Below are 56,498 nucleotides of genomic sequence, written 5' to 3' on the forward strand. Positions count from 1 at the left end.
TGGATGGGCGCGGTGAAGTTGGCCGCGACGGCGACCTGCACCTCGTCGGCCAGCGCCGCGTGGGCGGCCAGGCAGGCGGCCAGGGCCAGGGAAAGGCGGGCGAATGCGTGTTTCATCAATGTGCTCCAGTGGTGGGTTGTCGTTCTATGTCTGCTGGCAGGCGATGAGCCCCTGCATCGCTGTGTTCAAAACTATATAGCGAGGTACGTAACCAGGCCTGTCGCCAGGCCGAAATACGGCCCGCCTATCCAATCATTGCGGTTCCGCGGCTAGGCGGGCTCGACCTCCCCCTGCTGGAGCACGCAGTGTGGCAGCAGGTCCGAGGGTATCTGTTCGCCATGGACGATACGGGCGGCCAGCACCCCATCCTCCAGCAGCGGCGCGATGACGGCGCCGGGGCGCAGCTGGCGGATGCGCGGAAGGTTCCGCGAGTCATTCACCGTCACCACGGTGAGCGCGGGGCTGGCGAGCGTCCGCAAGGCGCGCAGCACGGACAGGTTGCGCGCATCGTCATCGAGCATTGCCAGCACGGCCACCGCCCGCTCCGCGCCCGCCCGCCGCAGCACTTCCGCGTCCCCGGGGTCGCCCCGCAAGCTGTCCGGGCCTTCCGCCGACGCCCGCGCGGGCAGCAGGCGGATCGCCGCCTGGCCCCTGGCGGTCAGTTCCCGCCAGGCGTTGAGGGCCAGGGCGCCGTCGCCGATGACGATGTAATGTTCAGCGCGCGTCATTCGCCGCGCCCCAGAGGCCGTCGAACGGCAGGAAGTTCAGCCACTCCCCCGCCTCGAAGGTCCTTCCCGCCGGGATTTCGAGCAGGCCGTCGGCCAGCGTCGCGCTCAGCAGGGTGCCGGAACTCTGCCCCGGCAGCAGGCGGGCGATACCGTCCTCGATGCGCACACGCAGGTATTCCTGGCGGGTGCCCGCCTTCGGCCAGTCGAAGCCCACCGGCAGCGGCTGGCGCCTGGGCTGGACCGCGGCCACGCCCATCCGGCGCAGCAGGTAGGGCCGCACCAGCAGCAGGAAGGTCACCAGGGACGAGCCGGGGTTCCCCGGCAGCCCGATGAAAGGCGTCGCCTCCAGCTTGCCGAAGGTGAAAGGCTTGCCCGGCTTGATGGCCAGCTTCCAGAGCATCACCTCGCCCTGCTCGCGCAGGAGCTTGCCGATGAAGTCCGCCTCGCCCACTGAGACGCCGCCGGAACTGAGGATAAGGTCGCTCGCGCTGCCTGCGGCGAGGGCCGTGCGGATCGCCTGCGGGTCGTCTCCGACGCGGCCCAGCTCCACGACCTCGCAGCCCAGGCGCTGGAGCAGCGCGCGCAGCACCGTGCGGTTGCTGTCATGGATCTGCCCGGGCGCGAGCGCCTGGCCCGGGGGGACCAGTTCGTCGCCGGTGGAAAGCAGCGCGACCCTCGGCCGCCGCACCACCGGCACGCTCGCGTAGCCCTGGGAGGCCAGAACCCCCAGGGACACGGGGCCCAGTACCCGGCCAGCGTTCAGCAGCGGTTCGCCGGCGGCGATCTCGTCCGCCTGCGGCCGGACGTTGGCGCCGGCCCGCGGCTGGCCTTCGACCCGTACGTGCTGGTCGTCCAGGCGCGTGCAGTTCTCCTGGATCTGCACGCAGTCGGCCCCTTCCGGCAACGGCGCGCCGGTGTAGATGCGCGCGCAGGTGCCGGGCTCCAGCGGCGCCGGCGCCTGGCCGGCGAAGATCGTCTGGGAGACCCGCAGCGCCCGTCCGTCCAGGTCGGCAAGCCTGAAGGCATAGCCGTCCATGGCGCTGTTGGCCCAGGGCGGCGAGTCGATCCGGGCGAACAGGTCGCGCCCCAGCACGCGCCCATCGGCCCGGGCCAGCTGCAGTTCCTCGATGTCGGCGATGGGCGAAGCCTCCGCCAGGTCCAGCAACCGGCCCAGGGCTTCGTCGACCGGCATCAACCCCTTGGCTTTCATGGGCGCGGCCCGCAGGTATTGCCGGGCTTGAGGTGGGCGACGAAGTTGCAGGGGCGGTGCCGCGAATCGAGCTGCTCGACGAGGATGCCTTCCCAGGCGGTGCGGCAGGCGCCGGTGGAGCCCGGCAGGCAGCACACCAGGGTGCCGTTGGCCAGGCCGGCCAGGGCGCGGCTCTGCACGGTGGAGGTGCCGATGTCGAGGATGGACAGCGCGCGGAACAGCTCGCCGAAGCCTTCGACCTGCTTGTCCAGCAGGCAGGCGACCGCCTCCGGGGTGCTGTCGCGGCCGGTGAAGCCGGTGCCGCCGGTGATCAGTACCACCTGCACCGCTTCCTCGGCGATCCAGGCGGCGACCTGGGCCCGTATCCGGTAGAGGTCGTCCTTGAGCAGCACGCGCGCCACCAGGCGATGGCCGATCTCGACGCAGCGGCTGGCCAGCAACTCGCCGGAAGTATCGGTTTCGAAAGTTCGCGTATCGCTGACGGTCAATACCGCGATATTGAGTGGAATGAATTCCGTATTCGGCTTGACGTTCACGCCCGTCGCTCCAGTTGGAAGTTTCCGCGCCAAACTAGAGATGAACGACCAGGCCGTCCAATCGATATGGCAAACCCCATGATCGGGGGTCTCTATCGGCAAATGGAGCGCGGCCCTGAAGCCGTTTTAAAACCCCATGCAATGCGTCGTTTCCGTCATAGAGGCGTCTTATCGACGGATCGGAAGAAGCGATTGGACGCTATTTGGCCACGTGCGTAACCTGAAAAACAGGCAACAGAATCCAAGGGTGCCGTGATGGTGCTGATCGACGAAACTCGAACCGATATATCCGACATCAATGCGCCGCCCGACCCCGCGCAAGCCTACAGTTATGTTGAGTTGGGCGAGAACTGGATAATCGGCGAGGCCGTACTTGCCCGGGAAACCGCCCTGGCCATCAGTTACAACGGCATCAGTCAGGCCGTGATGATGGTATCGCCCGGCAATATGGAAGATTTCGTCAGGGGCTTCAGCCTGACCAATGAAATCGTCACTTCCCTGGATGAAATCCACGATATAAAAGTCAGCCGTTCCGGCGAGGCGTACCTGGCGCAGGTCGAACTGGCCAACCGCGCCTTCTGGGCGCTGAAGGGCCGCCGCCGGCAGCTGGCCGGCACCAGCGGTTGCGGCATCTGCGGCGTCGAGGCGCTGGACCAGGCGCTGCCGGCGCTGACCCCGCTGCGTTTCGCGCCGCTGCCGGAGGCGAGCCTGCTGGAAGGCCTGCGCGAGCGGATCGGCGTCGCCCAGACGGCCGCCCGCGGCAGCGGCGCCCTGCACGCCGCCCTGTACCTCGACGGGCAGGGCGAGGTCCGCCTGTGCCGCGAGGACATCGGCCGGCACAACGCCCTGGACAAGCTGATAGGCGCCATGGCCCAGGCGCGCATCGACCCCGCCGAGGGCTTCGTCGTCGTCACCAGCCGCTGCGGCCTGGAGCTCGTCCACAAGGCGGTGCGCGCCCGCATCGGCACCCTGGTCAGCCTCTCGGCGCCCACCGCGCTGACCGTGGAATGGGCGCGCCGCAACCAGCTCAACCTCATTCACGTCCCCCACCGCAGCCTGCCCAGGCTCTACAGCCCGGCGCCCTGACAGGCGCGCCCCGGAGTCCCGATGAACCAAACCCATGAGTCGGCGGCGACGCTGACCCACCTGGACAACCGTGGCCATGCCCGCATGGTCGATGTCACCGCCAAGCCCGACAGCCAGCGCGAAGCCGTGGCCGAAGCCTGGATCAGGATGAAACCCGAGACCCTCGAGCTGATCCTCGAGCAGGGCCACCCCAAGGGCGACGTCTTCGCCACCGCGCGGATCGCCGGGATCATGGCGGCCAAGCGCACCCACGAACTCATCCCGCTGTGCCACCCGCTGCTGCTCAGTGCGGTCAACGTCGAGCTCAAGCCGGTGCGGCCGGACTCGGTGCGCATTGTCGCGACCTGCCGCCTGAAAGGCGCCACGGGAGTGGAGATGGAGGCCCTGACGGCGGCCAGCGTCGCGGCCCTGACGCTCTACGACATGTGCAAGGCCATCGACCGCGGCATGCAGATCGACTGGGTGCGTCTGCTGCGCAAGGCCGGCGGCCGCTCGGGCCTGTACCAGGTGGAGGATGCGCGATGATCCGGCTGCAGTACTTCGCCCGCTACCGGGAACTGCTCGGCAGCGAGGGCGAGGCCCTGCCCTGGCAAGGCGCCCTGGCCACGCTGGAGGACATCCGCGAACACCTGGCGAGCCGCGGCGGCGCCTGGGCCGAGGTATTCACCCAGGCCAATATGATGTGCGCGCGCAACCAGGAACTGTGCGCCCTGGACGAGCCGGTCGCCGACGGCGACGAGGTGGCGTTCTTCCCGACCGTGACGGGTGGCTGAATAGCCGGCCGAGTGGACGGGCAGCGCCTCGGCGCCGCCCGTCCCTACGTCCTCAGGTCCCGGTTTCCTCCGCCCCCGCGGGCGGCGCCGGCGGTTCGGCCGCCTCGGGCCTGGCACCGCCCTTCTCCAGCGTCACCTTGCCGGCCTCCTTGTCGTAGCCCAGCGCGACGCTGTCCCCGGATACCACCTTGTCACCGAGGATTTCCCGCGCCAGCCGCGTCTCCACTTCCTGGCGTATCTGCCGCTTCAGCTCGCGGGCGCCGAACTCGGGCTGGTAGCCCACCTCGACCAGGTGGTCGACCAGGGCATCGTCGACCGTCAGGCTGATGTCCTGCGCGGCCGCCGTGCGCACCACCCGCTGCAGCTGGATGCGGACGATGGCGCGGATGTCGTCGCGGGACAGCGCATGGAACACGATGATGTCGTCGACGCGGTTGAGGAACTCCGGTCGGAAGTGCCCCTTGAGCACGCCCATCAGCTCGTCGCGCAGCGCCTTGTCGTCCATGCGCTCGGCCTCGGGGCGCTCGAGGTTGTCCATGATGATCGAGGCGCCGAGGTTGCTGGTGGCGATGATGATGGTGTTGCTGAAGTCCACCACCCGCCCCTTGCCGTCGGTGAGCCGGCCGTCGTCGAAGACCTGCAGCAGCACGTTGTTGACGTCGGGGTGGGCCTTCTCGATCTCGTCCAGCAGGATCACGCTGTACGGCCGCCGGCGCACGCGCTCGGTCAGCTGGCCACCCTCGTCGTAGCCGACGTACCCCGGCGGTGCGCCGATCAGCCGGGCCACGGCATGGCGCTCCATGTACTCGGACATGTCGATGCGGATGATCGCCTGCTCGTCGCCGAACACGCTCTCCGCCAGCGCCTTGGCCAGCTCGGTCTTGCCCACCCCGGTCGGGCCGAGGAACAGGAAGGTGGCGATGGGACGGTGGGCCTGGCCCAGCCCCGCGCGCGACAGGCGCACGGCGTCGCTGACCGCCACCACCGCGTGCTCCTGGCCGATCAGGCGCTGGCGCAGCGTTTCTTCCATCTTCAGCAGCTTCTGGCGCTCTTCCTGGGTCAGCTCCGCCACCGGGATGCCGGTCAGCCGCGAGACCACCTCGGCGATGGACGACGTGGTCACCTCCAGTGTCTCGGAGCCGGTCTTGCGCTCCCAGGCCTCGGAGCGTTCATCCAGCTGCGCCTGCTTCTCGCCGATCAGTTCCTCGAAGCTCTTGGCCTCGTCGAAGCGCTTGCGCGAGGTCGCGTAGTCCTGCTCGCGCTTGAGCTGGGCGATCTCCGCCTCCAGCTCCTGGATGTCCGCCGGCCGCGAGGTGGCGCCGATGCGCACGCGGGCGGCGGCCTGGTCGATCAGGTCGATGGCCTTGTCCGGCAGGAAGCGGTTGGTGATGTAGCGGTCGGCAAGCTCCGCTGCGGCGACGAAGGCGTCGTCGGCGAAGGTCACCTGGTGGTGGGCCTCGAGCTTGTCGCGCAGGCCCCTGAGGATGACGATGGTCTGCTCCACCGTGGGCTCGGGGACGAACACCGGCTGGAAGCGGCGTTCCAGCGCGGCGTCCTTCTCGATGTACTTCTGGTACTCGTTGAGCGTGGTGGCGCCGATCAGGCTCAGCTCGCCGCGGGCCAGGGCCGGCTTGAGCACGTTGGCGATGTCGAGCCCGCCCTCCTCGCCGCCCTGCCCGGCGCCGACTATGGTGTGCAGCTCGTCGATGAACAGCACCAGCTCGTCATGCTTGGCCGTGACCTCGTCGATCAGTTGCTTGGCCCGCTCCTCGAACTCGCCGCGGTACTTGGCGCCGGCGACCATCGAATTCAGGTTCACCTCGACCAGGCGCTTGCCGCGCAGCACTTCCGGCACGTCGCCGTTGACGATGCGCTGGGCCAGCCCCTCGACGATGGCCGTCTTGCCGACGCCGGGCTCGCCGATCAGCACGGGGTTATTCTTCTTGCGCCGGGCCAGCACCTCGATGGCGTTCTCGATCTCCTGGGCCCGCCCCAGCACCGGGTCCAGCTTGCCCTGGCGCGCCAGCTGGGTGAGGTCACGGCCGAACTTGTCCAGCGTCGGCGTGCCGCTGGGCGTATCCACCCGGCCGTCCTCGGCGCCCTTGCCGACGATCTTGACCACCTTCTGGCGCAGCGTCTCCGGGGTCACGCCGTATTTCTTCAGCAGCGTGCCGGCCAGGCTCTCGGGCACCGAGGCCAGGCCGATCAGCAGGTGCTCCGGGCCGACGTAGGAATGCCCCAGGTCGCGCGAGGCCTGGAAGGCCAGCTGGAAGGCCTTCTTCAGGCGCGGCGAGATGGTCATGCGGTCGACCGGCGCATCGGGCGAGGCGTTGCCGGTCTGCGCATGCTGGTCGATGTAGCCCTTGATGTCCTGCGGCGACAGCTTCAGCTCCTTGAGCAGGGCGGACACCACGTCGGTATCGGCCAGCACGTACAGCAGGTGCTCGGTATCCAGCTCGTTGCGCCTGAGCTCGTGGGCCTTTTCCGCGGCGCGCTGGAGTATCTCCAGGGTCTGGGCGCTGAAGGCGTCGGTGGCGTCGACCGACTCGCGGGGCACTTCGGCGGCCATGCCGAACCCCTCGCCCTCGTCGCCCGCGCCACCGCCGAAGCGGTCGAAGAAACGCGAAAGCCCGCCGCCCCCCAGCAGCGAGTCGAACGGATTCAGCATGCTCTGGTGCCGCATCAGCTGGCGGTAGTCGTGGTCGCAGATCGACATCGACTTGCGCTCGCCATTCTGTACGACGGTCACGCGGGCGACAGCGGGTCTCGCATTACAGATTTCACAGAGATTCGCCATGATGAACTCTCTCCACGGAACAAGTGGGCGCTTGTAATCGAGCGGCCGCATCTCCAGCAGCGAATAGCCATGAATGAGTTCAATAACGAACCCCAAGTCCTGGCATACGCTGTTTTTTCGAAACGAAAGAGACAGGAAAACTCGAAAAGCAGTAACGGCTATTACACCGTCCGTTCACCATAGTCCGGGAAGTGGGAGGGCGCCAGACGAAATCGACGATAGCCAAACAACGAAAGATGATAAGCAGCCGCGCCATAGTGACGAAACGGCGAAGTAACGCGGAACTATCCGGAAAAGATGACGAACATAACTTTCACAGTGCCTGTCGATGAATGAAAAATTGCACCGCGACAGGCGAAAACCATTGCGACGAAGTGACTCGCCGCAATGGTTCGGGAAAGTTACTGGAAAAACGCGCGAATACGGAAGTTATTCGGCGAGTGACTCCAGCAGGTCCGCGGAGGGCACGAAGAACAGGCTGCCGGTCACTGCGCGGCTGTAATCCAGCAGGCGGTCGTAGTTGCCCGCCGGGCGGCCGACGAACATGTTCTGCAGCATTTCCTCGATGGGCTCGGGCGAGCGGGCATAGCCGATGAAATAGGTGCCGAACTCCCCTGCCCCCGGCCGGCCGAACGGCATGTTGTCGCGCAGGATCTTCACTTCCTTGCCGTCCTTGACCAGGGTGGTGAGGGAGCTGTGCGAGCAGCTCGGCTTGACCGCCTCGTCCAGCTCGATGTCGGACAGCTTGGTGCGCCCGATGATGCGCTCCTGGGCCTCGACGGACAGCTGGTTCCAGCCGGCCATGTCATGCAGGTACTTCTGCACCAGGACGTAGCTGCCGCCGGCGAAGCCGGGGTCCTCGTCGCCGATCAGGGTGAAGTGGGCCGCCTCGCGGCCCGCCGGGTTCTCGGTGCCGTCGACGAAGCCGACCATGCTGCGCATGTCGAAATAGCGGAAGCCCTGGACTTCGTCGACCACCTCCACCGCCTTGCCCAGGCGCGTGACCATCTGCGTCGCCAGTTCGAAGCACAGGTCCATCTGGTCCGCGCGGATGTGCAGCAGGATGTCGCCCGGCGTCGAGACGGCGACGCGCTCGCCGGAGCCTATTGCGCGGAAGCTGTGCAGCGCCGCCGGGCGGGGCGCGCCGAACAGCCTGTCCCAGGCGTCGGAACCAAAGCCGATGACGCAGGAAAGATTGCCCGCCGGCACCCGCTTTCCAACCGAGCGCACCAGGGCGGCGATATCCCCGCACAAGGCGCGCACGGCAGCATGGTTTTCCTCGCCGGAAACCAGTGTCGCCACGAGAAAGATCGCACTACTGGTGATTGGACTATCGACGGCCTGGGGAATGGGGAGTTCTTCTGTCATTTTGCTTGGCAACTACCATCACGGTTGGGCGATCGAGACTACCAGATATTACCGGGCGCATGATAATGCGCCCTCGAAGTGTCGAATTGATTTCACCCGGGAACAAAGAAAGGGGGTGCCGTCCGCACCCCCGAGTATCTGTTGGCCAACTGTCTCAGTTGACTTCGGAGCGCATCACCCGCACCGGAACGGACTTATAGGAAGGTGTTCCGCTGTCCACGTCGATGTAGTCCAGCGGCACCAGTCTATTGGCTTCGGGATAGTACGCCGCAACCGAACCGGCGGCGATCTTGTACTCGATGGCGGTAATCTTCTCGTAACGAAGTTTGCGCCCCGCGGTGATGGTTTCTATATCCACCAGGTCGCCATGTTCCAGCCCCCTGGCCGCCAGGTCGTCCGGGTTCATGAAGAGCACGTCGCGCCGCCCGAAGACGCCGCGGTAGCGATCGTCCATCGCATAGATGGTGGTGTTGTACTGGTCGTGGCTGCGGATGGTCACCAGGCGCAACACGTCCTCGCCCTCCACCACCTTGTCTTCGTGCAGGCCGGGGAAGACGAAGAACTCGGCCTTGCCCGAGGGCGTATCCCACTTGCGCTCGGTCGGCGGCAGCGGCATGCGGAAACCGCCCGGGATGCGTATGCGGGCGTTGTAGTCGTCGAAGCCGGGCACGGTCTTCTCGATCAGCTCGCGGATCCGGTCGTAGTCGGCGACCAGCTCCAGCCAGGGCACCTTGCTGTCCGGCAGCGTGGCGTTGGCCATGCCGGCGACGATGGCCGGTTCGGAGCGCAGCACGTCGGAGGCGGGCTTGAGCTTGCCGGCCGAGGCGTGGACCATCGACATGGAGTCTTCCACGGTCACCGATTGCGGCCCGCCTTCCTGCACGTCGAGTTCGGTCCGCCCCAGGCAGGGGAACAGGAAGCTGTGCTTGCCCACCAGCAGGTGCGTGCGGTTCAGCTTGGTGCCGATGTGCACGCTCAGCTCCAGCTTGCCCATGGCCGGGAAGCACTGCCCGGGGTCGGGCAGCGCCACCGCGAAGTTGCCGCCCAGGCAGATGAGGGCCTTGGCGCTGCCGTCGATCATCGCCTGCATCGCCTGCACGGCATCGTGGCCGTGCTCCGCCGGCGGCTTGAAGCCCAGCACCTGCTCGATTTTGCCGAGGAAGGCGCCCGACGGCTTCTCGGTGATGCCCACCGTGCGGTTGCCCTGGACGTTGGAGTGGCCGCGCAGCGGGCAGATGCCGGCCCCGGGCTTGCCGAAGTTGCCGCGCAGCATCAGCAGGTCGCAGATGAGCCTGACGTTGGCGGTGCCTTCGTTGTGCTGGGTGATCCCCATCCCGTAGGTCACGATGGTGGCGTTGGACTTGGCGTAGGCCGCCGCGACCATTTCCAGGTCAGACTTCTTCAGACCGCTGGCGGCTTCGATGTCCGGCCACTGGGTCGCGTGCAGGTCGGCCACCAGCGCGTCGAAGCCGACGGTGTGGTCCTTGATGAATTCATGGTCGAGCGCGCCGCCCAGGTTCTCCTCGATCTCCAGCAGCGCCTTCATGATCCCCTTGATCGCCGCCGCATCGCCCCCCGCCTTGACCATGAAGTAGGAGGACGCGATGCGCGTGGAGCCGTAGGTGGCCATCTCGATCATGTCCTGCGGGTCGGCGAACCGCTCCAGCGCGCGCTCGCGCAGCGGGTTGAAGACCATGATCGGCACCTTGCGCCGCGACGCCTCGTGCAGCGTGCCCATCATCCGCGGGTGGTTGGTCCCGGGGTTGTGGCCGATGGAGATGATGAGTTCGCAGGTGTCGAAGTCATCCAGCGAAACGGTGCCCTTGCCGATGCCGATCGAGCGCGGCAGGCCGACGCTGGTCGGCTCGTGGCACATGTTCGAGCAATCCGGGAAGTTGTTCGTGCCGTATTCCCGGGCGAACAGCTGGTAGAGATAGGCCGCCTCGTTGGAGGCCCTGCCCGAGGTGTAGAACTCGACTTCGTCGGGCTGCAGCCCGCGGAGTATCTCGCCGATGCGGGCGAAGGCGGTTTCCCATTCGATGGGCTGGTAGGTGTCCGAGGCCCGGTCGTACACCAGTGGGTGGGTGATGCGCCCGAGGTCCTCCAGTTCGTAGTCGGTGCGGTGCAGCAGGGAAGCGACCGGGTGGTTGGCGAAGAACTCGGGGGTGACACGCTTGCTGGTGGCCTCCCAGGTCACCGCCTTGGCGCCGTTCTCGCAGAACTGGAAGGTGGACCGGTGTTCCTTGTCCGGCCAGGCGCACCCGGGGCAGTCGAACCCGGCGGGCTGGTTGGTGCGCATCAGGGTGATGGGCGCCTTGAGGGTATCCATCTGTTCCCGGACGGCCGTGGCCGTCGCCTTGAGAGCGCCCCAACCACCAGCGGGACCATCGTATTTACGAACACCAGGTACCTTGCGTCGAATAGTCATGATCGCTCCATATATACGAGCATGCCGGTAGTTGGGCATGGATCGATGGTTGTATATGTTCAGCCGCTATAGCGATTATCTTCCCGCGCTATAGCGATATTGCCTTGCGCGCTACCCTCCCGAGAAAACAAAACTTCTTTCTTTCAGGAAGAAACCATCGTCGCCAGTCAACGAAAAACTGGCGCCTGTTACATGACTTGTCGAACGGGATCAACAAGAAGTTGCGAGAAAAAATAGCTTGCCCATGCCGCGGGATCGTGCTCTAGAATCTAAGCGGCGCACTTCCGAGATGTCAAGGCAAACAACGAGAGTTGCACAGGCGCAGGCGGGCACTTAGTTAGCTTGCTTTGTGCCCGACACTCTTCGTCGAACTTTCCCTCCACTCCGCGAGGCAGAGAAAGCATGGACACATACAGTTCGACCGCAATTGATCTGGCCCGTCTGCAGTTTGCCTTCACCGTTGGCGTCCATATCGTCTTCCCGGCCATCACCATTGGCCTCGCCAGTTTCCTGACAGTACTCGAAGGGCTTTGGCTTAGAACCGGAAGAGATGTCTACCGGGATCTTTACAGCTTTTGGGTAAAGATCTTCGCGATCAACTTCGGCATGGGCGTCGTTTCCGGACTGGTGATGGCCTATCAGTTCGGCACCAACTGGAGTCGCTTTTCATATTTCGCCGGCGGTATTACCGGGCCGTTGCTGACTTATGAAGTTCTGACCGCCTTCTTTCTCGAAGCGGGCTTTCTCGGCGTGATGCTCTTCGGCTGGGAGCGCGTCGGCCGCGGCCTGCACTTCTTCGCCACCGCCATGGTCGCGCTGGGCACATTGATTTCCACCTTCTGGATATTGTCCTCCAACAGTTGGATGCATACGCCGCAAGGCTTCGAGATCGTCGATGGGCGAGCGGTGCCGGTCGACTGGCTGGCGGTCATCTTCAACCCCTCGTTCCCCTTCCGGCTCGCGCACATGGCCATTGCCGCCTTCCTCGCCACCGCCTTCTTCGTCGGGGCCTCCGGGGCCTGGCACCTGCTGCGCCGCAGCACCGACCCGGCCGCCCGCACCATGCTTTCCATGGCGGCCTGGATGGCGCTGCTGGTCGCGCCCATCCAGGCGGTGGTCGGCGATGCCCACGGGCTCAACACCCTCGAACACCAGCCGGCGAAGATCGCGGCGATCGAGGGCCACTGGGAGAACGTTCCCGGCGAGCCCTCGCCCCTGATATTGGCCGGCTGGCCTGACATGAAGGCGGAAAAGACCCACTTCGCCATAGAAGTTCCAATGCTCGGCAGCCTTATTCTCACCCACAGTCTCGATCGCCAGATTCCCGCATTGAAATCATTCCCGCCGGAAGACAGACCCAACTCCACGGTCATCTTCTGGACCTTCCGGATAATGGTCGCCATGGGGCTTCTGATGATACTTACAGGGTTCTGGAGTTTGTACTTGAGATGGCGCGGTAAACTCTACGATTCCCCGCTGTTCCTGAAGTTCGTGCTCTGCATGGGCCCTTCGGGGCTGATCGCACTGCTGGCCGGCTGGGTAACTACCGAAATGGGCCGCCAACCCTGGGTGGTCTACGGCTACATGCGCACCGTCGATGCCGCCTCGGCGCAAACCACCGCGCAAATGACCATCAGCCTGGTACTTTTCGTGCTCATCTATTTCGTGCTGTTCGGCACCGGCATCGCCTATATGCTGAAACTCGTACATAAAGGGCCGCAGCCCCACGATGCGGAACATCCCATCGAAGGCGGTGCGGGCCAGATGCGTACGCCTGCACGTCCATTGTCGGCATCCGACGACCGTTGACCCGCAAGCATTTCAAACTTGAGGAGTGAATAACATGGGCGTCGATCTCACACTGATCTGGGCATTGATCATCATCTTCGGCATCATGATGTACGTCATCATGGACGGTTTCGACCTGGGCATCGGCATTCTTTTCCTGGCGATAAAGAACAAGGAAGAACGCGACGTCATGATGAATACCGTCGCCCCCGTATGGGACGGCAACGAAACATGGCTGGTATTGGGCGGCGCGGGCCTGTTCGGCGCCTTCCCATTGGCCTACTCGGTATTGCTCAGCGCGCTCTATCTTCCCCTGGTGCTCATGTTGCTGGGGTTGATATTCCGCGGCGTGGCCTTCGAGTTCCGCTTCAAGGCCAGCGACCGGAACCGCCACTGGTGGGACAAGGCGTTCATCGGCGGCTCCATCGTGGCCACCTTCGCCCAGGGCGTGGCCCTGGGCGCCTTCATCGACGGCATACCGGTGGCCGACAACGCCTACGCCGGCGGCAGCCTGGACTGGCTGGCGCCCTTCCCGATCTTCTGCGGCTTCGCCTTGCTGGTCGCCTACGCGCAGCTGGGCAGCACCTGGCTGATCATGAAGACCGAGGGGCAGCTGCAGGCGGAGATGTACCGCTACTCGTCCTACTTCATCTGGATACTGCTGTTCGCCATCGCCATCATCAGCGTCTGGACGCCCCTGTCGCACCCGCAGATCGCCCAGCGCTGGTTCAGCCTGCCGAACCTGATCTACTTCCTGCCGGTGCCGGCGCTGCTGCTCTTCAGCTTCTTCGCCACCCTGATCACCCTCGCCCACCGGGCGACGGTGACGCCCTTCATGCTCACGCTGCTGGTCATCTTCCTGGGCTACAGCGGGCTGGGCATCAGCGTCTGGCCGAACATCATCCCGCCGGCGGTCTCCATCTGGCAGGCGGCGTCGCCGGTGCAGAGCCAACTGTTCGCCCTGATCGGCGCCCTGTTCATCCTGCCCTTCATCCTGATGTACACGTCCTGGAGCTACTACGTGTTCCGGGGCAAGGTGAAGGTCGGCGAGGGCTACCACCACTGATGCCCCGGGCCCGGCGCCGGCAGCCACTCGCTGCCGGCCCAGGCTAGGCCCGTGCGCGGGCCCCCGCCCCCTGCCCCGTGGACGGCAGCGCCCACTGGAAGCACGATTTGCCCAGGGCCTTTGCCACCAGCATGGCCGAATCCGCGGCCAGGACCAGCCCGTCGGCCTGCTGGCCATCGCGGGGGAATTCGGCGACACCGATGCTGACGCCGATCTGCAGGTCCGGGAACTCCTCCAGCAGGCTGGCTTTCGCCACCCCCAGCAGCCGTTCGCACAGCGCTTCGACTTCCGTGCCCGTGGCGCCGGTGATCAGCGCGAACTCATCCCCGCCCAGCCGCGCGAGAAGGTCCCCGTTCCTCACCGTCCGGCTCCATCGGTTGGCGACCCCCTGCAACAGGCGGTCACCCACGGCGTGGCTGTGCAGGTCGTTCACCTGCTTGAAGCCGTCCAGGTCCAGGTAGAGCAGGGTCAGCGACTTCTTCTGGTGCCCCGCCGCCGACAGCGCCTCGCGCAGCGACAGGTCGAAACCGCGCCGGTTGAGCAGCCCGGTCAGCACGTCGTGGCCGGACGCGTATTCAAGGCTCGACAACAACTTCGAACGGGTCTTCATGGTGCGGTGCATGCGCACGGCGACCAGCACCAGAAAGAACAACTGAAGCGAACTCAGGCAGGCGCCCAGAACAAAACATGCAAAGGACTTGATGCCCAGGGCCTGGCCATGTAGCCAGATGAATATCAGAAGCCCGGCCATGGTCGCCCAGGAGAACAGCGACACCCCCAGAAGTGCATTGAACTGATGACGAAGATGGCGGACCAGACTTTCCTGACTAACCTGCAAGACACAACCCCTGGTAAGAATCTCTAGCGCAATTGATCGTCAACCAATTGAAATACTTGAATCATGCGGACGAACGGCGGCACATGGCCCGCGCACTATCCGCATGGCGACGAAACATCTACGAAAGCCCTGGAAGAAAAGCGTGCGAAGACTCAGTGGGGCCACTGAATCCAGAGGTCGAGCAAGGCTCTTTGGCTAATTCCCCGCAAAGCGGTTACTTCTTCTGCAGCCAGCCGTCGACGACATCGCTGCCATATTCCGCCTTCCAGGCCTTCAGAACTTTATGGTTGCCGCCCTTGGTCTCCACGACTTCCCCGCTGTGCGGGTTCCGGTAGACCTTGACCGCCCGGGCGCGACGCTTGGGCCGCGCGCCCCGGCCGCCGCGCGGGCCCGCTTCGCCGAGCGCCTGTGGGTCGAGGATGGCGGTCACGTCGTACAGCGACTTGCCATATGCCGCCATCAGTTCATTCAGTTTCCGCTCGAACTCGATTTCCTTCTGAAGATTGACATCGTTCTTCAGCGACTCCAGATGGGCGATCTGTTCAGCGAGCGCTTTCTCTACAGCGCGAAATTCTGCCAGCTTGGACATGGGAAACCTCTTCAACAAAAGTTTTTCCAATCGAAGAATATACCGGACAAACTCTGCGAATCCAAACACCTGAAGTGCTGAAACCATACATTCGGATATGCCTGCCGAACCATAAGGCAGGCCTACAGGGAAATCACCTCGTTTTCAATCTTCATTCCAGGCACGCTCATTCGATACGGCGATATCGCATATCCGCTGGCAGCCCCATCCGGCTCAAACTACGCGTCCCTGGCCTGGGGCCTTGTGAACATACCTGCCGATACGATCTTGTTCTCTGCAAGCGGGTGGAAACTGCATTTTCGTAGTGTCAGGTATAAGCGGAATACTTGAAGCAAGTTCTATCCGGCTATCGACCGGAATGTTCACGGTTGCGTTGCAACATGGAACGATCCGCAGCCATCCCCCACCCTGACCTGCCGGTTCCATGCGATGCCCGTTTCCCCTGTGGCTGGCGGTCGTTCGCTCGGCTGGCCGCCAAGCTGTATAGTCAATCTATACCTGGCAACTATAATCTGTAGCTATTGAGATAATTGGAGCGTGAGTCCGACGCTACCGATCTTCAGCCGCCAGGCCCTGGCCGAGAACCTTGTCCGCGACCTGGCCGGCGAATCCCTGGCCGACTATGGCTCCGGCATGTTCCTGGCCGCTCCGCGGCGCACCGGCAAGAGCACTTCCTGCGCAACGACCTCGTGCCCGCGTGTGAGCGTCGGGCTGGCAACCCATCTACGTCGACCTGTGGGTGGACCGCGAGAGTGACCCCGCCGACCTGATAGCGGGTGCCATCGCCAAGGTGCTGGCTGAGCACGAAAATACCTTCACCAAGGCGGTCCGCAAGGCCGGCATCGAGAAGAGTGGAAGGCCAGCCGGGGTGAATACGCCCTGGAAGACTCGTCCATGGCGCAATGGCTGACCTGCAACAAGCGGGAGGTCGGGTGAGCGCACAGCTACCCGCGGTCTGACCGGGCAGCGCCGCCCTGCCCTCGCCTCACGCCATCGGCTTGTCGTCGACGCGGTCCCGGGAGGCGCGGGCGGCCAGGGCGTCGAAGGTGCCCGCCGTCAGTGCCTCCTCGCCCTGCTCGTCGAGCAGCCGGCGGAACACCAGGTGCTCCGGGAAGCTGCGGCCGATCAGCGTCAGCAGGCGCAGGCCGCGGTCGGTCAGCTCGAAGTTGTTGCCGGTGCCGCCGTGGTCGCGCGGCCGGTCCTGGATGAAGCCGCCATCGAACAGCACGCCTTCCAGGTCGCCCGCCACGCGCTTGACGTGGTCGACGCTGCCTTCCAGGGGCTCGCCCCGGGCGATGCGTTCCTCGGCCACTTCCTCGCCGTACTCGCGGGCCTTGTAGGGTTCGTCGGCGCATTGCTGGGCGTGCAGCAGCAATTGTTCGATCAGGTCCCAGTCGTAGCTCATGGCGTGTCTCCCGCGTGGGTCGATGGCTTGCCGGCGTTCGCCGCCGGTCCTGCCTGTTGCGACTGCCGGGCCGGCCGGGAGTTCGAACGCACCGAGCAACGGCGCGCCTTTTCCGTTGGGCAATTCTTTCGAACTCGTCGCCGCCAGGGGTTCCAAACCCTGGTGAGTGCCGCGCCGCGAAGCGTGGCCAGCCACCGCGCCCGCGTGGCGCTTCCGCGAAGGAGCCCGACCATGAGTACGAACCTGCAAGGCAAGAAGGTCCTGATCATCACCGCCAACGCCGGCATCGAGCGCGACGAACTGCTGCGCCCATTGCAGGCCCTGAAGGAGCAAGGCGCCAGCGTCACCCATGGCAGCGTCAAGGGCGGCGAGGCCCAGACCTGGCTCAAGGACAGCGAGAAGGACCTGAAGGTGACCTCCGATGCCCGTCTCCAGGGCCTGAGCGCCGCGGACTACGATGCCCTGGTGATTCCCGGCGGCACGGTGAACGCCGACACCCTGCGCCAGGATGCCGATGCGCAGCGCCTGGTCCGCGAGTTCTCCGAAGCCGGCAAGACGGTCGCGGCCATCTGCCATGGGCCCTGGCTGCTGATCGACGCCGGCGTGGTTTCCGGCAAGACGCTGACCTCCTATTCCAGCGTGCGCACCGACCTGGTCAACGCCGGGGCCGACTGGGTGGACGCCGAGGCCATGGTCTGCCCGGCCCAGGGCTGGACCCTGGTCACCTCGCGTAACCCCAACGACCTGCCGGCCTTCGACGAGGCCATCGGCAAGGCCCTGCAGGCGGCCTGACGCCCATTCACCGAAGCAGACGGAGGGACAGCAGATGAGTACACAGAACCTGGGCCGCTGGGAGCGGCTGTTCTCGGTGGCCCTGGGCCTGGCCGGCGTGCGCAACGGTTTCCGTCGCGGCGGCCGTGCCGCGCCGGCGACTGCGCGCGGCCCTCGTTGCAGGTGCCCCATGGGAAGGAAGAATGCGGCGAAATGCGCGGGCAGGCGATGCAAAAGGACAAAAAGAAGCGCCCCGTCCCTGGGGCCATAAGTAAGGGGAGTTCGCCCGAATCATTCAGGCAGAGCGCCAGGGGCTGCGCAAGCCATGTTCGAAATATCGAGCCTATAAAGTCGATTCCTGCATATTGCATGAAGAAGGCGCAGCGGCAGGCCGCATCATGCTGATATCAAGGTAATGCCACTCATCCCGAAACCCGCTGAATACGCGGCCTACGGATAATCCCCCGATTTCCCTGCTCTGCCTCGTATTCATAATTTCAACCGATTCCTTTTTTCGCTTGAGTCATCGTGGTCAGAGGATTACTTTTCCAGTTCTTCCGCAGCACTCTTCCCCGGCTGTCTTCGGGGCCTTCCCTCCTGTCAGGTTGTTCCCCCCTCCATGCGAACCCTATTGAGTCCCGCGCAGCAGCAGGCTGCGGTGGCGGAGTTTCTTCTCCGCGTTCCCGCCCTGGCGCGGGAGATCAAGCGCTCCCGCCTCGAGGAAAACGAGGACGAACAGGCCTACCGCCTGCGCAAGGGCTGGGCCGAGCTGTGCATCCACGCCCGCTGCATGGGCATGGAGCCCTGGCTGTTCGCCCACCTGCTGATCGGCACACCGGCCGAGCAGATAGAGCGCCTGAAGACTTCGCACAACCCGCTACTGCCCGACTGAACCGGCCGCTCCCGCTCACTCGCCCTGTTCCGTCGAGCCGGGCGGCTGGGCCAGGCCGCGGGGCCCGGCGATGCCCCAGATGGCCAGGCCCAGCACCGGGAAAATGGCGATCAGCAGAGCCCACAGGGCCTTGGCATTCACGCCCTTGTCGCTGCGGAACACGCTGACGATGGCCCACAGGTCCAGCAGCACGATGATCACCGCGGCGGCGATCAGCATCAGGGATACGAACGTGGTCATGGCGCACCTCCTCGGCTCGTTCGATGTCTGCGGTGGGCCGGCCCGCGCGGCCAAGGTTCCATCGCCTGGACCGGCGCCGTGGCGACCTACCGTTCGTCCCGGTGGCTGAACGTGGCCACCGCCCCCCAGTCCTCCGAGAGACCGCCGGCCGCATGCCCGCGGGCATCCACCGACCGACAGGAGGACTGGCACATGGGTTGGAACGACCATCGGGACGCCGCGTTCACGGCTGCGCTGCGGCAGCTGTTCGCCCAGGGCAGCCTGGAGCCGGACAGCCGCGAGGAGATACTCGCCCGCTACATCCTCGAACACGGTTTCGCCGCGCTGTCCGAGGAGCAGCAGCAACGCTTCCGCGACGAGCTGCTGCCGCGGCTCAAGGAGGTGTCCGGGGCCACCGTCCTGCCGATGGACATCCCCCTGCAGGAAACCACGCCGCCGCCCGCCGGCGGCATCAACGACCCGGGCAACGAGGACCCCGGCTCGCTGCTGGAAAGCGAACGGCCGGACGACCCCACCAAACATTCCCGCTGACGGCCCGCCGCAACGGAAGGAGGCTCATCGATGATCCCGTTCACGACCCTGCTGACCCAACCGAAACATGCCTGGGGCGACCTCAGCGCCAGCGTCGACCGCCACCCGCGGGCCTTCGTGCCGCTGTGGCTGGCCCTGCCGCTGATCCCGGCGGTCTGCCTGTTCATCGGCACCACCCAGGTGGGCTGGCAACTGCCGGGCAACGACCAGGTGCAATACCTGAGCGCCAGCAGCGGGGCGCTACTGGCGCTGTGGTGCTACCTGGGCTTTCTCTGCGGGGTGGTGATCATGGCCTACCTGGTGCGCTGGGTGCTGTTCCGCACCGAGAGCCGGCCGGACATCGGCCGCAGCATGGCCTTCACCACCACCATCGCCGTGCCGCTGATGCTGGCCGGGGTGGTGGCGCTGGTGCCCTACCGCTGGGTGATGCTGCTCGCCGCGGCGCTGGCCACGGCCTGCTCGGCCTTCCTGCTGTTCAGCGGGCTGCCGGTGTTCATGCACCTGCGTCGACGCTCGGCGGTGTTCTACGCTTCGTGCATCCTCGGCTTCGGCTTCCTGGCGCTACTGACCACGGCCTTCGCCTTCCTGGAACTCTGGGGGCAGAGCATGGCCGGCAGCGGCGAATACCTGGAGCAGTGAGTGCGGCGGCGGCAGCGGCTCCTCCGGGGGTTGCTGCATGGGCACTTCCTCGGGGAACTCCTCGGGCACCTGGCTTTCCCGGTCGGGAAACGTCGGCGGCTGCTCGGGCTGGGGCCGCTGGAGCTGTATGAAAGGGACCATGGCGTACCTCCTTGGGCAAGGGTGGCTGTCACCCTTGCTTTGGACGCGCCGCGTCAGTTTGGTTCGGTTTTTCCGGCCTCGGCCTGCACCTCCACCAGCAGCGCCAGCAACTGCTCGCGGTCGAAGGGCTTGGCCAGGCGCCGCAGTGACGCGGGGCAGCCTTCCAGGCGTGCCGGGTAGCCGGTCATCAGCACGCAGCACAGCGTCGGGAGCGCCTGCCGGGCGCGCTGGATCAACTGCATGCCGTCCAGGTCGGGCATCGCGTAGTCGGTCAGCAGCAGGTCGAACGCCTCTCCCTCCTTCGCCAGCAGCTCCAGCGCATGCTGCGAGGAGTCGGCGCGGCGCACTTCGCAGCCCAGCTCCAGCAGCAGGGCCGCGGTGCCGGTCAGCACCAGCGGGTCGTCGTCGACGATGAGCACGCTCAGTTCCACCCTTTCCGGCATAGCCGCCTGGGCCGCAGTTTCCTGGGCGTCCTCTTCGCCGTCCGCCGCGGGGAGCACCGCCGGCAGCCAGATTTCCGCGGTGGTGCCCTGCCCCGGCGCGCTGTGCAGCATCAGCGCGCCGCCCTGCTGCTGGGCTATGCCATGGACGATGGACAAGCCCAGGCCGGTGCCCTTGCCAGTGGCCTTGGTGGTGTAGAAGGGCTCCGCCGCCCGGCGCAGGGTCTCGGCATCCATGCCCTGCCCCGTGTCGGAGATCGCCAGGCACACGTAGTCGCCGCCGGCCAGGTTGGTGCGCTGGCCGTCCAGCAGCGTCTCGTTGCGCGCCGAGATGGTGATGGCTCCGCCCTGGGGCATGGCGTCGCGGGCGTTGGTCGCCAGGTTGATGATCGACAGCTCCAGCTGGTTCTGGTCGCTCATCATCCGGTTCAGGTGCAGGGGGAAACGCGTCTCGATGGTGATGGTCGGCCCCAGCGAACTGAGCAGCAGCTCGCTCATGTCCTGCAGCAGCGTCGGCAGCTCGATCGGCTGCGGGAACAGCCGTTGCTTGCGGGCGAAGGCGAGCATCCGCTGCGTCAGCTGGGCGCCACGGCGGGTGGCCTCCAGGGCGTTGCGCCAGATGTCCTGGACGCGCTCGGCGTCGGCCGGCAGGTGCCGGTGCAGCAGTTGCAGGCCGCCGATGATCACCGTGAGCAGGTTGTTGAAGTCGTGGGCGACGCCGCCGGTGAGCTGCCCCAGGGACTCCATCTTCTGCGACTGGATCAGCTCGTTGCGCGCCCGCTCCAGCTCCTCCTGGGCATAGCGCTTGTCGGTGATGTCGCGGGTGATCTTGGCGAAGCCCAGCAGGGTACCGGCGTCGTCGTGGACCGGGTCGATCACCAGGTTGGCCCAGAAGCGGCTGCCGTCCTTGCGCACCTGCAGCCCTTCCTCCTCGTAGCGTCCCTCGGCCAGGGCGATGTTCAGGCTGCGCTCGGGTACGCCGTCGTTGCAATCCTCGGCGGTGTAGAAGCAGGAGAAATGCCGGCCGATGATCTCCTCCGGACGGTAGCCCTTGATCCGCTGCGCCCCGGAGTTCCAGCTGGCCACCCGGCCGTCCGGTTCAAGCATGTACAGCGCGTAGTCGGACACGCCGTTGACCAGCAGGCGGAACTGTTCCTCGCTGCGGCGCAGCGCCTGCTCGGTCTCGTGCTGGGCGGTGCGGTCACGGGTGATCTTCACGTAGCCCAGCAGCTCGCCGCTGTCGTCGCGCACCGCGTCCATCACCACGTGGGCCCAGAAGGTCGAGCCATCGCGGTGCAGCCGCCAGCCCTCGCTTTCGTAGCGCCCCTCGCGCGCCGCGGTGGCCAGCGCCCGCTCGGGCAGCCCCGCCTTGCGGTCGGCGGGCGGGTAGAAACAGGAGAAATGCCGGCCGATGATCTCGCGGGCCTCGTAGCCCTTGAGCCGTTGTGCCCCGGAACTCCAGCTACCGACCAGGCCGTTGGGGTCGAGCATGTAGATGGCGTAGTCCGTCACCGCCTCCATCAGCAACCGATAGCGGGCGTCCTCCACCAGTTGCGCGTTGCTGGCGATCGTTCCTGACATGGCGTTCCTCCACCGAATCGCTTCAGCAAAGCACAGCTTCGCAGGGCGTACCTCATCGGCCGCCAAAAGGGGCCCGCCGGGTGGAAAGTCTGAACCCGCCCCGCCAGGCCCCGTCAACCCTGTGGGCCCCATGCCCCGGGGCCATCCCACAGACCGATGGAGAACTGCCATGAACATCCCCGCCCTACTGCGCGGCACCCTGTTGTCGGCCACCCTGCTGGGCGCCGCCGCACCCCTCTTCGCCGCGGAGCCCGCCGCCCGCGACCAGGCCTTCGCCAGCGAGGCCTCCGCCGCCGGCCAGGCCGAGATCGACGCGGCCAAGCTGGCCCTGCAGAAGAGCCAGGCGGCCGACGTGAAGACCTTCGCCCAGCACATCATCGACGACCACACCAAGGCCAACACCGAACTGCAGGCCCTGGCCACCCGGAAGCACCTCGAGCTGTCCGACCAGCCGGGCATGGCCGACAGGGCCAAGGCGAAGGCGCTGGACATGCGCGACGAGTCCTTCGACGCCGCCTACGCCGACAACCAGGTCGCGGCCCACGAGAAGGCCGTGCAACTGTTCACCGAAGCGGCCGACAGCGCCAGCGATCCCGACCTGCAGCAGTTCGCCCGGGTGACCCTGCCGGTGCTCAAGCAGCACCTGCAGATGGCCCAGGACCTGGCCAAGGCGCATCCCTCCAGGTGACGGCGGCCGCCGGGGCGGCCCCGCCCCGGCCCGCGTCAGCCCAGCACCAGGCGGTTGGCGCGCTCGCCCACCACCATCTCGGTGATCCAGCGCACCAGGATGTCGGTATAGGCGTCCTGGGCCAGCTCGGTGCTCAGCGCATGATCGGCCTCGTCGATGATCCGGTGCGTCAGCGAGTGGGTCTGCTGGAAGGCGGCCCGGTAGCTGAGGATGGTCGCGCTGGGGATGAAGTCGTCGTGCTCCGACTGCACCAGCAGCACGTCGCCGGTGAAGGCGGCGCAGGCGCGCAGGGCGCGGTTGCTCGCCGCCGGCACGCGGCTGGAGCGGTAGGCCATCAGGTCGTCCCGCGGCAGCTCGCGCTTGGGCCGGTCCCAGTCCTCGTCGCGGTACAGTGCCGGCACGCGCAAGGCCAGCCAGCGGATCTTGCGCAGCTCGCTGAGGATGCAGGCGAGGTAGCCGCCATAGCTGGTGCCGACCACGGCGATGGCCCCGGGGTCGATCTGCGGGTGCGCGGCCAGGCGGTCGTAGGCGGCCAGCAGGTCGCGCAGGTTGTGCTCGCGGGTGATCCACTCGCGCTGGCGCTCCTCGGCGCCGTGCCCGCGCAGGTCGAAGGTCAGGCACACGCAGCCCAGGCCGGCGATGCCGCGGGCGCGCCTGAGGTCGCGCTGCTGGCTGCCGCCCCAGCCGTGCACGAAGAGCACGCCGGGCACATGGGTACGCGGGCTGAGGAAGTTGCCCTGCAGGCGCAGGGAGTCGACGTTGATGTCGATGCGCTCGTCATAAGGCGTCATAGGTCCTCCACCATTGCGTATTTCAGCAGGAAGTCGCCACGCCGGTCGGGGCCGCGGTAGATCACCCGGGCATTGGCCGGCAGCGCCTTGTCCTCGAAGATCTCGAAGGACGAGGCGCGCACCGCCTGCAGCGCCGGGTCCGCCACCAAGGCCTGCAGGGCGGCCAGCTCGGCGCCGGTGGCACCGCCCACGCGCCAGGACTGCTCCAGCACGCCGCTGCGCTGCCGGCCCCGGGCATCCACGCCCTGGGCGATGTCGTAGTTGCGCCGCGAGGCGAAGAAGTGCGGCAGGCACTGGCTGGCGGCGCGGTCGAAGGCCCGGCCCTGCTGGATCGCCAGGCGAACCTCGGCGGCCAGGTCCAGCCCCAGCAGGGCGTCGAAGTCGCCGCGTACCACCAGCAGGTCGGAGCCGCCGTAGACCAGCTCGCCGCGGGCGTTGCGGTTCTGCTGCTGGAAGCCATGGTAGGACAGCAGCACGCCGCTGACCTGGGCCTGGCCGACGCTGAGGGTGCGCACCTCGGCGAGGTCGTCCTCGATGGCCAGGCCGGCCAGGAAGTCCGCCTCGTCGTAGCCGGCCAGCGCCGCCTCCAGTTCGTCCACGTCGACTACCACCCGCTGCCCCAGGCCGCCGCGCCCGCCCGCCGGCTTGAGCCGCTGCGGGCCACGCGGCAGGCGCGCGCTGGCGCAGCGCCAGGCGTCCTGGCAGCAGAACGCGCTGTGGCCATCCAGCACCACCGACGCCACCCGCTCGGCGAAGCCGGCCGCCCAGCCCCGCGGGGTGAGCGCGGCGTGCTCGATCAGCGGGTGGACGATCGCCTTGCCGGCCTGGTGGGCCTGCTCGACATAGCCGCCGAACAGGTCCAGCGGCCCCTGCACACCCAGCCGGCGGGCCTGCTCGCGGCCCACCAGGGTGTCGCTGGGCACCCAGTAGTAGTGTCGCTGCGGGTCCCGTGCCGCGGGCGGGCCGTCGAAGAACTCCAGCCCCTGGATTTCCGCCAGCCAGCGGGCCAGCTCGCGGTTGCTGCAGGCGTCCTCGGGCGCAGGGTCGGCCTGCGGCGAGGTGGCGATGACGATACGTCGATTCTCGGCGTGGATCATGCGGCCGCTCCCTTCGTGCGTGGCGTATGAACACTCGACTGTGCCCGCAGTCAGTGGTTCTACGGAGTCGATGAAGCGAGGACAGGACGATGGACCAGGACCGCGAGGCGCAGATACGCCAGAAGGCCCACGAAATCTGGGAAGCCGAAGGCCGCCCCAGCGGCCAGGCCGAACGCCACTGGCGAATGGCCCGGGAACACCTGGGCGAAATCCTCCCGGTGGAAGCCGCCCGCGACGCGCCCCCGGCGGGCAAGGCGCGGAAGCATCGCCGGGGCGGGTGATGCCGTCGGCGCCGAATGACCGTTTGCGGTTATCCGCCGTCATTCGTGCCACCAGGGTGTCCGGCGCGGCCGATGAATCCAATCACGGACGGAGTCCGCGATGGCCCAGCGGCCGCACGAATCATCAGGCAAAACCACGGATATTCGCCCCCACCTCGCCTCCCCACCCACCCCTGCAAAATGCGCGGCACCTCCATCCCGGTCGTGCAACGCGCCCGCATCACAACGCCATCAGACTCACCATTTCCCCTTCTGAATCAACGGCCTGAAACAAGCGCACCGCCTGGTACGGAGCCTGCTTTGCGTACTGAGCCCGGGGCGCCTGCCCCGCAGTGCGTTCCGCAGCGGCAAACGCCGGCCCGGCCCGGCAGAAAATCGAAACTTCGCACCGCGCGGCCCGGTCCCCCTGAAGAGGTCGCCGGCGAAGCGGAGACTCCCAACGAAGGCCGGCAGGATTGTCCGGCCCACTGCAAAGAGGAAGTGGAAGATGCGAAACCTGCTGGCCGATGCCCGCCTGGAAGACCCCTGCCCACCCACGCTGCCGCCGTTTTCCCTGACGGCGGAAGTCACCCCCGTGCGGCGCAGGCGGATCCTCTTCGTCACATCGGAGCTCACCGACTTCGTCAAGGCCGGCGGCCTGGGCGACGTCTCCGCCGCCCTACCGCGGGCGCTGCTGGCCGAGCACGACATCCGCGTGCTGCTGCCCGGCTACCGCCAGGTGCTCAAGGGCGCGGTCGCCTGCCGGGTGGTCGGCCACCTGCCGGGCCTGGCCGCGCTGCCGCCCTGCGACATCGGCGAGCTGCAACTGGCCGACGGCCTGCGCGTCTACGTGGTCATCTGCCCCGAACTCTACGACCGCGAGGGTACGCCCTATGGCGACGACGCCGGCAACGAATGGCCGGACAACCACATCCGCTTCGCCCGCCTGAGCCTGGCCGCCGCCGACATGGCCGCCGGCCTGGCCACCCCCGGCTGGTGCCCCGACCTGCTCCACGTCAACGACTGGCCCAGCGCCCTGGCCCCGGCCTACATGGCCTGGCGCGGGCAGGCCACGCCCAGCGTGCTAACCATCCACAACCTCGGCTACCAGGGCGCCTGCCCCCTGGGCAGCTGCGCCGAGCTGGGCCTGCCCGAGCACGCCGGGCTGCCGGAGAGCATGGAGTTCTACGGCAAGCTGTCGTTCCTCAAGGCGGGCATCAACCATGCCAGCCACATCACCACCGTCAGCGAGACCTACGCCCGCGAGATCACCGGCGAGGCCTTCGGCTGCGGCCTGCAGGGCGTGCTCGCGCAGCGCCGCCGGGAAGGCCGCCTAAGCGGCATCACCCATGGCATCGACGCCAGCTGGGACGCGCGCAGCGACCCGCACCTGGTGGCGCGCTTCGACGCCCGCCGCCTGCAAGGCAAGCGGCGCAATGCCGAGTACGTGGAGCGCAGCTTCGGCCTGCTGCCCGGGCGCGGCCCGCTGTTCGCCGTGGTCTCGCGCCTGGTGCAGCAGAAAGGCATCGACCTGACCCTGGCCATCGCCGACCGCATGGTCGAGGCCGGCGGCCGCCTGGTGGCGATCGGCCGCGGCGAGCCGCCGCTGGAGCGGGCCATGGCGCAACTGGCCGAGCGCTACCCGGGGCGCGTCGGCGTGCGCATCGGCTTCGACGAGACCGAGGCGCGGCGCATCTACGCCGCCAGCGACTTCCTGCTGATGCCCTCGCGCTACGAACCCTGCGGGCTGAGCCAGATGTACGCCCAGCGCCTCGGCTCGCTGCCCATCGCCCGCTGCACCGGCGGCCTGGCCGACACCATCGTCGACGGCGTCACCGGCCTGCTGTTCCGCGAGGGCGACCCGGACAGCTACTTCGAAGCGGTGCAGCGCGCGCTGAACATCCACCGCTACCCCGAGCTGCTCAACGCCATGCGCTGCAAGGCCATGGAAGCCCCGCCGTACTGGAGCAAGGCGGTGCGCCCCTATACCCGGCTGTACCGCGACCTGCTCGCGGAACTGCCCGTGAGCGTGCGCCGATGAGCCGCCAGCTGCCCCGGGCCGGAGCCCTGCCGCAGCCCGACGGGCTGACGCGCTTCGCCATCTGGGCGCCGGACGCGCGGCGGGTGGACCTGCAGCTGGGCGACGGCAGCCGCCTGCCCATGCAGGCCCTGGACGACGGCTGGTACAGCCTGGAAATCCCCTGCGCGGCCGGCAGCGCCTACCGCTTCTGCATCGACGACCGGCTGTCGGTGGCCGACCCGGCCTCGCGGGCCCAGGCCGGCGGCGTGGAGGCCGACAGCCTGGTGCAGGACCCCACCGCCTACGCCTGGCAGAGCCGCGAGTGGCGCGGCCGGCCCTGGCACGAGACGGTGCTCTACGAACTGCACGTGGGCCTGTTCGACGGCTTCGGCGCCCTGCTCGACTTCCTCCCGGGGCTGGTCGAACTGGGCGTCACCGCCATCGAACTGATGCCGCTCAACGCCTTCCCCGGGCGCCGCAACTGGGGCTACGACGGCGTGCTGCCCTACGCCCCCGCCTCGGCCTATGGCACCCCGGAGAACCTCAGGCGGCTGATCGACCAGGCCCACCTGCTGGGCCTGATGGTCTTCGTCGACGTGGTCTACAACCACTTCGGCCCCCAGGGCAACTACCTGGGCGAATACGCCTCGGGCTTCTTCGGCGAGCAGCCCACGCCCTGGGGCCACGCCATCGACTTCGCCCGCCCGGCGGTGCGCGAGTTCTTCATCGGCAACGCCGAGATGTGGGTGCGCGACTACCGCGTCGACGGCCTGCGCCTGGACGCCGTGCACGCCATCGCCGACAAGGCCTTCCTGGTCGAGCTGGCCGGGCGCGCCCGCAGCGCCGCCCAGGGCCGCCACCTGCACCTGGTGCTGGAGAACGAGGACAACCAGGCGAGCCTGCTGCGCCAGGGCTTCGACGCGCAGTGGAACGACGACCTGCACCACGTGCTGCACCACCTGCTGACCGGCGAGCGCGAGGGCTACTACGCCGACTACGCCGGGGCCACCACCGCCAAGCTGTGCGCCTGCCTGGCCGAGGGCTTGGTCTTCCAGGGCCAGCGCGACTACCGCGGGCGGGTGCGCGGCGAACCCAGCGCCGAGCTGTCGCCGCTGGCCTTCGTGGCCTTCCTGCAGAACCACGACCAGGTCGGCAACCGCGCCCTGGGCGAGCGCCTGATCGCCCTGAGCCGTCCCGAGCGCCTGCGCGTGGCGGTGGCCCTGGTGCTGCTGGCGCCCATGGTGCCGATGCTGTTCATGGGCGAGGAATGGGGCGAGCGCAACCCCTTCCTCTATTTCACCGACTACCAGGGCGACCTGGCCAAGGCGGTCAGCGACGGGCGGCGCCAGGAGTTCGCCGCCTTCGGCCGCTTCTCCGGCGCCCTCCCCGAGCCCAACGACTACGAGACCTTCGTCGCCTCGCGGCCGCGCCCGGAACACGCCGACAGCGCCTGGCGCGCCCATTACCGGCGCCTGCTGGAGCTGCGCCATGCCTGGCTCATCCCACGCCTGGACGGCACCCGCGCCCTGGGCGCGGTGCCCCTGGGCGAGGCGGCGGTGAGCGCGCGCTGGCGCCTGGGCGATGGCAGCCTGTGGCGCATCGAGCTCAACCTGGGCAGCGAGGAAGTCTTCGTCGAGGCGCCGGCGGCGCAGACGCAGATCCTCTTCTGCGAAGGCCAGGAAGTCGCCGACTACCGCGCCGGCCGGCTCGCCCCCGGCAGCCTGGCCCTGAGCCTGGAGGACAGCCCATGAGCGATGCGCTGCTGCGCGAACTGGCCGGCGAGGCGGGCCTGAAGCTCGACTGGGTGGATGCCGACAACCGCCCGCAGCAGGCCAGCCCCGAGGTGTTGCGCCAGGTGCTGGAGGCCCTGGGGTTGCCGGCGCAGAGCCCCGGGCAGCTATGCCAGAGCCTCGGCCAGGTGCGCCAGGAGCGCGCCGCGCCGCCCTCGCTGCTGACCCTGGACCAGGGCCGGCCGCTGCAACTGGGCCCCCTGGCCAGGCCCAACGAGGCGTTCCGGCTGGTCCCCGAGCACGGCGAGGACATCGAGGGGCGCCTGGACGAGGCCAGCGCCCTGCCCCCCGTGGCCCAATGCGGCTACTACCGCCTGCAACTGGCCGAGCGGGAGCTGAGCCTGGCCGTCGCCCCGCCCCGCTGCCCCCAGGTGCCGGAACTCTGCGACGGGCGCCGCCACGCCTGGGGCCTGGCGGCGCAGCTGTATGCCCTGCGCGAGCCCGGCGACGGTGGCCTGGGCGACCTGGCGGCGCTGGAGGCCCTGGCCCGCAGCGCCGCCGCCAAGGGCGCCGACGCCCTGGCCATCAGCCCGCTGCATGCCATGTTCGCCGCCGTCCGCCAGGCCTACAGCCCCTACTCGCCCTCCAGCCGGCTGTTCTTCAACGAACTGCACGCCGCGCCGCGCCAGGTCTTCGGCCAGGCCGCGGTGGAGCGGGCCATCGCCGAGGCCGGGCTGGGCGAGGAACTGCACGAGCTGGAAAGCCTGCCCCTGGTGGACTGGCCAGGCAGCGCCCGGGCCCGCGAGCGCCTGCTGCGGCAACTGCATGGCGGCTTCGCCCGGGCCGACGCCGGCCTGCAGCGTGACTTCCAGCGCTTCCGCCACGAGGGTGGCGAGGCCCTGCTGCAGCACTGCTGCTTCCAGGCCCTGCAACGCCGCCGCGGCGAGGCCGGCGACGGCCTGGACTGGCGCCACTGGCCGGCGGCCTTCCTCCGCCCGGAGGCCGAAGGCGTGCGCCAGTTCCTGCTCGAACAGCCGGAGGAAATCGACTTCCAGCAGTTCTGCCAATGGCTGCTGGCGCGCTGCCTGCAACACACCCAGCAGGCGGCGCGCGACGCCGGCATGGGCATCGGCCTGATCGCCGACCTCGCGGTGGGTGCCGACCCGCGCGGCAGCCAGGCCTGGATGCGGCAGGACGAACTGCTGGCCGGAGTCAGCGTCGGCGCCCCGCCCGACGTGCTCAACCGCGCCGGGCAGAACTGGGGCATCTGCGCCTTCTCGCCCCACGGCCTGCGCCTGCACGGCTACCGCGCCTTCATCGAGATGCTGCGGGCCAACCTGCGCTACCCCGGCGGCCTGCGCATCGACCATGTGCTGGGGCTGCGCCGCCTGTGGGTGATCCCCGAGGGCGCACCGCCGGAAGCCGGCGCCTACCTGGAATACCCGCTGGACGACCTGCTCCGGCTCATCTGCCTGGAGGCGCGGCGGGCCCGGGCGCTGATCATCGGCGAAGACCTCGGCACCATCCCCGGGGGCCTGCGCGAGCGGCTCGCCGAACACGGCATCCTGGGCATGCGGGTGCTGCTGTTCGAGCAGGCCGGCGGCCACTTCCACGCCCCGGCGCACTGGCCGGACGCGGCCCTGGCCACCACCACCACCCACGACCTGCCGAGCCTGGAGGGCTGGCGCCAGGGCCACGACATCGACTGGCGCGAGCGCCTGGGCCAGCGCAGCGAGGAACAGGCACGGCACGACCGCGAGGAACGCCAGCGGGACGTCCAGGGCCTGGCCCGGGCGCTGGCCGGGAACGGCATCGCCCGCGAGCCGCTGGACGGCGCCATCGAGTTCGTCGGCCGCACCCCGGCGCCGCTGGTGCTGCTGCCCCTGGAAGACGCCCTGGGCAGCGTCGAGCAGCCCAACCTGCCCGGCCCCGGCGACGAACACCCGAACTGGCGCCGACGCTACCCGGCCCGGGCCGCTCAGATGCTCGACATCCCCGCGGTGAACGCGCGCCTGGAACGCCTGGACCAGGCGCGCCGGGGGCACGACTCATGAACGCCATCCGCGCCACCCTGCGCCTGCAGTTCAACCGCGACTTCACCCTGGACGACGCCCTGCCCTGGCTGGACTACTTCGCCGAACTGGGCATCAGCCACCTCTACGCCTCGCCGCTGCTCACCGCCCAGCCCGGCTCCGGCCACGGCTACGACGTGGTCGACCCCACCCGCATCAACCCCGAGCTGGGCGGCGAGGCGGCCCTGCGCCGGCTGGTCGGCGGCCTGCGCCTGCGCGGCATGGGGCTGATCGTCGACATAGTGGCCAACCACATGCGCATCGGCCAGGCCAACCCCTGGTGGCAGGACGTGCTGCGCTGGGGCCTGGCCAGCCCCTACGCGCACTTCTTCGACATCCACTGGCGCAGCGACGACCCGCTGCTGGACCGCCAGGTGCTGTTGCCCTGCCTGGGCGGCGACTACTTCGACGAACTGCGGGCCGGGCGCATCCGCCTGGGCTTCGCCGAGCACGCCGGCTGCTTCCAGCTGCACTACGGCGAGCAGTGCTTCCCGGTGTGCCCGGCCACCTACGGGATGATCCTGGTGCACGCCGGCGAAGGCCCGCTGTACGAACTGGCGCCGCGTTTCGCCGAACTGCGCGGCCACCCCCAGGCCCGCGTGCTGGCCACTGCCCTGTGCCGGCGCCTGGCGGCACTGCTGGGCGACGGGGCACTGTGCGAACGCCTGCTGGGCTTCTACCAGGTGGCTGAGGGCCGGGACTGGCGGCCCCTGCACCGCCTGCTGGAGAACCAGCACTACCGCCTGGCCAACTGGCGGGTGGCGGCCGACGACATCAACTGGCGGCGCTTCTTCGACATCAACGAACTGGTCGGCCTGCGCGTGGAACTGCCGGATGTGTTCGGCGCCTGCCACGCCTACCTCCTGCAACTGATGCAGGAAGGCCTGGTGGACGGCCTGCGCATCGACCACGTCGACGGCCTGGCCGACCCGCGCGGCTACTGCCGGCGCCTGCGCCGGGCGTTCCGCGACGGGACGGCGCCGCTGTACGTGGAGAAGATCCTCGCCGTCGGCGAACGGCTGCCGGCGGACTGGCGGGTGGACGGCAGCAGCGGCTACGACTTCATGAACCAGGTGTCGCTGCTGCAGCACGACCCGCGCGGCGAAATCCCCCTGCGGGCACTTTGGGAGCAGACCAGCGGCCGCCGCCAGGGTTTCGATGACGAACGCCTGGCGGCCCGCGAATGGGTGCTGGGCGGCGCCTTCGCCGGCGACCTGGAAGGCATGGCCCAGGAGCTCTGGCAACTGGCGCGCACCGACCTGGCCAGCCGCGACCTGCCCCTGGGCTCCATCCGCCGCGCGCTGTTCCAGCTGCTGCGGGCCTTCCCGGTGTACCGCACCTACGCCGGCGCCTGCGGCCGTTCGGCCCAGGACCGGCGCTATTTCGAACAGGCCCGCGGCGCCGCGGAGGAACGCCTGGACGAGCATGACCGGCGCACCCTGGCCTGGCTCGGCCGGGTGCTGGGCGGCGAGCCCCTGCGCGCTGTGCCGCCCGGGCCGCTGCGGCAGAAGCGCCGGCAGGTGCTGGCGCGCTTCCAGCAACTGACTCCGCCCATCGCCGCCAAGGCCCTGGAAGACACCGCCTGCTACCGCCACGCCGCCGCCCTGGGACGCAACGACGTGGGCTTCGACCCGCAGCGCCTGGCGGCGCCACCCGCGGAATTCCACGCCGCCTGCCAGGCGCGCCTGGCCGAATTCCCCCGCGCCCTGCTGGCCACCGCCACCCACGACCACAAGCGCGGCGAGGACTGCCGCGCCCGCCTGGCCGCGTTGAGCGAACGCGCCCCCTGGTTCGCCGAGCAGGTCGCGCAGTGGCGCCCCCTGGCCGCGGCCCTGCGCCACCCCGGGACGCCCCATGCGCCCAGCGGCGGCGACGAGCTGATCCTCTACCAGTGCCTGCTGGCCAGCTGGCCCCACGAGCTGGGCGAAGACGACGCCGAAGGGCTGCGCGCCTACCACCGGCGCATTGCCCAGTGGCAGCTCAAGGCGCTGCGCGAAGCCAAGCTGGAAACCGACTGGAGCGCCCCCGTGCAGGCCTACGAAAGCGCCTGCGCGGACTTCCTCGACGCCCTGCTCCTGCAACCCGCCGGCCGGGAACTGCGCGACGCCGTGGCCGCGGCGGCCCGGGCGCTGATGCCCGCCGGCGCGCTCAACGGCCTGGCCCAGTGCCTGCTGCGCTGCACCGCCCCCGGGGTGCCGGACCTGTACCAGGGCTGCGAGTTCTGGGACTTCAGCCTGGTGGACCCGGACAACCGCCGCACCCCGGACTACGCCCGGCGCCAGGCCACCCTGCAAGCGAACCCCGACTGGCCGCAGCTGCTGGAGCACTGGCGCGACGGGCGCATCAAGCAGGCCCTGCTGCACCAGGCGCTGCAGCTGCGCCGGCGCTGGCCGCAACTCTTCGAGCACGGCGGCTACCAGCCCCTCGACCTGCACGGCGAGCACGCCGGCTGCCTGCTCGCCTTCCTGCGCAGCCATGCCGGCCGGCACCTGCTGGTGCTGGTGCCGCGGCTGTGCGCGGGCCTGCTGGAAGACACGCCGCTGCCGCGGGTGGGCGCCGAGCGCTGGGGCGACACTCGCGTGCGCCTGCCGGCCGGGCTGGCCGGCCGCCACTGGCAGGGCCTGGCCGGCGGGCACCGCGACGACGACGCCGAACTGGCGGTGGCCGCCCTGCTGGGCGAGTTGCCGGCCAACCTGCTGACCTGCGCCGACGAGGAGGCAAGCCCATGAACATCGACGAACGCCGGGTACGCGAACTGGCCCACCAGATCTGGGAATCCGAAGGCCGCCCCGAGGGCCAGGCCGAACGCCACTGGCGGATGGCCCGCAGCCTGGCCGAGGCCGAGCAGGAACAGATCGCCCAGCGCGAGGCCCCCGGCGAGGCGCCGGAGAAGCCGGCCCTGCTGCAGAAACCGCCGCGGCGCAAGGGCAAGCTGCCCGCCGCCGACCCCGAGCGCCCTGACCAGGGCTGAGCCCGGCGCCTTCCCCGCCCCATCGGCAAGCAGAGGACCCCCTCATGAGCAAACGCTCGCACTCGCGAGTCACCGAAGGCCGTCCCTTCCCCCTGGGTGCCACCTGGGACGGCCTGGGCGTCAACTTCGCGCTGTTCTCGGCCCACGCCACCCGCGTCGAACTATGCCTGTTCGACGCCAGCGGCAAGCGCGAGCTGGAACGCATCGAGCTGCCCGAATACAGCGACGAGATCTGGCACGGCTACCTGCCCGACGCCCACCCCGGGCAGATCTACGGCTACCGCGTGCACGGCCCCTTCGAGCCGGACGCCGGGCACCGCTTCAACCCCAACAAGCTGCTGATCGACCCCTACGCCCGCCAGCTGGTGGGCCAGCTGCGCTGGTCCGAGGCGCTGTTCGGCTACACCATCGGCTCGCCCGACGCGGACCTGAGCTTCGACACGCGCGACAGCGCGCCTTTCGTGCCCAGGTGCAAGGTCATCGACCCGGCCTTCACCTGGGGCGAGCAGCGGTTCACCCGCATCCCCTGGGACGAGACGCTGCTCTACGAGGCGCACCTGCGCGGCATCAGCATGCGCCACCCGACGGTGCCCGAGCGCCTGCGCGGCACCTGCGCGGGGTTGATGAACGCCGAGCTGATCAAGCACCTGCGCCACCTGGGCATCACCAGCCTGGAGCTGCTGCCGGTGCACGGCTTCGTCGACGACAAGCACCTGCTGGAAAAGGGCATGAGCAACTACTGGGGCTACAACAGCATCGCCTTCTTCGCCCCCCACGCCCGCTACCTGGCCAGCGGCCAGGTCAACGAGTTCAAGGAAATGGTGGCGCACCTGCACGACGCCGGCATCGAGCTGATCCTCGACGTGGTCTACAACCACACCGCCGAGGGCAACGAGCTGGGCCCGACGCTGAGCATGCGCGGCATCGACAACGTCTCCTACTACCGCCTGCAGGCCGACGACCGGCGCTACTACGTGAACGACTCCGGCACCGGCAACACCCTGGACCTCAGCCACCCCTGCGTGCTGCAGATGGTCACCGACTCGCTGCGCTACTGGGCCACCGAGATGCGCGTGGACGGCTTCCGCTTCGACCTCGCCTCCATCCTCGGCCGCTACGCCGAAGGCTTCGACGAGCGCCACAGCTTCCTGGTGGCCTGCCGCCAGGACCCGCTGCTCAGCCACCGCAAGCTGATCGCCGAACCCTGGGACTGCGGCCCCGGCGGCTACCAGGTGGGCCGCTTCCCGCCCGGCTGGGTGGAATGGAACGACCGCTTCCGCGACACCCTGCGCAGCTACTGGCGCGGCGACGAGGGCCAGCTGCCGGATCTGGCGCGGCGCCTCACCGCCTCCGGCGACCTGTACAACCATCGCGGCCGCCGGCCCTACGCCTCGGTCAACTTCATCACCGCCCACGACGGCTTCACCCTGCGCGACGTGGTGTCCTACGACCACAAGCACAACGAGGCCAACGGCGAGGACAACCGCGACGGCCACGACGACAACCGCTCCTGGAACCACGGCGAGGAAGGCCCCACGGGCGACCCGGCGATCCGCCAGCTGCGCCTGCGGCAGATGTGCAACCTGATGGCCACCCTGCTGCTGGCCCAGGGCACCCCCATGCTGCTGGCCGGCGACGAGTTCAGCCGCACCCAGCAGGGCAACAACAACGTCTACTGCCAGGACAACGAACTGGGCTGGATCGACTGGAACCTCGACGACGAGGGCCGCCAGCTGCAGGCCTTCACCCGCTACCTGATCCGCCTGCGGCGGCGCTACCCGATCCTGCGCCGCGGGCGCTTCCTGGTCGGCGAGTACAACGCCGAGCTGGGGGTGAAGGACGTGACCTGGCTGGCCCCCGACGGCCGCGAGATGACCCAGGAAGACTGGGAAACGCCCCAGGCCCGCTGCCTGGGAATGCTCCTGGACGGCCGCGCGCAACCCACCGGCATCCGCCGCAGCGGCGCCGACGCCACCCTGCTGCTGTTGCTCAATGCCCACCACGAGCCGCTGCAGTTCCAGCTCCCCGGCGTGGCCCAGGGCCGCGACTGGCAATGCCTGCTGGACACCATGGCCGAGCCGCCGGCCCTGGACGACGGCCTGGTGCACGGCTTCGACGCCGCCTTCGAACTGGGCCCGCGGGCGCTGGCGTTGTTCGTGTTGCGCAAGGAGGGGGATGGGTGACGGGCGTGGTTTCCCGTAGGGCGCATAACGCCTACGGCGTTATCCGCCGTTTGCGTCGGGCCCGGGTGCATGGAACGACGGCGGATAACCGCGAACGGTTATTCGCCCTACGAACCTGCCGGCTGACGCTGTGTTATCCGCGTTCGGCGCCAGCACACCCTCCCCCGGACAATCGGATGAAATCCGCCTGAACGGTGCCCCCGGCGCCCAGTCGGAAGCTATAGGCGCCCGCGAAGGCGTCCCCAACCGCAACCGCTATGGAGGACAGCATGAAAATCAGCGAAATCATGACGCGCAACGTCCAGACCACCGCCCCCGACACCTCGCTGCAAGAGGCCGCCGCGGCCATGGCACGGATCGACAGTGGCGCCTTGCTGGTCAACGACGGCGACCGCCTGGTGGGCATGGTCACCGACCGCGACATCGTCGTCCGCGCGGTGGCCGCCGGGCTGGGGGTGGATACCCCGGTGTCGCGGGTGATGAGCGGCGACATCCACTACTGCTTCGAGGACGAAGAAGTGCAGCACGTGGCCCGCAACATGGCGCAGGTGAAGATGCGCCGGCTGCCGGTGCTGACCCGCGAGAAGCGCCTGGTGGGCGTGGTCTCCCTCGGCAACATCGCCGCCTGCCGCGACGCCCAGGCCAGCGACACCGTGCTGCGCGGCGTGGCCCAGGCCCACTGACCAGCCCCCTGGCCACGGCGCCGCCCGGGCCGTGGCCGGCCGCACAGCGGGAGAACGACATGAAAGCTGTGGTATTCCACGACGTCGGCGACATCCGCCTGGACGAGGTCCCGGAGCCGACGCTGCGCCAGCCCAACGACGCCATCGTGCGCCTCACCGCCTCGGCGATCTGCGGCACCGACCTGCACTTCGTGCGCGGCAGCGTGGGCGGCATGAAGCCCGGCACCATCCTCGGCCACGAAGGCGTGGGCATAGTCGAGGAACTGGGCGACGAGGTGCGCAACCTGCAGGTGGGCGACCGGGTGGTGGTCCCCTCCACCATCGCCTGCGGCAACTGCGTGTACTGCCGCGCCGGCTACTACGCCCAGTGCGACGTCGCCAACCCCGGCGGCCAGCGCGCCGGCACCGCCTTCTTCGGCGGGCCCGAGGCCAACGGCGCGTTCCACGGGCTGCAGGCCGAGAAGGCGCGCATCCCCTACGCCAACATCGGGCTCATCCGCCTGCCCTCGCAGATCAGCGACGACCAGGCGATCCTGCTGTCCGACATCTTCCCCACCGGCTGGTTCGGCGCCGAGCTGGCCGAGGTGGGCAGCGGCGACACGGTGGCGGTGTTCGGTTGCGGCCCGGTGGGCCAGTTCGCCATCGCCAGCGCGCTGCTGAAGGGCGCCTCGCGGGTGTTCGCCATCGACCGCCACCCCGACCGCCTGCACATGGCCCGCCAGCAGGGCGCGGAGGTGATCGACTTCGAGCGCGAGGACCCGCTGCAGGCGCTGCTCTGGCTTACCGACGGCATCGGCGTGGACCGCGCCATCGACGCCGTCGGGGTGGATGCCGAGCGCAGCCACGGCGAGGTCACCCCGGCGCCCAGTGAAGGCCACGAGTCGCCCTGGACGCCGGGCAACGCGCCGGCCCAGGTGCTCGACTGGGCGGTGGCCGGCCTGGCCAAGGCCGGCACCCTCGGCATCATCGGCGTGTACGGGCCGGACTCGCGGACCTTCCCCATCGGCATCGCGATGAACCGCAACCTGACGCTGAAGATGGGCAACTGCCACCACCGCAAGTACATCCCGCGGCTGATCGAACTGGTGCTGAGCGGGCGCATCGACCCGGCCAAGGTGCTCACCCAGGTCAAGCCCATCAGCGACGCCATCGCCGCCTTCGAGGCGTTCGACCAGCGCCAGACCGGCTGGGTGAAGGTGGAACTGCAACCGCAGCGCCGGCACGCCGCCGCGGGCGACGAGGAACGCGTCCGCCAGCCGGCGCCGCCCGCCACGGAGTGACGCCATGGGAACGGACGGCCTGCACATCGGCATTTCCGGCTGGCGCTACGCCCCCTGGCGCGGCGAGTTCTACCCCAAGGGCCTGCCCCAGCGCGAGGAGCTGCGCTATGCCTCCCATGCCTTCGCCAGCATCGAGCTGAACGGTTCCTTCTACGGCCTGCAGACGCCCGAGCGCTACCGCCCATGGAAGGCGCAGACCCCCGAGGGCTTCCGCTTCAGCGTCAAGGGCCCGCGCTTCGTCACCCACCTGCGGCGCCTGCGCGAGCCGGAACAGGGCCTGGCCAACTTCTTCGCCTCCGGCCCCCTGGAGCTGGACGAGAAGCTCGGCGCCTTCCTCTGGCAGCTGCCGCCCAGCCTGGCCTACAGCGGCGAACTGCTGGAGGAGTTCCTCGCCCTGCTGCCACGCGACAGCCATGCGGCGGCCGAACTGGCGGGCTCCGCGGACGAGCGCCTGCGCCACGGGCAGCGCCCGCCGGGCAGGCGCTTCCCTTTGCGCCATGCCCTGGAGGTGCGCCACAAGAGCTTCTGCACCCCCGGCTTCACCGACCAGCTGCGCCGGCACGGCGTGGCCCTGGTAATGGCCGACGCGCCGTCGAAGTGGCCCTACGCCGAGGACCTCACCGCCCCGGACTTCACCTACCTGCGCCTGCACGGCGCCGAGGAACTCTATGCCAGCGGCTACGGCGAGAAGGCCCTGCGCCGCTGGTGCGAGCGCATCCGCCTGTGGCGCAACGGCCTGCAGCCCGCGGATGCCGAGCTGATCGACGCGGACAGGCGCGGCGACCGCCGGCACCGCGAGCTGTACTGCTACTTCGACAACGACATCAAGGTGCGCGCGCCCTTCGATGCCTTCCGCCTGATGCAGCTGCTCGACGTCCACCTGCCGCAGCAGCAGGTGCCGGGCGCCGCGGTGGAGGGCTGGGCATGAACCAGCCGGCCCGCACCGGCGCCGGCCAGGCGATGGCCAGCGGCCTTTCGCTGCGGGTACTGACGGTGAACACCCACAAGGGCTTCAACGCCTTCAACCGCCGCTTCATCCTCCACGAGCTGCGCGAGGCGGTGCGCGCCACCGCGGCGGACCTGGTGTTCCTCCAGGAAGTGCACGGCGAGCACCAGCTGCACGCCGGGCGCCACCCCGGCTGGCCGGCCACGCCGCACTACGAGTTCCTCGCCGACAGCATGTGGCCGGCCTTCGCCTACGGCCGCAACGCCGTCTACCCCGAGGGCCACCACGGCAACGCCCTGCTCTCGCGCTACCCGATCCTCAGCCACGACAACCACGACATCTCCATCGCCGGCAACGAGCAGCGCGGCCTGCTGCACGCCTGCATCGACCTGCCCGGCAGCGCCCCGCTGCATGCCGTGTGCGTGCACCTGGGGCTGCGCGAGGCGCAGCGGCGGCAGCAACTGGCGCTGCTCTGCCGCCTGGTGGAAAGCCTCCCCGCCCAGGCGCCGCTGATCGTCGCCGGCGACTTCAACGACTGGCGCTGCCAGGCCGGCGCCCTGCTCGCCGGCTGCGGCCTGGCGCCGGCCTTCGCCCACAAGGCGGGCGCCCCGCGCAGCTTCCCGGCGCGCTGGCCGCTGCTGCGCCTGGACCGCATCTACCTGCGCAACCTGCGGGTGCACGCCAGCCAGGTGCTGGGCGGCCGGCCCTGGCCGCACCTGTCCGACCATCTTCCCCTGCTCGCCGAGGTGAGCCCATGAACGAGCGCTGGCACGCGGGCAACCGTGTCGAACTGCTGGTCAACGGCGAGGCCTTCTACCCGCGGGTGTTCGAGGCCATCGCCAGGGCCCGCCGCGAGGTGCTGCTGGAGACCTTCATCATCTACGAGGACAAGGTCGGCCTGGCCTTGCGCAAGGCACTGCTGGCGGCGGCCCGGCGCGGCGTGCGGGTCGAGCTGATCGTCGACGGCTACGGCACCGCCGACCTGGGCACGGACTACATCGGCAGCCTGCTGGAGGCCGGGGTGCGCCTGCACCTGTTCGACCCGCGCCCGCGGCTGCTGGGCCTGCGCACCAACCTGTTCCGCCGCCTGCACCGCAAGCTGCTGGTGGTGGACGGCAGCACCGCCTTCGTCGGCGGCATCAACTTCAGCGCCGACCACCTGGCCGACTTCGGCACCATGGCCAAGCAGGACTACGCGGTGCTGGTGCAGGGCCCGGTGGCCCAGGATATCCGCCAGGCCAGCCTGGCCCTGCTGGAGGAGTACGGCAGCACCCCCGAGCGGCTGCCGCCCGGCCTGCCGAGCCTGGCCGGCGAGACCCGCGCCTGCCTGGTGCTGCGCGACAACGGCCCGCGCAGCACGGCCATCGAGCGGCACTACCTGGCGGCGATCCAGCGCGCGCGCCGGCGGCTGACCATCGCCAATGCCTATTTCTTCCCCGGCTACCGCCTGCTGCGGGCGCTGCGCCAGGCCGCGCAGCGCGGCGTGGAGGTGCGCCTGATCCTCCAGGGCCTGCCGGACATGCCGCTGGTGCGCCTGTGCAGCAAGCTGCTCTACGACACCCTGCTGCGCGATGGCGTACGGATCTACGAGTACTGCGACCGCCCGCTGCACGGCAAGGTGGCGGTGGCCGACGGCCGCTGGGCCACGGTGGGTTCGAGCAACCTGGACCCGCTGAGCCTGTCGCTGAACCTGGAGGGCAACCTGATGATCGACGACGCAGGTTTCGCCCAGGCGCTGGAAGCGCACCTGGACGCCCTGGCCCGCGACAACTGCCGGCGCATCAGCCGCAAGGTGGCGCGCCGCGGCTACTGGTGGCGCGCGCCCCTGGTGTTCCTGAGCTTCCACTTCCTGCGCCATTTCCCGGCCATCGCCGGGCAGTTGCCGGCGCACCGGCAGAAGCTGCGCTCGCCACGGGGGCTGGACGGCGAGCCGGCGGCGGACGCCCCGCGGGTGCGGCCATGAACGCCGCCGCGCCGCGGGAGCGGCACAAGCAGGCCTGGAAGCTGGCCCGGCGCGGGTTCTCCATCGCCCTGCTGGTGCTGCTGCCGGTGCTGCTGTTCCTGCTGATCCGCGCCACCGACTGGCAGGAGGTGTTCCACCTGCTGCGCGAGTACCGCGCCACCACCCTGCTCCTGGGGCTGGCCATCAGCCTGGCCAGCTACGCGGTGTTCAGCAGCTTCGACGTGCTCAGCCGCTACTACATCGGCCACCCGCTGCCGGTGCGGCGGGTGTTCACCGTGGCCTTCGTGTGCAACGCCTTCAACCTCAACCTCAGCTCCTGGGTCGGCGGCGTGGCCCTGCGCTACCGCCTGTACGGCCGCCTGGGCATGAGCGCGGCGGACATCACCCGCATCCTCAGCTTCAGCCTGGTGACCAACTGGTACGGCTACCTGCCGCTGGCCGGCGCGCTGTTCGTCACCGGCTACCCCGACCTGCCGGACGACTGGTCGGTGGGCCGCAACGGCCTGCGGCTGATCGGCGCTCTGCTGCTGGCCCTGGGCGTGGCCTACCCCCTGGCCTGCCGCTTCGCCCGGCGCCGCGCCTGGGGCTGGCGGCAGTACAGCCTGGCCCTGCCGAGCTGGCGCCTGGCGCTGCTGCAGGGCGCCATGGGGGCGGCCAACTGGTCGCTGATGGCGCTGCTGGTGAGCGTGCTGCTGCCGGACAGGGCCAGCTACACGGAAGTGCTGGCGACCCTGCTGATCAGCAGCATCGCCGGGGTGGTGCTGCACGTGCCCGCCGGGCTGGGGGTGCTGGAGGCGGTGTTCATCGCCATCCTCCACGACCACCTGGGCCGCGGCCCCCTGCTGGCGGCGCTGATCGGCTACCGGGTGCTGTACTTCCTGGTGCCGCTGTTCCTCGCCTGCCTGGTCTACCTCTGGCTGGAACGCTGGGCCCGCCGCCTGCGCCGCCGCCAGCGACGCCTGGCGCGGGCGGCGGAGAATGCGCCGTAGGATGGGGGTCGTGCTTCGGACCGGTTATGGTTATCCGCCGTCATCCGTGCCACCGGGGCGTCCGGCATGGCCGGCGAGTCCAATCGCGGACGGAGTCCGCTCCTACGCCCGAGCCATGCCATTCCCCTGTAGGAGCGCGCCCTGCGCGCGAATCGCGGGCAGGGCCCGCTCCTACATCCATGCTTCCTGGAATCGTAGGAGCGGACTCCGTCCGCGATAGGCCGAGCCCCGTTGCGAAATCGCAGATGAATCCATGCCTCCCTGGCCTGTAGGACGAATAACCGTTCGCGGTTATCCGCCGTTGGCCCGCGCTCCCGTGGCTACAGCCCCGCATCGGGAGCCGGTTCCAGGATCAGGCTGCCCAGCGGCGGCAGGTCCAGCAGCAGCGAATACGGCTGGCCATGGGAGGGTTCCGGGAGCGTCTCGCAGCGCTCGCGGCTGCCGGCGTCGGAGCCGGCGTAGGCGGCGCCGTCGGAGTTCAGGCGCACGCGCCAGGCGCCCTGCAGCGGCACCCCCACCCGGTAGCCCTCGCGCGGCTGGGGGGTGAAGTTGTGCACCACCAGCAGCGGCGAACGCTCGCGGTCCAGGCGCAGCCAGGCGTAGACGCTGTTGCGCTGGTCGTCGCCGATCAGCCAGTGGAAGCCCTCGGGGCCGTCGTCCAGCTGGTGCAGCGCCGGCAGCCCGCGGTACAGGCCGTTGAGGTCGCGCACCAGCGCCTGCACCCCCAGGTGCTCGGCGTAGCGCAGCAGGTACCAGTCCAGCTGGTCGTCGTGGTCCCATTCGCGCCACTGGCCGAACTCGCAACCCATGAACAGCAGCTTGCGCCCCGGGTGCGTCCACATCAGGCTCAGGTACAGGCGCAGGTTGGCGAACTGGCGCCAGCGGTCGCCGGGCATCTTGGCCAGCAGCGAGCCCTTGCCGTGCACCACCTCGTCGTGGGAGATGGGCAGGATGAAGCGCTCGGTGAAGGCGTACAGCAGGCCGAAGGTCAGGCGGTGGTGGTGGTAGCCGCGGTACAGCGGGTCCTCGCGGATGTAGGCCAGGGTGTCGTGCATCCAGCCCATGTTCCACTTGTGCGAGAAGCCCAGCCCGCCCTCGGCCACCGGCCGGCTGACGCCGGGCCAGGCGGTGGATTCCTCGGCGATCACCAGGGCGTCGGGCACCTCGGCGGCCACCACTTCGTTGAGGTGGCGGAGGAACTCGATGGCCTCCAGGTTCTCGCGCCCGCCGTGGCGGTTGGGGATCCACTCGCCTTCCTTGCGCGAGTAGTCGCGGTAGAGCATCGAGGCCACGGCGTCGACGCGCAGGCCGTCGACGTGGTACTCGCGCAGCCAGTGCAGCGCCGAGGCCAGCAGGAAGCCGTGCACCTCGGTGCGGCCGAGGTTGTAGATGTAGGTGTCCCAGTCCGGGTGGAAGCCCTCGAAGGGGTGCGCGTACTCGTACAGCGCGGTGCCGTCGAACTGCCCCAGGCCGTGCTCGTCGGTGGGGAAATGCGCCGGCACCCAGTCGAGGATGACGCCGATGCCGGCCAGGTGGCAGCGCTCGACGAAGGCGGCGAACTGCGCCGGGCTGCCATAGCGCGCGGTGGGCGCGAACAGCGACAGCGGCTGGTAGCCCCAGGAGCCGCCGAAGGGGTACTCCATGACCGGCATCAGCTCGACGTGGGTGAAGCCCATGTCCTGCAGGTAGGGGATCAGCCGCTCGGCCAGCTCGTCCCAGCTCGGCGGCCGGCCGTCCAGGGTCTGCCAGGAACCGGCGTGCAGCTCGTAGATCGCCAGCGGGCTTTGCGGCCCCTGGCGGCCGTGGCGCTCGCGCATCCAGCGCTCGTCCCGCCATTGCCGCGGGGTGGGCTCGGCCACCCGCGAGCCGGTGGCCGGCGGCCGCTCGGTGGCCAGCGCCAGCGGGTCGGCCTTCAGCGGCAGCAGGCCGCCGGGGCCGAGGATTTCATACTTGTAGACCTCGCCGGGCTGCAGGCGCGGCACGAACAGTTCCCAGACGCCGCTGGGGTAGCGCAGGCGCATGGCGTGGCGGCGCCCGTCCCAGGCGTTGAAGTCGCCCACCACCGACACGCGCCGGGCGTTGGGCGCCCACACCGCGAAGCGCACCCCGGCCACGCCGTCCAGGGGCATGGCCTGGGCGCCGAAGCACTGGCCGAGGTGGCGGTGGTTGCCCTCGGCGAACAGGTAGAGGTCGGTGTCGCCCAGCAGCGGGCCGAAGGCGTACGGGTCCTCGGTGATCTGCTCGCCCTCGGGCCAGTGGATGCGCAGCAGGTAGGCCTGGCGCGCATCCAGGTGGGCGCTGAACAGCCCGCTGGCGTCCTGCTGCTCCATGGCCGCGAGGAACTCGCCCTCGCGGCCCAGCAGCTCGCAGGCGAAGGCCCCCGGCAGCCAGGCCCGCACGCGCCAGCCGTCGCCCTCCGGGTGCGCGCCGAGGAAGGCGAAGGGGTCGCCGTGCTCGGCCCGCTGCAGCCGTTCCAGGTGGTTGCGTTCGTCGTCGTGCGACGCCTGTGTCATGTCCTTCCTCCCAGCAGGTGGAGCGCGAGCTCCAGCATTCCCAGCAGCGGCACCCCGACCCAGTCGGGCCGGTGGCCGCTCTCGTAGACCACTTCGTAGGCCGCCTTCTCCAGGCTGAACAGCGCCATGGCCGCGCCCTCCCCCTCGCGCCCGTGCCATTCGTGGGGCAGCCCGGCGGCCGCCAGGCGGTAGGCATCGAGGAAAGCGTCGCGGGCCTGGGTGCGGTAGCGCTGGGCGATGGCGCGGCGCACCTGCACCGCCTCCTCCGAGACGTCGGCGCTCTGCAGGTTGCGTTCGGCCATGGCGGCGGCGTAGTCGAAGGAACGCAGCACCCCGGCCACGTCCTTCATCGGGCTGTTCAGGGCCCGGCGTTGCTCCAGCGAGCGGTTGGGCTCGCCCTCGAAATCGATCAGGTAGGCGTCCTCCTGCACCACCAGCACCTGGCCCAGGTGCTGGTCGCCGTGCACGCGGATCATCAGCCCGCCCTCGGCCAGCCGCGCCAGGTTGCCCACCGCCAGCAGCAGTTCGTCGCGCAGCTCCAGCAGGCGGGCGGCCTGGGCGCGGCCGCGCTCGTCCAGGCCCGGGGCGTCTTCCAGCGCCTGCAGGGCCTGGCCGACCTGGGCGCCGACGCCCTCCTGCCAGGCGCGGCTATCGGCCGGGCCGCTGCGCCGCGGGGCGAAGTCCGGCTCGTTCACGCCCTCGGCGAGCACCTGATGCATCTCGCCCAGGCGCCGGCCGAGGGTGGCGGCGAAGCCGCGCAGCTCGTCCAGGGCATCGAACTCCGGGGGCTGCGCGGCGCCGGCGGCCAGGGCCTCGCGGATGGCCCGCTCCAGGTTGTTCTGCGTCCAGGTCCAGGCGTCGCCCTGGTTGCTCAGGTAGCCCTGCAGCAGCATCAGTGTGTGCGCCTGGCCCTGCTCGTCCACCCGGCGCACCTCGCCCAGCAGCGGCGCGACGTTGGCAAAGCCGTGGCGGCTCAGGTAGGCGCCCATTTCCGCCTCCGGGTGCAGGCCGGGCGAGACGCGCCGCAGCACCTTGAGCAGCAGGCCGTCGCCGAGCAGCGCCGAGGTGTTCGACTGGTCCGCGGCGAGTACCCGCACCGGGGCGTCCTCGGCCAGCTCCGGCCCGGCCAGGCCGGGCTGCGGCACGAACTGCACCTCGCCGCCCGGGCCGACCAGGGTGGCGCCCTGGCGCAGCAGCTGCAGCACGGCGCGGCTGAAGCGCGGCAGGCTCAGGGCGTCGGTCAGCAGGCCGACGCGGCGGCCACGGCGCAGGCGGGCCATGGCCAACTGCTGCGGCAGGTCGTAGCCGCTGCTGCTCTTTTCCGGCGCCGCGGCCAGGGGCAGCTGGTAGTGCTCGCACAGCTCGCCGTCGCGGTATTCCAGCTCCACCAGCAACGGCGCGGCGTCGCCCTCCTCCAGCGGCAGCGCGTAGAGCAGGCGCACGCTGCCGGGCAGCGCCCGGGCATGGGGGAACCAGCGCCGGCGCGGCAGGTAGCGCGGTAGCGAATCCTTCTCCAGCAGCTCGCGCGGGGTGCCGCCCATGAGTTCCTCCAGGCGCTGGCCCAGCACCAGGGTGGGCAGCTCCGGCAGGCGCTCCTCGGGCTGGCGGTGCCAGCTGGGCATGCGCTGCGAGTCGGCCAGGTAGAACCAGTAGAAGCCGTAGGGCGGCAGGGTCAGCAGGTAGGTCAGCCGGCCGATCGGCGGGAAGGCGGCGCCGCCTAGCATTTCCAGCGGCACGCGGCCTTCGAACTCGGCCAGTTCCAGCTCCACCGCCTGGGCCGCGCCGGACAGGTTGGCGATGCACAGCAGGCTGTCCTCGCCCTCCTCGCCGCGGTACTGCCGCAGGTAGGCGAGGATGCGCCTGTTGCTCGGCGACAGCAGGGTCATGCTGCCGCGGCCGAAGGCCTTCTGCTGCCTGCGCACGGCGAGCATGCGCCGTGTCCAGTTGAGCAGCGAATGCGGGTCACGCAGTTGCGCCTCGACGTTGACGCTCTGGTAGCCGTACAGCGGGTCGAGGATCGGCGGCAGCACCAGGCTCGCCGGGTCGGCGCGGGAGAAGCCGCCGTTGCGGTCCACCGACCACTGCATGGGGGTGCGCACGCCGTCGCGGTCGCCCAGGTAGATGTTGTCGCCCATGCCGATCTCGTCGCCGTAGTACAGCGTCGGCGTGCCGGGCATCGACAGCAGCAGGCTGTTGAGCAGCTCGATGCGCCGCCGGTCGCGCTCCACCAGCGGCGCCAGGCGCCGGCGGATGCCCAGGTTGATGCGCGCGCGGCGGTCGGCGGCGTAGTAGTTCCACAGGTAGTCGCGCTCGTCGTCGGTGACCATCTCCAGGGTCAGCTCGTCGTGGTTGCGCAGGAAGATGGCCCACTGGCAGTTGTCGGGGATGGCCGGGGTCTGGCGCAGGATGTCGCTGATGGGGAAGCGGTCTTCCTGGGCGATGGCCATGTACATGCGCGGCATCAGCGGGAAGTGGAAGGCCATGTGGCATTCGTCGCCGGGGCCGCTGTCGTCCATGCCTCCGAAATAGGGCCGGGTGTCCTCCGGCCACTGGTTGGCCTCGGCCAGCAGCATGCGGTCGGGGTAATGGGCGTCCAGCTCGGCGCGGATGCGCTTGAGCACGGCGTGGGTCTGCGGCAGGTTCTCGCTGCTGGTGCCCTCGCGCTCGATCAGGTAGGGAATGGCGTCCAGGCGCAGGCCGTCCACGCCCAGGTCGAGCCAGAAGCGCATCACCCCGAGCACGGCGCGCAGCACCTGGGGGTTGTCGAAGTTCAGGTCCGGCTGGTGCGAGTAGAAGCGGTGCCAGTAGTACTGCCCGGCCTGCGGGTCCCAGGTCCAGTTGGAGGTCTCGCTGTCGACGAAGATGATCCGGGTGCCGGCGTAGCGCTCGTCGCTGTCGGACCAGACGTACCACTCCCGCGCCCGCGAGCCCTTCTTCGCCCGCCGCGCACGCTGGAACCAGGGGTGCTGGTCGGAGGTGTGGTTGATCACGAGTTCGGTGATCACCCGCAGGCCGCGCGCGTGGGCGGCGGCGATGAAGCGGCGCACGTCGGCCAGGGTGCCGTAGTCGGGGTGCACGCCGCGGTACATGGCGATGTCGTAGCCGTCGTCGCGCCGCGGCGAGGGGTAGAACGGCAGCAGCCAGAGGGTGTTCACCCCCAGGTCGGCGATGTAGTCCAGCTTCTCGATCAGCCCGGGGAAGTCGCCGATGCCGTCGTTGTTGGCATCGAAGAAGGACTTCACGTGCAGCTGGTAGATGACCGCGTCCTTGTACCAGAGCGGGTCGTGCAGGAAGGGACGGGGCTTTCTCAGGCGTCTGGCCATGGGCGACTCCTACCGGCGCTGCGGGTGCAGGCGCCAGATGCCGAAGGGAAGGTGCCAGGGCTCGATGCGCATCCGTTGGCGTTTGCCGTACCAGGTCCACTGGTGGCCGTTCATCAGGTCCTCGCCGCCCATGGCGGCGTCGTCCGGCAGGCCGAACTCCCACAGCGGCAGCTCGAAGTCGGCCTCCTGGGCGTTGTCCGGGTCCAGGCACACGGCGACCAGCACGAAGTTGTCCAGGTCCGCGGTGCGCTTGCCGAAGTAGAGGATGTTGTCGTTCCAGGCGTTGTAGGCCTGGAAACCGAGGTGGCTGTGCAGCGCCGGGTTCTCCCGGCGGATGCGGTTGAGCCGGGTGATCTCGCCGACGATGTTGCCCGGCGCGCGGTAGTCGCGCTGGCGCAGTTGGTACTTCTCGGAATCGGCGTATTCCTCGCGGCCGGGGATGGCCGCCGCCTCGCACAGCTCGAAGCCCGAGTACATGCCCCACAGCCCGGAGCCGGTGGCCGCCAGCACGGCGCGGATGAGAAAGCCGGCGCGCCCGCTGCGCTGCAGGAAGAAGGGGTTGATGTCCGGGGTGTTGACGAAGAAGTTGGGCCGGTAGCAGTCGCGCCAGGGCGGCTGGCCGAGTTCCTCGAAGTAGCTCTGCAGCTCCTGCTTGGTGTTGCGCCAGGTGAAGTAGGTGTAGCTCTGGCTGAAGCCGAGCTTGCCCAGGCGCGCCATCATCGCCGGGCGGGTGAAGGCCTCGGCCAGGAAGATGACGTCAGGGTGCAGGTGGCGCACCTCGGCGATCAGCCATTCCCAGAACGGCAGCGGCTTGGTGTGCGGGTTGTCGACGCGGAACAGGGTCACGCCCTGGGCCACCCAGCCCAGCACCACCTCCAGCAGGGCCAGCCACAGCGAGGGCACGGCGTCGGCGGCGTAGAAGTCGACGTTGACGATGTCCTCGTACTTCTTCGGCGGGTTCTCGGCATGGCGGATGCTGCCGTCGGCGCGCCAGCTGAACCAGCCGGGGTGCTGGCGCAGCCAGGGGTGGTCGGGCGAGCACTGGATGGCGAAGTCCAGGGCCACCTCCAGGCCGTGGGCGCGGGCATCGGCCACCAGGGCGCGGAAGTCCTCCAGGCTGCCCAGCTGCGGGTGCACCGCCTCGTGGCCGCCCTCCCCGCTGCCGATGGCGTAGGGGCTGCCGGGGTCGTCCGGGCCGGCCTGCAGGCTGTTGTTGGGGCCCTTGCGGTGGCTGCGGCCGATGGGGTGGATGGGCGGGAAATAGAGCACGTCGAAGCCCATGGCGGCGATTTCCGGCAGGCGCCGGCGCACGTCCTCGAAGCGCCCGTGCACGCCCGGCTGCGCCCCCTCGGAGCGGGGGAACAGCTCGTACCAGCTGGCGAAGCCGGCCAGCGGCCGCTCCACCTCCAGGCTCAGCACCGGGCTGCGCACCCGCTGCAGGCGCGGCTGCACCTGCTGCATCAGCGCCAGGGTGGCCGGGGCCAGCAGCAGGGCCACGCGGCCGTCGCGTGGCTGCTCGGCGGCGAGCCGCGCCAGCAGGGCGTCGAGCTGCTCGGCCGGCTCGCCCTGGGCCGCCTGGCGTGCCTCGCGCAGCAGCTGCTCGCCTTCGCTCAGCTCCAGGTCGATGGCCTGGCCGGCGGCGTACTTCTTCTCCAGGTCGTGGCGGAAGCTGGCGTAGCGGTCCAGCCAGGCCTGGATCACGAACTGGATGCGCCCCTCGTGGGGCGGCAGCAGCTCGGCCTGCCACAGGTCGTTGCCCTGCCAGGCCAGCGGCTGGCTGCGCCAGGCCTCGTCCGGCGCCAGGCGCCAGGTCACCTCGGCGCCCAGTTGCTCGTGGCCGTCCATGAAGACGCGCGCGCTGACCGGGCAACGCTGCCCGGCGATGGCCTTGGCGGCGAAGCGCCCGCCCTCGACCTGGGGCTCGATGCCCTCGATGGAGATGCGCGGCGCCTTGGCCGCGGCGCTGGCGCGCCCGTGCAGGTCCGAATTCATCGCTGCGCCCTCCTCGCCAAGCGATTCGATGATCGTCGGCCGCAACCTGCGGCCCCATGCTTTCCGAGGCTGGGCCAGCCGGCAAGTTCAGACTTTTCGCCGGCGGGCCGGCTCAGCGCGCGGCGCGTCGCCGGCTGCCGGCCTTGCGCCGCGCCGGCGCTTCCTCGGCCGGCTTCTCGCTGGCCTTGCCCTTGCCCGCCGGCCTGGCGCCAGCGCCCTTGGCGTTGCCGCGCAGGCTGCGCCGCAGCAGGTCGGTGAGGTCGATGATGTCGGCGCCCTCGCTGGCCTCCGGCGCCTCGGCGCCGGGCACTTCCTCCAGCTGGCCCTTGGCGGCCTTCTGCTCCACCAGGGCGTGGATCTCGTCGCTGAAGGTGTCCTTGAAGGCCGAGTCGTCCCAGGCCTGGCTCATGTCTTCCACCAGGCGCGTGGCCATCTCGCGCTCGCGCTTGTCCAGGGCGATGTCGTTCAGCTCCAGCGCCAGCTCGTCCACCGGGCGCACCTCGCCCGGCCAGCGCAGCGTCATCAGCAGCAGCGCCTCGCCGTCGGCCAGCAGCGCCGCCAGGTGCTGGCGGCTGTGCAGCACCAGCTGGCACACCGCGACCTTGCCGCTGCGCGCGAGGGTCTCGCGCAGCAGCACGTAGACCTTCTCGCCGCGCCGCTCGGGGCTCAGGTAGTAGGGGGTGTCGAAGTACGGCAGGGGAATCTCGCCACGCTCGACGAAGCGCAGGATGTCGATGGTCTGCGTGGCCCGCGGGCGCGCCGCGCGGATTTCCTCCTCGCTGAGCACCACGTAGCGGCCCTTCTCGTACTCCACGCCCTTGACGATCCGCTCCCTGGGCACTTCCTTGCCGGTCACCTTGTTCACCCGCTTGTAGCCCACCGGCTCCAGGCTGCGGGCGTCCAGCCAGTCGAAGTCGGTGCCGCCGGAACGGCTGGCGCTGTTGAGCCCCACGGGGATGTGCACCAGGCCGAAACTGATCGCGCCCTTCCAGATCACGCGCGCCATGTGCGCCTCCTACAGTGAGATGCCATCGTCGAAACGGACGCGGCCGTCCGCGCCGATGTCGCGGATGCGCGCCAGCATGCGCCGGGCCGCGTCCTCGGCTTCGGCCGCGTTGCGGCTGCCGGGGGCGAACACCCAGAGCACTTCCACCGGCGCGCCCTCGCGCTTGGGCTGGTACTGGATCAGCCCGACGTAGGCGCCGCCGTCGCACATGGCGTCGGTCCAGGCGCTGCTGCCGCTGAAGTCACGGAACATGGCGCTCCTCCGATGTATCGGGCACCTGCGGCCGCTCGAACAGCCGCGGCAGGCTGTGCAGCACCGCCAGCGCCAGCAGGGTGCCGAGCACCGCGGTGGCCGAATGGCCGCGGCCCACGCAGATGCCGATGGCGGTGCTCAGCCAGAGCCCGGCCGCCGTGGTCAGCCCCTTCACCCGCGCGGTGTCGGCGCTGTCCTTGAGGATGGTGCCGGCGCAGAGGAAGCCGATGCCCGCGGCGATGCCCTGGATCACCCGGCTGATGGCGTCGTCGCCGGCGCCGCCTTCGCTGATCGCCATGACGAAGAGCGCGGCGCCCAGGGTGACCAGCATGTGCGTGCGCAGCCCGGCGGCCTTGCCCTGGCTCTCGCGCTCGTAGCCCAGCAGGCCGCCCAGCAGCGTGGCGAGCGCCAGGCGGAAGCAGGCGCGGGTGATCTGCTCCAGCTCGCGCAGGTCGGAAAACTCCGCCAGCAGGGCCTCGGCGATGCGCGACAGGGTCTCCATGGGCCTCTCCGCGAAGGGGTATTGCTGTTGCAGACTGCCGCGCCGGCCGATGGTTTGAACGATTTTCCCGGCGGTAGCGCCAGCACTACCGCCCGGCGGCTGGTCCGCGCGTTTCGCCGCCGCGCCGGTCCAAACCCGGCAATCGCCGAACAAAGGGACGCGCCATGAACAGCGACGAAAACGACTTCGCCCACGCCTACGAGCAGGCCCTGACCGAAGTGGCCCTGCCCGCCTTCGCCGCGGCCGGCGAGTACGCCCGCGACCACGGGCTGCTCTGCCACCTGGGGTTGCACCGCGGCGCCGGCGGGCTTTCCGAACTGGGCCTGCACGCCCGCCGCCCCGGCGAGGGTCTGGACTGCCACTGCCTGATCAGCGCCGACCCGCAGAGCGCCAGCCTGGTGCACGAGAACCACTACGGCGGGCGCGGCGACCCGGAGCGCATCGTCGGGCCGCTGGCCTCGCTCAACCGCATGGTGCTGGACACCCGCCTGCAGGCCTTCTTCCAGGCCGGCTTCGGCCTGAGCCTGGACTACCTGGCGCGCCGCCATGGCGGCGGCTTCTGGTAGGCCCTAGCCGCCCACCGGCACTTTCCAGATTTCCTCGGCGTACTCGCGGATGGTGCGGTCGGAGGAGAACCAGCCGACCCGCGCGGTGTTCAGCACCGCCGCGCGCCACCAGCGGGAGGGCTCGCGCCACAGTGCCTCGACGCGCGCCTGGGCCTGCCAGTAGGCCTCGAAGTCGGCGCAGAGCATGAACCTGTCGTCGTGGCGCAGCCCCTCCACCAGGGCCGTGTAGCGGTTGGCGTCGTCCGGCGAGAAGACCCCCGAGCCGATGGCCTGCAGCGCCTCCTGCAGGCGCGGCGAGGCGGCGATCTCGCCGGCCATGGACAGCTCGCCGGCATGCTTGCGGGCCTCCACCTGCTGGGCGGTGAGGCCGAAGATGAACAGGTTCTCCAGGCCGATGCGCTCGGACATCTCGACGTTGGCGCCGTCCAGGGTGCCGATGGTCAGCGCGCCGTTCAGGGCGAACTTCATGTTGCTGGTGCCCGAGGCCTCCAGGCCCGCGGTGGAAATCTGCTCGGACAGGTCCGCCGCGGGGATGATGGCCTCGGCCAGGCTGACGTTGTAGTTGGGGATGAACACCACCTTGAGCAGGCCGCGCACCGTGGGGTCGTCGTTGACGATACGGGCGATGTCGTTGGCCAGCTTGATGATCAGCTTGGCCTGGTGGTAGCTGGGCGCGGCCTTGCCGGCGAAGATCTTCACCCGCGGCAGCCGCGGCGCGGCCGGGTCGTTGCGGATGTCCTGGTACAGCGCCACGGCGTGCAGCAGGTTGAGCAACTGCCGCTTGTACTCGTGGATGCGCTTGACCTGCACGTCGAACAGCGCCTCGACGTCCAGGCGGATGCCCAGGCGCTCCTCCACCAGCTGCGCCAGGCGCGCCTTGTTGTGCCGCCGCTGCTGGGCGAAGCCGCGTTGCACGGTGGTGTCGCCGGCGTGGGCCTCCAGGCCGCGCAGGCGCCGCTCGGGGTCGTCGAGCAGCTCGCGGCCGAGGCACTCGCAGAGCAGCCCGGTCAGCTCCGGGTTGGCCTGGAACAGCCAGCGGCGGAAGGTCACGCCGTTGGTCTTGTTGCTGATGCGCGCCGGGTACAGGCGGTGCAGGTCGCGGAACACCGTCTCGCGCATCAGCTCGGTGTGCAGCGCGGAAACGCCGTTGACGCTGTGCGAGCCGAGGAACGCCAGGTTGCCCATGCGCACCCGGCGGCCGTTGTCCTCCTCGATCAGCGACACCGCGCGCAGCAGGGCGAAGTCGTGGATGTCCTTGGCCCGCAGCGCATCGATGTGGAAGGCGTTGATCAGGTAGATGATCTGCATGTGCCGCGGCAGCAGGCGCTCCATCAGCGCCACCGGCCAGGACTCCAGGGCCTCGGGCAGCAGCGTGTGGTTGGTGTAGGACAGCGTGGCCACGGTCAGGCCCCAGGCCTGTTCCCACTGCAGGTGGTGGTCGTCCAGCAGCAGGCGCATCAGCTCGGCCACGGCGATGGCCGGGTGGGTGTCGTTGAGCTGGATGGCCACCCGCGCCGGCAGGCTGGCCAGCGCCAGGCCCTGGCCCAGGTGGCGCTGCAGCAGGTCCTGCAGCGAGGCGCTGACGAAGAAGTATTCCTGGCGCAGGCGCAGTTCCTGCCCGGCCTCGGTGCTGTCCGCCGGGTAGAGCACCCGCGAGATGCTCTCGGCGCGCGCCGTGTCGGCCACCGCGCCGAGGTGGTCGCCGGCGTTGAAGCGGTCCAGCTTGAGGGTTTCCTCGCCACGGGCGCGCCACAGCCGCAGGGTGTTCACCCCGGCCCGGCGCCAGCCGACGATGGGCATGTCGTAGGCCACCGCGCGCAGGCGCTCCATGGGTTCCCAGTGCTGCCGCGCGCTGCCGTCGCTGCCGTTGAGGGCGTACACGCTGCCGCCGAAGCCGATGCTGATGCTGCATTCCGGGCGCTCGAACTCCCAGGGGTTGCCGAAGTCCAGCCAGGTCTCCGGCTGTTCCTGCTGCCAGCCGTCGGCGATGCTCTGGCGGAACAGCCCGTGCTCGTAGCGGATGCCGTAGCCGTAGGCGGGGATGTCCAGGGTCGCCATGCTTTCCATGAAGCAGGCCGCCAGGCGCCCCAGGCCGCCGTTGCCCAGGGCCGCGTCGGGTTCGGCCAGGCGCACCTGCTCCAGGTCCACGCCCAGTTGCAGCAGCGCCTCGCGGGCGATCTCCAGCAGCTCGAGGTTGCTCAGGTTGTCGATCAGCAGGCGGCCGATGAGGAACTCCAGCGACAGGTAGTAGACGCGCTTGCGCCGGCTGCGGTCGATGCTGTGGCTGGCCTCGTCCCAGCCATCGACGATGTAGCGCCGGGCCGCCAGCGCCAGGGCCTCGAACCAGTCGTGGGCGTAGGCGTCGGCGGCGTCCTTGCCGACGTCGTAGCGCAGTCGCGTCAGCACTTCCTGCTTGAAGTTTTCCACCTGTTCGGGAACGGGGGTGCTGGAGCCTTGCATGGCGGTCTCTCCACGGTTCGCCTGTGGGAAACGGCGGCGCCACCGGCCGCCTCGTGTATCTAGGCCCCCGGGCCGGGGCCGGAGTTCAGGTGTTTTCCCCGCCCGGGGCGGCCGTCCGTCCGAATCGCTGAACACCGCGCGGCGCTGCGGCCTCTCCCGAACGAACCCCGCAGTGAAGCGGCCGACAAAGGAGAACAGCCATGCCCCGAGGCAGCAAAGACAAGTACACCGACAAGCAGAAGCGCAAGGCCGAACATATCGAGGAAAGCTACGAGGAGCGTGGCGTCTCCAGGGACGAGGCCGAAGCGCGGGCCTGGGCCACCGTCAACAAGCAGTCCGGCGGTGGCGAGCGCTCCGGCGGTTCGGGCCAGAAGAAGAGCCCGGGTGCCAAGGCCGAATCGCGGCGTTCCTCGGCGCGCCGCGCGGTGGCCACCAAGCACGGCGTGCCGCGCCCCGGCCAGCGCCTGGAGGCGATGAACAAGCAGGAGCTGCTGGAACGCGCGCGCCGGCAGAACATCCGCGGCCGCTCGAGCATGCGCAAGCAGGAACTGATCGAGGCCCTGCGCAAGGCCTGAGCCCCGCGGCCCCTGGTGCGATAGCGCGCCGGGGGCCGCGTGCGCTTCAGCCATTGACCACGGTGCCACCGTTGACGTGCAGCACCTGGCCACTCATGTACGAGGAGTCGGAGCAGGCCAGGTAGACGTAGGCCGGCGCCAGTTCGTCGGGCTGGCCCGGACGCCCCATCGGGGTATTGCTGCCGAATGTCTCCACCTCCTCGGCGCTGAAGGTCGAGGGAATCAGCGGCGTCCAGATCGGCCCCGGGGCCACTGCGTTGACCCGGATGCCGCGCTGGACGAGGTTCAGCGCCAGGGAACGGGTGAAGGCGGTGATGGCACCCTTGGTCGAGGAATAATCGATCAGCCTGGGGTTGCCCTTGTAGGCGGTGATCGAGGTGGTGTTGACGATGGCCGCGCCCTCGCCCATCAGCGGCAGCAGTGCCTTGGTCAGCTGGAACATGCCGAAGATGTTGGTGCGGAAGGTGCGCTCCCACTGCTCTTCGCTGATGTCCTCCAGGGAAGCGGCCGGGTGCTGCTCGCCGGCGTTGTTCACCAGCACGTCCACCCTCCCCCAGCGTTCCTCCAGGCGCCGGGCCACCTCGGCGCAGAAGCCGGCATCGGCGACGTCGCCGGCCAGCTCCAGGCAGTGCTGGCCGCAGGCCTCGATCAGTTGGCAGGTCTTGGTCGCGTCCTCGGTTTCCTCCAGGTACAGCAGCATCACGTCGGCCCCCTCGCGGGCGAAGGTCAGGGCCACGGCGCGGCCTATGCCGCTGTCGCCGCCGGTGACCACCGCCACCCTGCCCTCCAGCTTGCCGGCGGCGCGGTAGCTTTCCGAGGCGAACTCCGGCGGCGGCTGCATGGTCTCCTCGCGGCCGGGCTGCTGGTCCTGGTGCTAGGGCGGTAGTTTGTCGCTCATGGTCGCTCTCCTCTCCGGCGCGCGCGCCGGTCGGTGTCGGGGCGTCAGCCGCGTGGCGGCACGGCCTCGCCGCAGTGGCAGTGGGGGTCCTGGCAGTGCTTCTCGCCGTCGGGGTGTCCATCCGCACAGGCCTGGCAGCAATAGGCGCGGCCTTCGGCGAACACGGCGGCGGCGCCCAGGCTGCACTGGCAGCCGGGGCAGGCGCAGGGTTGGTCGCTCATCGCAGGTCTCCTTCGGCTCGGTGTCAGGGAGCGGGGCCGCAGCCCCGCCGGTCACAGGGTTCGGCCGGCGGCGGGCGGTGGAGTTCAGCTTTTTCCGCCAGCGGCCCGCCGGCCGCGTTTTCTGAACCTGCGGCCACCGCGGGCGTCCACCCAGCACAGCCCACCACCGGAGGAAAGGCCCATGGCCGCGCGCATTCCCCTGCTGCTGTTCGCCTGCCTGTGCTGCATCGGCCTGGCGCACGCCGCCCCCGCCAGCGAACCCCACGCCACCTTCGTCGCCAGCGCCCTGGCCAACAGCCAGCAGCAACTGGCCCGCGCCCGCCTGGCCCTGGACCACGGCCACACCACGGCGGTGCGCGACCAGGCCCAGGGGCTGATCGACCAGCACCAGCGCCTGCAGGACGACCTGCGGATACTGGCGCGCAAGAAAGGCCTGCTTCCGCCCCGCGACGAAACCCGCGAAGCCCGCGCCACCCAGGCCCGCGAGCAACTGGCGAACAGCCAGCGCTTCGACCGCGACTACGCCGAGGCGCAACTGGCCTCCAGCCGCCAGGCGGTGGAACTCTTCGACCGCCTGGCCGGCGACGGCAGCGACGCCGAACTGCAGCGCTTCGCCCGGCACTGGCAGCCGCAGCTCTACCACCAGCGGGAGATCGCGCAGCAGTTGGTG

47 protein-coding genes and 3 pseudogenes (1 of these 50 running past the window's edge) are annotated in these 56,498 nt (G+C 69.4%); 27 read left to right on the forward strand and 23 right to left on the reverse strand.

Annotated features, from left to right (window positions below; all coding sequences use genetic code 11):
• The 4 genes and pseudogenes from VV867_RS06740 to moaB form a co-directional block, all read right to left on the reverse strand.
• Positions 1–116, reverse strand: a pseudogene (locus VV867_RS06740) (molybdate ABC transporter substrate-binding protein); the annotation flags it as partial.
• 153 nt (positions 117–269) lie between these two features.
• Entirely contained in the window at positions 270–728 is a 459-nt protein-coding gene (locus VV867_RS06745) for an NAD-binding protein (RefSeq protein ID WP_328565936.1), read from the reverse strand.
• Positions 715–1,938 (reverse strand): molybdopterin molybdotransferase MoeA, encoded by a 1,224-nt coding sequence (locus tag VV867_RS06750; RefSeq protein ID WP_328565937.1) that lies wholly within the window; start codon positions 1,936–1,938, stop codon positions 715–717. Before VV867_RS06750 ends, VV867_RS06745 begins: the two co-directional genes overlap by 14 nt.
• Positions 1,935–2,474, reverse strand: a complete 540-nt coding sequence (moaB, locus tag VV867_RS06755; protein ID WP_328565938.1) for a molybdenum cofactor biosynthesis protein B — start codon at positions 2,472–2,474, stop codon at positions 1,935–1,937. The genes VV867_RS06750 and moaB overlap by 4 nt, the downstream gene beginning before the upstream one ends.
• A gap of 255 nt (positions 2,475–2,729) precedes the next feature.
• On the opposite strand from moaB, the gene fdhD reads away from it, so the two are divergent.
• From fdhD to VV867_RS06770, 3 genes are read left to right on the forward strand one after another with little or no spacing between them, the layout of a single operon-like run.
• Complete coding sequence (gene fdhD / locus VV867_RS06760) at positions 2,730–3,560, forward strand: formate dehydrogenase accessory sulfurtransferase FdhD (protein ID WP_328565939.1); 831 nt, start codon at positions 2,730–2,732, stop codon at positions 3,558–3,560.
• 21 nt (positions 3,561–3,581) lie between these two features.
• Positions 3,582–4,085, forward strand: a complete 504-nt coding sequence (moaC, locus tag VV867_RS06765) for a cyclic pyranopterin monophosphate synthase MoaC (protein WP_328565940.1) — start codon at positions 3,582–3,584, stop codon at positions 4,083–4,085.
• Positions 4,082–4,333 carry a MoaD/ThiS family protein gene (locus tag VV867_RS06770; protein ID WP_328565941.1) on the forward strand — a complete coding sequence of 84 codons (252 nt, stop codon included), beginning with the start codon at positions 4,082–4,084 and terminating at the stop codon, positions 4,331–4,333. Before moaC ends, VV867_RS06770 begins: the two co-directional genes overlap by 4 nt.
• Positions 4,334–4,385: 52 nt before the next feature.
• Here VV867_RS06770 and VV867_RS06775 read toward each other — a convergent pair whose 3' ends face one another.
• From VV867_RS06775 to VV867_RS06785, 3 genes are all read right to left on the reverse strand, one after another.
• Positions 4,386–7,133: an AAA family ATPase gene (locus tag VV867_RS06775; protein ID WP_442965008.1), complete on the reverse strand. Its 2,748-nt coding sequence runs from the start codon at positions 7,131–7,133 to the stop codon at positions 4,386–4,388.
• Positions 7,134–7,559: 426 nt separating this feature from the next.
• Entirely contained in the window at positions 7,560–8,498 is a 939-nt protein-coding gene (locus VV867_RS06780; protein WP_328565943.1) for a Dyp-type peroxidase, read from the reverse strand.
• 154 nt (positions 8,499–8,652) lie between these two features.
• The gene (locus VV867_RS06785; protein WP_328565944.1) at positions 8,653–10,926 is read right to left on the reverse strand and encodes an FdhF/YdeP family oxidoreductase; all 2,274 of its coding nucleotides are present in this window, start codon (positions 10,924–10,926) and stop codon (positions 8,653–8,655) included.
• A 402-nt stretch (positions 10,927–11,328) separates the two neighbouring features.
• On the opposite strand from VV867_RS06785, the gene VV867_RS06790 reads away from it, so the two are divergent.
• Positions 11,329–12,735 carry a cytochrome ubiquinol oxidase subunit I gene (locus VV867_RS06790; protein ID WP_109935366.1) on the forward strand — a complete coding sequence of 469 codons (1,407 nt, stop codon included), beginning with the start codon at positions 11,329–11,331 and terminating at the stop codon, positions 12,733–12,735.
• A gap of 34 nt (positions 12,736–12,769) precedes the next feature.
• Entirely contained in the window at positions 12,770–13,780 is a 1,011-nt protein-coding gene (cydB, locus tag VV867_RS06795; protein ID WP_109935367.1) for a cytochrome d ubiquinol oxidase subunit II, read from the forward strand.
• A gap of 43 nt (positions 13,781–13,823) precedes the next feature.
• Here cydB and VV867_RS06800 read toward each other — a convergent pair whose 3' ends face one another.
• Entirely contained in the window at positions 13,824–14,618 is a 795-nt protein-coding gene (locus VV867_RS06800) for a GGDEF domain-containing protein (RefSeq protein WP_109935368.1), read from the reverse strand.
• 214 nt (positions 14,619–14,832) lie between these two features.
• Positions 14,833–15,207 (reverse strand): histone-like nucleoid-structuring protein, MvaT/MvaU family, encoded by a 375-nt coding sequence (locus tag VV867_RS06805; protein ID WP_328565945.1) that lies wholly within the window; start codon positions 15,205–15,207, stop codon positions 14,833–14,835.
• Positions 15,208–15,744: 537 nt separating this feature from the next.
• On the opposite strand from VV867_RS06805, the pseudogene VV867_RS06810 reads away from it, so the two are divergent.
• Positions 15,745–16,057: pseudogene (locus VV867_RS06810) on the forward strand (hypothetical protein); the annotation flags it as partial.
• Positions 16,058–16,192: 135 nt separating this feature from the next.
• Here the strand turns inward: VV867_RS06810 and VV867_RS06815 are convergent.
• Positions 16,193–16,612, reverse strand: a complete 420-nt coding sequence (locus tag VV867_RS06815) for a transcriptional regulator (RefSeq protein WP_275630214.1) — start codon at positions 16,610–16,612, stop codon at positions 16,193–16,195.
• Between the two features lie 231 nt (positions 16,613–16,843).
• On the opposite strand from VV867_RS06815, the gene VV867_RS06820 reads away from it, so the two are divergent.
• Both VV867_RS06820 and VV867_RS06825 read left to right on the forward strand, forming a co-directional pair.
• Positions 16,844–17,404 (forward strand): type 1 glutamine amidotransferase domain-containing protein, encoded by a 561-nt coding sequence (locus tag VV867_RS06820; protein ID WP_109935371.1) that lies wholly within the window; start codon positions 16,844–16,846, stop codon positions 17,402–17,404.
• 598 nt (positions 17,405–18,002) lie between these two features.
• Positions 18,003–18,275, forward strand: coding sequence for a hypothetical protein (locus VV867_RS06825; RefSeq protein ID WP_109935372.1), 273 nt, complete (start codon positions 18,003–18,005; stop codon positions 18,273–18,275).
• Positions 18,276–18,290: 15 nt separating this feature from the next.
• Here VV867_RS06825 and VV867_RS06830 read toward each other — a convergent pair whose 3' ends face one another.
• Positions 18,291–18,515: a PLD nuclease N-terminal domain-containing protein gene (locus VV867_RS06830; protein ID WP_089393165.1), complete on the reverse strand. Its 225-nt coding sequence runs from the start codon at positions 18,513–18,515 to the stop codon at positions 18,291–18,293.
• A 192-nt stretch (positions 18,516–18,707) separates the two neighbouring features.
• Between VV867_RS06830 and VV867_RS06835 the strand changes: the two genes are divergently transcribed.
• Together VV867_RS06835 and VV867_RS06840 are read left to right on the forward strand one after the other, a co-directional pair.
• The gene (locus VV867_RS06835) at positions 18,708–19,046 is read left to right on the forward strand and encodes a hypothetical protein (RefSeq protein WP_089393166.1); all 339 of its coding nucleotides are present in this window, start codon (positions 18,708–18,710) and stop codon (positions 19,044–19,046) included.
• Positions 19,047–19,076: 30 nt separating this feature from the next.
• A complete protein-coding gene (locus VV867_RS06840) occupies positions 19,077–19,685 on the forward strand; it encodes a Yip1 family protein (protein ID WP_089393167.1) in 609 nt (202 codons plus the stop codon).
• A 194-nt stretch (positions 19,686–19,879) separates the two neighbouring features.
• Here VV867_RS06840 and VV867_RS06845 read toward each other — a convergent pair whose 3' ends face one another.
• The gene (locus VV867_RS06845) at positions 19,880–21,847 is read right to left on the reverse strand and encodes a hybrid sensor histidine kinase/response regulator (RefSeq protein WP_109935374.1); all 1,968 of its coding nucleotides are present in this window, start codon (positions 21,845–21,847) and stop codon (positions 19,880–19,882) included.
• Positions 21,848–22,016: 169 nt separating this feature from the next.
• Here VV867_RS06845 and VV867_RS06850 point away from each other — a divergent pair, with 169 nt between their 5' ends.
• Entirely contained in the window at positions 22,017–22,535 is a 519-nt protein-coding gene (locus VV867_RS06850) for a DUF4142 domain-containing protein (protein WP_109933587.1), read from the forward strand.
• 35 nt (positions 22,536–22,570) lie between these two features.
• Here VV867_RS06850 and VV867_RS06855 read toward each other — a convergent pair whose 3' ends face one another.
• Positions 22,571–23,326 carry an alpha/beta hydrolase family protein gene (locus tag VV867_RS06855; RefSeq protein WP_109933586.1) on the reverse strand — a complete coding sequence of 252 codons (756 nt, stop codon included), beginning with the start codon at positions 23,324–23,326 and terminating at the stop codon, positions 22,571–22,573.
• Entirely contained in the window at positions 23,323–24,423 is a 1,101-nt protein-coding gene (locus VV867_RS06860; protein ID WP_328565946.1) for a DUF3182 family protein, read from the reverse strand. Before VV867_RS06860 ends, VV867_RS06855 begins: the two co-directional genes overlap by 4 nt.
• A gap of 89 nt (positions 24,424–24,512) precedes the next feature.
• Here VV867_RS06860 and VV867_RS31135 point away from each other — a divergent pair, with 89 nt between their 5' ends.
• From VV867_RS31135 to VV867_RS06925, 13 genes are all read left to right on the forward strand, one after another.
• Positions 24,513–24,704: a DUF2934 domain-containing protein gene (locus tag VV867_RS31135; protein WP_109933584.1), complete on the forward strand. Its 192-nt coding sequence runs from the start codon at positions 24,513–24,515 to the stop codon at positions 24,702–24,704.
• A 487-nt stretch (positions 24,705–25,191) separates the two neighbouring features.
• A complete protein-coding gene (gene glgA / locus VV867_RS06870; RefSeq protein WP_109936035.1) occupies positions 25,192–26,724 on the forward strand; it encodes a glycogen synthase GlgA in 1,533 nt (510 codons plus the stop codon).
• Complete coding sequence (gene treZ, locus VV867_RS06875) at positions 26,721–28,454, forward strand: malto-oligosyltrehalose trehalohydrolase (protein WP_328565947.1); 1,734 nt, start codon at positions 26,721–26,723, stop codon at positions 28,452–28,454. Before glgA ends, treZ begins: the two co-directional genes overlap by 4 nt.
• Positions 28,451–30,487 (forward strand): 4-alpha-glucanotransferase, encoded by a 2,037-nt coding sequence (malQ, locus tag VV867_RS06880; RefSeq protein WP_328565948.1) that lies wholly within the window; start codon positions 28,451–28,453, stop codon positions 30,485–30,487. Before treZ ends, malQ begins: the two co-directional genes overlap by 4 nt.
• On the forward strand, positions 30,484–33,234 hold the full coding sequence (gene treY, locus VV867_RS06885) for a malto-oligosyltrehalose synthase (RefSeq protein WP_328565949.1): 2,751 nt from the start codon (positions 30,484–30,486) through the stop codon (positions 33,232–33,234). Before malQ ends, treY begins: the two co-directional genes overlap by 4 nt.
• The gene (locus VV867_RS06890) at positions 33,231–33,476 is read left to right on the forward strand and encodes a DUF2934 domain-containing protein (RefSeq protein ID WP_328565950.1); all 246 of its coding nucleotides are present in this window, start codon (positions 33,231–33,233) and stop codon (positions 33,474–33,476) included. The genes treY and VV867_RS06890 overlap by 4 nt, the downstream gene beginning before the upstream one ends.
• Positions 33,477–33,520: 44 nt before the next feature.
• A complete protein-coding gene (glgX, locus tag VV867_RS06895; protein ID WP_328565951.1) occupies positions 33,521–35,659 on the forward strand; it encodes a glycogen debranching protein GlgX in 2,139 nt (712 codons plus the stop codon).
• A gap of 269 nt (positions 35,660–35,928) precedes the next feature.
• A complete protein-coding gene (locus VV867_RS06900; protein WP_089393178.1) occupies positions 35,929–36,342 on the forward strand; it encodes a CBS domain-containing protein in 414 nt (137 codons plus the stop codon).
• Between the two features lie 59 nt (positions 36,343–36,401).
• A complete protein-coding gene (locus VV867_RS06905) occupies positions 36,402–37,622 on the forward strand; it encodes a zinc-dependent alcohol dehydrogenase (RefSeq protein ID WP_328565952.1) in 1,221 nt (406 codons plus the stop codon).
• A gap of 4 nt (positions 37,623–37,626) precedes the next feature.
• Positions 37,627–38,550 (forward strand): DUF72 domain-containing protein, encoded by a 924-nt coding sequence (locus VV867_RS06910; protein ID WP_328565953.1) that lies wholly within the window; start codon positions 37,627–37,629, stop codon positions 38,548–38,550.
• On the forward strand, positions 38,547–39,326 hold the full coding sequence (locus VV867_RS06915; RefSeq protein WP_109936042.1) for an endonuclease/exonuclease/phosphatase family protein: 780 nt from the start codon (positions 38,547–38,549) through the stop codon (positions 39,324–39,326). Before VV867_RS06910 ends, VV867_RS06915 begins: the two co-directional genes overlap by 4 nt.
• On the forward strand, positions 39,323–40,531 hold the full coding sequence (clsB, locus tag VV867_RS06920) for a cardiolipin synthase ClsB (RefSeq protein WP_275630206.1): 1,209 nt from the start codon (positions 39,323–39,325) through the stop codon (positions 40,529–40,531). Before VV867_RS06915 ends, clsB begins: the two co-directional genes overlap by 4 nt.
• Entirely contained in the window at positions 40,528–41,520 is a 993-nt protein-coding gene (locus VV867_RS06925; RefSeq protein WP_328565954.1) for a lysylphosphatidylglycerol synthase domain-containing protein, read from the forward strand. Before clsB ends, VV867_RS06925 begins: the two co-directional genes overlap by 4 nt.
• 320 nt (positions 41,521–41,840) lie before the next feature.
• Here the strand turns inward: VV867_RS06925 and glgB are convergent, their stop codons facing one another.
• The 6 genes from glgB to VV867_RS06955 form a co-directional block, all read right to left on the reverse strand.
• Positions 41,841–44,033 carry a 1,4-alpha-glucan branching protein GlgB gene (gene glgB / locus VV867_RS06930; RefSeq protein ID WP_328565955.1) on the reverse strand — a complete coding sequence of 731 codons (2,193 nt, stop codon included), beginning with the start codon at positions 44,031–44,033 and terminating at the stop codon, positions 41,841–41,843.
• Complete coding sequence (gene treS / locus VV867_RS06935) at positions 44,030–47,356, reverse strand: maltose alpha-D-glucosyltransferase (protein WP_328565956.1); 3,327 nt, start codon at positions 47,354–47,356, stop codon at positions 44,030–44,032. The genes glgB and treS overlap by 4 nt, the downstream gene beginning before the upstream one ends.
• Before the next feature lie 9 nt (positions 47,357–47,365).
• Positions 47,366–49,348, reverse strand: a complete 1,983-nt coding sequence (locus tag VV867_RS06940; RefSeq protein WP_328565957.1) for an alpha-1,4-glucan--maltose-1-phosphate maltosyltransferase — start codon at positions 49,346–49,348, stop codon at positions 47,366–47,368.
• A gap of 112 nt (positions 49,349–49,460) precedes the next feature.
• Positions 49,461–50,354, reverse strand: a complete 894-nt coding sequence (gene ku, locus VV867_RS06945; RefSeq protein WP_328565958.1) for a non-homologous end joining protein Ku — start codon at positions 50,352–50,354, stop codon at positions 49,461–49,463.
• Between the two features lie 9 nt (positions 50,355–50,363).
• Positions 50,364–50,606 (reverse strand): hypothetical protein, encoded by a 243-nt coding sequence (locus VV867_RS06950; RefSeq protein ID WP_109933741.1) that lies wholly within the window; start codon positions 50,604–50,606, stop codon positions 50,364–50,366.
• The gene (locus tag VV867_RS06955) at positions 50,596–51,108 is read right to left on the reverse strand and encodes an MgtC/SapB family protein (protein ID WP_275630202.1); all 513 of its coding nucleotides are present in this window, start codon (positions 51,106–51,108) and stop codon (positions 50,596–50,598) included. Before VV867_RS06955 ends, VV867_RS06950 begins: the two co-directional genes overlap by 11 nt.
• A gap of 164 nt (positions 51,109–51,272) precedes the next feature.
• Between VV867_RS06955 and VV867_RS06960 the strand changes: the two genes are divergently transcribed.
• Positions 51,273–51,674 carry a hypothetical protein gene (locus VV867_RS06960; RefSeq protein ID WP_275630201.1) on the forward strand — a complete coding sequence of 134 codons (402 nt, stop codon included), beginning with the start codon at positions 51,273–51,275 and terminating at the stop codon, positions 51,672–51,674.
• Positions 51,675–51,677: 3 nt separating this feature from the next.
• On the opposite strand, the gene VV867_RS06965 is transcribed toward VV867_RS06960, so the two are convergent.
• On the reverse strand, positions 51,678–54,134 hold the full coding sequence (locus VV867_RS06965) for a glycogen/starch/alpha-glucan phosphorylase (protein WP_328565959.1): 2,457 nt from the start codon (positions 54,132–54,134) through the stop codon (positions 51,678–51,680).
• Positions 54,135–54,334: 200 nt separating this feature from the next.
• On the opposite strand from VV867_RS06965, the gene VV867_RS06970 reads away from it, so the two are divergent.
• Positions 54,335–54,709, forward strand: a complete 375-nt coding sequence (locus tag VV867_RS06970; protein WP_109933737.1) for a Rho termination factor N-terminal domain-containing protein — start codon at positions 54,335–54,337, stop codon at positions 54,707–54,709.
• A 46-nt stretch (positions 54,710–54,755) separates the two neighbouring features.
• Here the strand turns inward: VV867_RS06970 and VV867_RS06975 are convergent.
• Positions 54,756–55,583 (reverse strand): annotated as a pseudogene (locus VV867_RS06975) (SDR family oxidoreductase); the annotation flags it as partial.
• 68 nt (positions 55,584–55,651) lie between these two features.
• A complete protein-coding gene (locus VV867_RS06980; RefSeq protein ID WP_089393194.1) occupies positions 55,652–55,828 on the reverse strand; it encodes a metallothionein in 177 nt (58 codons plus the stop codon).
• Between the two features lie 181 nt (positions 55,829–56,009).
• On the opposite strand from VV867_RS06980, the gene VV867_RS06985 reads away from it, so the two are divergent.
• A protein-coding gene (locus VV867_RS06985; protein ID WP_109933735.1) for a DUF4142 domain-containing protein crosses the window boundary here: on the forward strand, positions 56,010–56,498 show its 5' portion. It continues 18 nt past the right edge of the window; only the first 489 of its 507 coding nucleotides appear in the window; its start codon is at positions 56,010–56,012; its stop codon lies beyond the right edge, outside the window.

The organism is Pseudomonas sp. JH-2, from assembly GCF_036231725.1.
In the GTDB taxonomy this organism is placed as follows: domain Bacteria; phylum Pseudomonadota; class Gammaproteobacteria; order Pseudomonadales; family Pseudomonadaceae; genus Pseudomonas; species Pseudomonas delhiensis.

Excerpts from the sequence above, each read along its gene's own strand:
- VV867_RS06785 (WP_328565944.1), bottom strand. The coding sequence starts at position 10,926 with ATGACTATTCGACGCAAGGTACCTGGTGTTCGTAAATACGATGGTCCC.
- VV867_RS06790 (WP_109935366.1), top strand. The coding sequence starts at position 11,329 with ATGGACACATACAGTTCGACCGCAATTGATCTGGCCCGTCTGCAGTTT.
- VV867_RS06840 (WP_089393167.1), top strand. The coding sequence starts at position 19,077 with ATGATCCCGTTCACGACCCTGCTGACCCAACCGAAACATGCCTGGGGC.
- VV867_RS06860 (WP_328565946.1), bottom strand. The coding sequence starts at position 24,423 with ATGATCCACGCCGAGAATCGACGTATCGTCATCGCCACCTCGCCGCAG.
- VV867_RS06750 (WP_328565937.1), bottom strand. The coding sequence starts at position 1,938 with ATGAAAGCCAAGGGGTTGATGCCGGTCGACGAAGCCCTGGGCCGGTTG.
- glgX (WP_328565951.1), top strand. The coding sequence starts at position 33,521 with ATGAGCAAACGCTCGCACTCGCGAGTCACCGAAGGCCGTCCCTTCCCC.
- VV867_RS06910 (WP_328565953.1), top strand. The coding sequence starts at position 37,627 with ATGGGAACGGACGGCCTGCACATCGGCATTTCCGGCTGGCGCTACGCC.
- VV867_RS06805 (WP_328565945.1), bottom strand. The coding sequence starts at position 15,207 with ATGTCCAAGCTGGCAGAATTTCGCGCTGTAGAGAAAGCGCTCGCTGAA.
- ku (WP_328565958.1), bottom strand. The coding sequence starts at position 50,354 with ATGGCGCGCGTGATCTGGAAGGGCGCGATCAGTTTCGGCCTGGTGCAC.
- treZ (WP_328565947.1), top strand. The coding sequence starts at position 26,721 with ATGAGCCGCCAGCTGCCCCGGGCCGGAGCCCTGCCGCAGCCCGACGGG.
- VV867_RS06825 (WP_109935372.1), top strand. The coding sequence starts at position 18,003 with ATGCGAACCCTATTGAGTCCCGCGCAGCAGCAGGCTGCGGTGGCGGAG.
- cydB (WP_109935367.1), top strand. The coding sequence starts at position 12,770 with ATGGGCGTCGATCTCACACTGATCTGGGCATTGATCATCATCTTCGGC.
- VV867_RS06770 (WP_328565941.1), top strand. The coding sequence starts at position 4,082 with ATGATCCGGCTGCAGTACTTCGCCCGCTACCGGGAACTGCTCGGCAGC.
- VV867_RS31135 (WP_109933584.1), top strand. The coding sequence starts at position 24,513 with ATGGACCAGGACCGCGAGGCGCAGATACGCCAGAAGGCCCACGAAATC.
- glgA (WP_109936035.1), top strand. The coding sequence starts at position 25,192 with ATGCGAAACCTGCTGGCCGATGCCCGCCTGGAAGACCCCTGCCCACCC.
- VV867_RS06955 (WP_275630202.1), bottom strand. The coding sequence starts at position 51,108 with ATGGAGACCCTGTCGCGCATCGCCGAGGCCCTGCTGGCGGAGTTTTCC.
- VV867_RS06890 (WP_328565950.1), top strand. The coding sequence starts at position 33,231 with ATGAACATCGACGAACGCCGGGTACGCGAACTGGCCCACCAGATCTGG.
- glgB (WP_328565955.1), bottom strand. The coding sequence starts at position 44,033 with ATGACACAGGCGTCGCACGACGACGAACGCAACCACCTGGAACGGCTG.
- clsB (WP_275630206.1), top strand. The coding sequence starts at position 39,323 with ATGAACGAGCGCTGGCACGCGGGCAACCGTGTCGAACTGCTGGTCAAC.
- VV867_RS06900 (WP_089393178.1), top strand. The coding sequence starts at position 35,929 with ATGAAAATCAGCGAAATCATGACGCGCAACGTCCAGACCACCGCCCCC.
- VV867_RS06950 (WP_109933741.1), bottom strand. The coding sequence starts at position 50,606 with ATGTTCCGTGACTTCAGCGGCAGCAGCGCCTGGACCGACGCCATGTGC.
- moaC (WP_328565940.1), top strand. The coding sequence starts at position 3,582 with ATGAACCAAACCCATGAGTCGGCGGCGACGCTGACCCACCTGGACAAC.
- VV867_RS06960 (WP_275630201.1), top strand. The coding sequence starts at position 51,273 with ATGAACAGCGACGAAAACGACTTCGCCCACGCCTACGAGCAGGCCCTG.
- VV867_RS06940 (WP_328565957.1), bottom strand. The coding sequence starts at position 49,348 with ATGAATTCGGACCTGCACGGGCGCGCCAGCGCCGCGGCCAAGGCGCCG.
- VV867_RS06970 (WP_109933737.1), top strand. The coding sequence starts at position 54,335 with ATGCCCCGAGGCAGCAAAGACAAGTACACCGACAAGCAGAAGCGCAAG.
- VV867_RS06820 (WP_109935371.1), top strand. The coding sequence starts at position 16,844 with ATGAGTACGAACCTGCAAGGCAAGAAGGTCCTGATCATCACCGCCAAC.
- VV867_RS06830 (WP_089393165.1), bottom strand. The coding sequence starts at position 18,515 with ATGACCACGTTCGTATCCCTGATGCTGATCGCCGCCGCGGTGATCATC.
- VV867_RS06815 (WP_275630214.1), bottom strand. The coding sequence starts at position 16,612 with ATGAGCTACGACTGGGACCTGATCGAACAATTGCTGCTGCACGCCCAG.
- VV867_RS06925 (WP_328565954.1), top strand. The coding sequence starts at position 40,528 with ATGAACGCCGCCGCGCCGCGGGAGCGGCACAAGCAGGCCTGGAAGCTG.
- VV867_RS06855 (WP_109933586.1), bottom strand. The coding sequence starts at position 23,326 with ATGACGCCTTATGACGAGCGCATCGACATCAACGTCGACTCCCTGCGC.
- VV867_RS06965 (WP_328565959.1), bottom strand. The coding sequence starts at position 54,134 with ATGCAAGGCTCCAGCACCCCCGTTCCCGAACAGGTGGAAAACTTCAAG.
- treS (WP_328565956.1), bottom strand. The coding sequence starts at position 47,356 with ATGGCCAGACGCCTGAGAAAGCCCCGTCCCTTCCTGCACGACCCGCTC.
- VV867_RS06780 (WP_328565943.1), bottom strand. The coding sequence starts at position 8,498 with ATGACAGAAGAACTCCCCATTCCCCAGGCCGTCGATAGTCCAATCACC.
- VV867_RS06915 (WP_109936042.1), top strand. The coding sequence starts at position 38,547 with ATGAACCAGCCGGCCCGCACCGGCGCCGGCCAGGCGATGGCCAGCGGC.
- treY (WP_328565949.1), top strand. The coding sequence starts at position 30,484 with ATGAACGCCATCCGCGCCACCCTGCGCCTGCAGTTCAACCGCGACTTC.
- fdhD (WP_328565939.1), top strand. The coding sequence starts at position 2,730 with ATGGTGCTGATCGACGAAACTCGAACCGATATATCCGACATCAATGCG.
- VV867_RS06845 (WP_109935374.1), bottom strand. The coding sequence starts at position 21,847 with ATGTCAGGAACGATCGCCAGCAACGCGCAACTGGTGGAGGACGCCCGC.
- malQ (WP_328565948.1), top strand. The coding sequence starts at position 28,451 with ATGAGCGATGCGCTGCTGCGCGAACTGGCCGGCGAGGCGGGCCTGAAG.
- VV867_RS06745 (WP_328565936.1), bottom strand. The coding sequence starts at position 728 with ATGACGCGCGCTGAACATTACATCGTCATCGGCGACGGCGCCCTGGCC.
- VV867_RS06905 (WP_328565952.1), top strand. The coding sequence starts at position 36,402 with ATGAAAGCTGTGGTATTCCACGACGTCGGCGACATCCGCCTGGACGAG.
- VV867_RS06835 (WP_089393166.1), top strand. The coding sequence starts at position 18,708 with ATGGGTTGGAACGACCATCGGGACGCCGCGTTCACGGCTGCGCTGCGG.
- VV867_RS06850 (WP_109933587.1), top strand. The coding sequence starts at position 22,017 with ATGAACATCCCCGCCCTACTGCGCGGCACCCTGTTGTCGGCCACCCTG.
- VV867_RS06980 (WP_089393194.1), bottom strand. The coding sequence starts at position 55,828 with ATGAGCGACCAACCCTGCGCCTGCCCCGGCTGCCAGTGCAGCCTGGGC.